Here is a 43369-nt window from a genome sequence, read left to right on the forward strand (position 1 = left end):
CTGGTGCAGCTGCAACATCTTCTCCACCCAGGACGAGGCCGCCGCGGCGATCGCCGTCGGCCCGACCGGCACGGTCGAGGACCCGAAGGGCATCCCGGTCTACGCCTGGAAGGGCGAGACGCTGGATGAGTACTGGTGGTGCACCGAGCAGGTGCTCGCATGGCCCGCGGACGCCGACGGCAACGTCGGTCCGAACATGATCCTCGACGACGGCGGCGACGCCACGCTGCTGGTCCACAAGGGTCGCGAGTACGAGTTGGCGGGTGCCGTGCCCGACACCACCGACGACGACTCCGAGGAGTGGTCGGTCGTGCTGGACCTCCTCCGGGCGTCCGTCGCCAAGGAGCCGAACCGCTGGACCGAGGTCGCCGCCGGCATCAAGGGCGTCACCGAGGAGACCACCACCGGGGTCCACCGGCTGTACCAGATGTTCGAGAAGGGGGAGCTCCAGTTCCCCGCCATCAACGTCAACGACTCGGTGACCAAGTCCAAGTTCGACAACAAGTACGGCATCCGCCACTCGCTGCCGGACGGGATCAACCGGGCCACCGACGTGCTGCTGGGCGGCAAGACCGCGTTCGTCGTCGGCTACGGCGATGTGGGCAAGGGCGCCGCCGAGGCGCTGCGCGGCCAGGGCGCGCGGGTGATCGTCAGCGAGATCGACCCCATCTGCGCGCTGCAGGCGGCCATGGACGGGTACCAGGTCGCCCGCCTCGACGACGTGATCGGCGAGATCGACGTCGTCATCACCGGAACCGGCAACAAGGACGTCGTCACCGTCGAGCACATCCTCGGCCTCAAGCACCTCGCCATCGTCGGCAACGTCGGCCACTTCGACAACGAGATCGACATGGGCGCACTCGAATCGCTGCCCGGGGCCGAGAAGGTCGAGATCAAACCACAGGTGCACGAGTGGCGCCTGCCGAACGGGCGCAGTGTGCTGGTGCTGAGCGAGGGTCGGCTGCTCAATCTCGGCAACGCCACCGGACATCCGTCCTTCGTCATGAGCGCGTCGTTCACCAACCAGGTTCTCGCCCAGCTCGAGCTGTACACGCGCACCGCCGCATACCCGGTCGGTGTGTACGTGCTGCCCAAGTCGCTCGACGAGAAGGTGGCCCGCCTGCACCTGGACGCCCTCGGTGTGCGGCTCACCGCGCTGACCCCGGCGCAGGCCGACTACCTCGGCGTGCCGGTCGAAGGCCCGTACAAGCTCGAGCACTACCGCTACTGACGACCGCCGTCACCCCGATGCGGGCGCGGTGAGTGCGGCGACGCGCTGCGCTTCGAGCATCAGCGCGTCGTACTCGCGGTCGCGGCGCACGGCGGCCACTGCGCGCACCAGCGTCTCGGGGGCCACCGGCGGCACCGGTGCCACGAACGCCGTGGCCTCGGCGGCGAGCGAGGCGGCCAGGCGCGCCCGCGCGCCGGGATCCATCGTCGCCGACTCGCGGGCGAACTGTGCGATGCGCCGTGCGAGACGGTCGGGCAGCCGCGCGACATCGGCCACGGCGGCCCACTCCTCGAGTCCCCGCGGGAGCCCGGGCGCTGGTGCGGGCAGGCGGGGCGCGCGCGTGCGCTCGCAGTACGTGCCGGCGACCAGGTCGCCGAGGCGCTGCGCCCGCGGCGTGAACGCGCCGACCAGCAGCGCGACGGCGCCGAGTGTCAGGTAGATCTCGAGCACCCCCACCAGTGCGCGGATCAGCGCCTGGCGGAAGCCCGAGGCCCCGCCGTCGGTGCGCACGATGCGCCCGCCCACAGCGAGCCGGCCGAGGCTACGGCCGCGCGTGGCCGTCTCGACCACGGTCGGCACGACGACGAGCACCAGCACGATCAGCGTGATCAGTGCGATCTGCGACGTCGCCTGCGTGAGGGCGCCCTGCGCCAGCAGAGCACCGATCAGCAGAGCGCCCGCGATCATCAGCGCGACGCTGACGAGCGCATCGACGAGGGCGCCGACGGCCTGCAGGAAGTACCCGAGCGGCTGGACGTCGAGAGCGATGGCCTCGCCGGTGAGCACCTCGTCCTGGCCGATCTCGACGAGGACGGGGGGTCCGGCGGGCATGGGTACAGTGAATCACATGGATCTCGACGCGCTCACCTCCGCGCGTCGAGGCGAGTGGGCGCGGCTCGACGAGTTGGCGCGGCTGCGCAGCCCGAGCGGGCCCGAGGTCGATGAGCTCGTTGCGCGGTATCGTTCGGCATCCGCAGATCTGGCCGACATCAAGACGTCCGCGGGCCGCACCCCCACCGGCGACCACGTGTCGACGCTGCTCGGCCGAGCACGGCTGCGGCTGACCACGACCGGCGACAGCCCGCTGCGTCAGGTGCCGCGCTTCTTCGCGCAGCAACTGCCCGCGGCGCTGTACCGCGTGCGGTGGACGACACTGGTGATCGCGGTCGGCTTCGTCGCCGTCGGTTCGCTGGTCGCGGCGTGGATCGCCGGGGACCCGGCGGTGCTCGCCGCACTGGGCGACCGGGCCGACCTCGAGCACTACGCCGAGAACGAGTTCACCGACTACTACTCCGAGAATCCGGCCGCCGACTTCGCCGGGCTCGTCTGGACCAACAACGCATGGATCGCCGCCCAGTGCGTCATGTTCGGCATCACGGGGCTGTGGCCCGTGTACGTGCTGGTGCAGAACGCCGTCGGCGTGGGCACGGCGGCCGCGGTGCTGTTCGCGTTCGGCCGCGGCGACGTGTTCTTCGCCTCGATCCTGCCGCACGGCCTGCTTGAGTTGACCTGCATCTTCGTGGCCGGTGCGGCCGGGCTGCACGTGTTCTGGGCCTGGATCGCGCCGGGCCGCCGCAGCCGGGGCGCCGCGCTCGCCGAGGCGGGCCGGTCGATGGCCACCATCGTCGTGGGACTGGTGCTCGCGCTCGCGCTGTCGGGACTCATCGAGGGCTTCATCACCCGCCAGCCGTGGCCGGCATGGGTCAAGATCGGCATCGGTGCGATGGCACTCGGGGCATTCCTCGCCTACATGCTCGTGCTCGGCCGCAGGGCGGTGCGCGCGGGGGAGACGGGCGATCTCACCGAGGCCGAGGCAGGCACGCCGCGGCTCGTCGCGGGCTGACCTAGTTTTGTCTTTCTAAAAACAACGATACAATGGATGCCGTGACCAGCGTGACCGCATCGCCCGCCGCCTCGGCCGCGCCCGCCGCCGCCGCGGCCATCCGCGGGGCGGGTCTTCGCGTCACCGAATCGCGTCGCGCCGTGTACGAAGCGCTCGTCGCCCGGCCGCACGCCAGCGCCGACGATGTCTTCGCGTGCGTACTGCCGCAGCTTCCCGGCACGAGCGTGCAGTCCGTGTACAACGCGCTCGGCGACTTCGCCGACGTGGGTCTCGCACGGCGCATCGAGCCGGCCGGCCACCCGATGCTGTTCGAGCTGCGCCGCGGCGACAACCACCACCACCTCGTCTGCACCGAGTGCGGCGCCGTGCGCGATGTCGACTGCGTCGTGGGCGATGCGCCGTGCCTGGCACCCTCGGACGCGCACGGCTTCCGCGTGCACGAGGCAGAAGTGACGTTCTGGGGCACGTGCGATGCGTGCGCCACCGCTGAAACCACCACACACGAAGAAGGGACACCATGACCGACAATGTCATCGACCAACCCGAGGGCATCATCCCGACGCCCACCGTCGAAGAGCAGGAACGCGCCCGCGAGGAGGGCGCAGGCCCCGACTCCGGCGGCTGCCCGGTCGTCCACGCCCCACCCCACCCGACAGCGGGCACGGCGAACCAGGTGTGGTGGCCCAAGCGACTCAACCTGCGCATCCTCGCGAAGAACCCGCCCGCCACGAACCCCTACGGCGAAGAGTTCGACTACGCCAAGGCTTTCGAGCAGGTCGATCTCGACGAGCTGAAGGCTGACGTGATCGAAGCGCTCACCACCCCGCAGGACTGGTGGCCCGCCGACTTCGGAAACTACGGTCCCGCCATGATCCGCATGGCCTGGCACAGCGCCGGCACCTACCGCGTCACCGACGGCCGCGGCGGCGGCAACTCCGGTCAGCAGCGCTTCGCGCCCTTGAACAGCTGGCCCGACAACGTCGGCCTCGACAAGCCGCGCCGCATCCTGTGGCCCGTCAAGAAGAAGTGGGGCAAGTCGGTCTCGTGGGCCGACCTCATGATCTTCGCCGGCACCATTGCCATGGAGCAGATGGGCTTCAAGACCTTCGGCTTCGCCGGCGGTCGTGTCGACGCCTGGGAACCCGACGACGACGTGTACTGGGGCTCGGAGACCACGTGGCTGGGCGACGAGGCGCGGTACAACCCGGAGGACAAGAAGCGCGACCTCGAAAACCCGCTCGCTGCGACGCAGATGGGTCTGATCTACGTGAACCCCGAGGGCGTCGGTGGCAACCCCGACCCGGTCGAGCTCGCCCACGATATTCGGGAGACCTTCGCCCGCATGGCGATGAACGACGAAGAGACCGTGGCCCTCATCGGCGGCGGTCACACGTTCGGGAAGACACATGGCGCCGGGTCCGCCGACCTCGTCGGCGAGACTCCGGAAGACGCCCCGCTCGAGCAGATGGGGATCGGCTGGAAGAACGCCTTCGGTACCGGCAAGGGCGACGACCAGACCGCCAGTGGCCTGGAGGTCACCTGGACCTACCACCCGACCCGGTGGGACAACGAGTTCTTCCACATCCTGTACGCGTACGAGTGGGAGCTCATGGAGAGCCCGGCCGGTGCGAAGCAGTGGCGTCCGAAGAACGGCGCGGGTGCCGACATGGTTCCGATGGCGCACGACCCGTCGAAGCGTCGCGAGCCCCGCATGCTCACCAGTGACCTGTCGTTGCGGTTCGACCCGATCTACGGCCCGATCTCGAAGCGCTTCAACGAGGATCCCGAGGCCTTCGCCGACGCGTTCGCGCGCGTCTGGTTCAAGCTGACGCACCGTGACATGGGTCCGTCGTCGCGTTACCTCGGCACGTATGCCCCGACCGAGGAACTGCTCTGGCAGGATCCCGTGCCGGCGGTCGACCACGAGCTGATCGACGCGGCCGACACGGCGGCGCTGAAGGCCGAGATCCTTGCGTCGAGCCTGACCGTCTCCGAGCTGGTCGCCACGACGTGGGCGGCCGCGGCATCCTTCCGCAACTCCGACAAGCGCGGCGGCGTCAACGGCGCCCGCCTCGCGGTCGAGCCGCAGAAGGGCTGGGAGGCGAACAACCCGGCGCGCACCGCCAAGGTGCTCGACGTGCTGCGCGGCGTCAAGGAGCGCTTCGACGCAGCGGGGGGACAGAAGAAGGTGTCGCTGGCAGACCTCATCGTCCTGGCGGGCAACGCCGGAGTCGAGAAGGCGGCGCAGGCGGCCGGGCACGACGTGGTCGTGCCGTTCCGCCCCGGGCGCACCGACGCCACGCAGGAGCAGACCGACGTGGCATCGTTCCAGCACCTCGAGCCGGTGGCCGACGGGTTCCGCAACTACACCGGCCCGTTGGCAGCGGCGTCGGGCCTTCCGGCCGAGCATCTGCTCGTCGACAAGGCGAACCTGCTGAACCTGACGGCACCCGAGATGACGGTGCTGGTCGGCGGTCTGCGGGTGCTCGACACCAACTGGGATGGATCGTCGTACGGCGTCTTCACCGACCGCCCCGGTGAGCTCACGAACGACTTCTTCGTGAATGTCCTCGACATGGCCAACGAGTGGACGGCTCTCGACCCGGGTTCGCACGCGTTCCAGGCCTCGGATGTCGCCACGGGCGAGAAGAAGTGGGTGGGCACGCGTGCCGACCTCGTGTTCGGCTCGAACTCCGAGCTGCGCGCCGTCGCCGAGGTGTACGCGGCCGACGACGCCGGTGATGCCTTCATCGCCGACTTCGTGTCGGCGTGGACCAAGGTCACCGAGCTGGACAGGTTCGACCTGCACCGCTGATCCCGCAGCAGACGAAGAAGAGGGGATGCCGACCGGCATCCCCTCTTCCTCGTCCACCCGGTGGTTACGAGCCCTTGCGGTCGAACAACGCGTTGTTGATCAGGCCGGCCAGTAGGCCGCCGACGATCGGGAACACGATGAACACCCACAGCTGGATGAGCGCGTCGGGTCCGCCGTAGATCGCTGCAGCGATCGAGCGGGCCGGGTTCACTGACGTGTTGGTGATCGGGATCGATGCCAGGTGGATGAACGTGAGGGTCAGCCCGATCACGAGTCCCGCCATGGCAGGGGTGCCCCGCTTGGAGTGGGTGACGCCGAGGATCACGAGCACGAAGATCGCGGTGAACAGGATCTCGGCGACGATCGCCGCGCCGAGGCCGAAGCCGCCGGGGGAATGCTCCCCGAAGCCGTTGCTCGCGAACCCGCCCGCCTGCGCCTGCTGCAGCCAGTTGCCGGGCCCGAACAGCCCGATGAGCACGAGCAGGGTGGTTCCAACAGCACCGCCGACGATCTGCGCGATGAGGTAGCCGCCGGTGTCACGCCACGGGAATCGGCCCGCAGCGGCGAGTCCCAGTGTCACGGCCGGGTTGAAGTGGCCGCCCGAGATCGGACCCCACGCATAGATGCCCGCCATCAGGGTGAGACCGAACGCAAGGGCGACACCGAGGAATCCGACGGCGAAGATGCCGTCTTCGGTTCCGGCGCCGAACCCGGCGGCGAACAGTGCCGCGCCGAGCGAGCCGAACACGAGCAGGAACGTGCCCAGCGCCTCGGCGGTCAGACGGGCCGTATAGCTCGGAGCAGAGGGCGGCGGCGTGTGGTCGAGAGGCGTCGGTGTCGCACTCGATTCAGGACGAGGGTCGTTGCTCATGGGAGTGGATCCTTTCCGGAGCTTACATTAGTGGCGGATTCACAGAATCGCGACGAATCGCACGGGTTGCCGTCAAAGACGCCCCGCGGCCTTGAGCGCGAGATAGCGGTCGGCGACGCGCGGGGGCAGCTCGTCGGGGCCGTCGGCGATCGCGTCCCCGCCAGCCCGCTCGATCGCCGCGGCCACCTGTGCCGCGTCGCGCAGCGTGCGCTCGGCCGCCGCGGCGCGGTACACCTGTTCGCCGGTGCCGCGTTCGGCGGCCAGCGCGTGCAGCGAGGTGTCGGTCACGGTCGCCACCACCAGCCGGGCCGCGTGCGTGACGAGCCCCAGGGAGCCGAGGACTCCGCGTGCCGCGTCGGGGTGGTCCTGCGCGGTGAGCACGACCACGAGCGCGGGCCGGGAGGTGACGGCGCGCACCTGCGCGAACGCCGCATCCCAGTCGGTGTCGATGAGCTGCGGCTCGACGGCGGCCATCGCGTCGACGAGCGCGGGCAGCAGTGCGGGACCATCGACGCCGGTGACGCGGGCCCGGACGACTCGGTCGAACATGACCAGGTGCACATGGTCGCCCGCCCGGTTCGCGAGCGTGGCGAGCAGCAGTGCCGCCTCCATCGCCGCGTCCAGGCGCACCCCGTCGCCCACACGGGCCGCCGAGGTGCGGCCGGTGTCGATCAGGACGACCACGTGCCGGTCGCGCTCGGGGCGCCACGTGCGCAGCATCGTGGTGCCGGCACGCGCGGTGGCGCGCCAGTCGATCGAGCGCACATCGTCGCCGCGCACGTACTCGCGCAGCGAGTCGAACTCGGTGCCCTGGCCGCGCACCTGCACGCTCGTGTTGCCGTCGAGCTCGCGCAGCCGCACCAGGCGGGAGGGCAGATACCGGCGCGACGCGAAGGGCGGCAGCACGCGCACGGCACCGAGCGAGGGAAGGGATGCCTGGCGCCCGGCGAGCCCCAGCGGCCCCAGGCTGCGCACGGTGACGAACTGGGTGGCGCGCTCACCGCGGCGGCGCGGCAGCAGCGGCACCTCCAGCATGCGGCGCTCGCCCGGCGGCAGGGTCACCGGCAGCCGCGCATCGGGTGCGCCGGCGGTGGGCTGCCAGGCATCCCGCACGAGACCGCGGACCGTGCGCCCGCCCTCGTTCGTGAGCCACAGCCGGGTCTCCACGAGTTCCCCCAGCCGGGCGCGCGCGGGAATGTGCCGGTCGACGCGGATCGCCCGCGGATCGCCGGCGGCCGCGGCATCCACCCCCGCCAGCACCGCGCACAGCACGAGCCAGCAGGCGGCGGCCAGCCACGGGTCGACGCCCGCCGCCGACAGCAGCACGACGGGCACGACGCCAAGCCCCGTGAGCAGGGCGAGCCGGCCGGTGAGGATCATGCCCATCGGATCAGATCGGCACGCGGGTCTGCTGCAGCACCGAGCGCAGGATCGCGTCGACCGACACACCCTCGATCTCGGCCTCGGGCCGCAGGCGCACGCGGTGCCGCCACACCGGCACGAGCATGGTCTGCACGTGGTCGGGCGTGATCGCCGGATATCCGCCGAGCCACGCCCACGCCTTCGCCGCCGCCAGCAGCGCCGTCGACGCGCGCGGGCTCACGCCGAGCTGCACCGAGGGACTCTGCCGGGTGGCCCGCGCGAGGTCGACGACGTAGCCGAGGACGTCGTCGGCGGCGGCGATGGATGCCACGGCAGCCTGCGCCGCGTGGACGTCGGCCACCGTCACGGCCGGCGCGACGCCGGCGCCGGCCAGGTCGCCGGGCCGGAAGCCGTGGGCATGCCGGCGCAGCACGTCGATCTCGGCGTCACGGGCCGGCACGTCGACCACGAGCTTGAGCAGAAATCGGTCGAGCTGTGCCTCGGGCAGCGTGTAGGTGCCCTCGTGCTCGATCGGGTTCTGCGTCGCCGCGACGAGGAACGGGTCGGGCAGGGCACGCGTGACCCCGTCGGTGGACACCTGGCGCTCCTCCATCGCCTCCAGCAGCGCCGCCTGCGTCTTCGGCGGCGTGCGGTTGATCTCGTCGGCGAGCACGATGTTCGTGAAGACGGGGCCCTTGCGGAACTCGAACTCACCCGCACGGGCGTCGTACACGAGCGACCCCGACACGTCGCCCGGCATAAGGTCGGGGGTGAACTGGATGCGCGTGGTGTCGAGCCCGAGCGACCGGCTGAAGGCACGCACCAGCAGGGTCTTCGCCACACCGGGCACACCCTCGAGCAGTACGTGCCCGCGCGCCAGCAGTGCGATGAGCAGACCGGTGACGACGCCGTCCTGGCCGACGACGGCCTTGCCGACCTCGAGGCGCACCCGGTTCATCGCGTTGCGCAGGTCGTCGGGAGCGGTGGGTGCGGTCATGGGTCGGTCCTTTCGAGGTGGACGGAGGCGCGTACGGCGGTCTCGAGGTCGCGCAGCTGGTCGCTGGCGGTCACGAGATCGGCGTCGGAGGCGGGGACGGAGTCGATGAGGATGCCGCGCACGGTCTCGCGCGGTGCCCCGAGCCGTGCGGCGGCGGCGTCGGCGATATCGCCAGGTCGTGCGGATGGCCCGAGGCCGAGCAGGCGCGCGAGGCGGTCGCACGCGCCCGCTCGCAGCACGTCGAGGGCGTGCGGCGCGTCGTGCGAACGCGCGTAGAGGTGCGCGCGCCCCGTCGTGGTCTCGGCGGCGCGCACCGTGACCGGCAGGTTCTCGGCCACGAGCGGTCCGAACCGGCGGCCTCGCCAGACGGCTGCGACGACGCCGGCGCACAGCAGCAGCGCGATCGCGGGGGTCACCCACGGCGGGGTGAGCTCGCCGAGTGTGGGGGCGGTGCTGCCGGTGTCGGCATCGCCGAGCCCGGGCACGTACCACACGACGCTGTCGCTGCGCCCGAGCAGCCCGAGGGCGAGGGCGGCATTGCCGTGCTCGGCGATGCGCTCGTTGACGAACAGCTCGCGCCCGTCGACGGCGAGGACCCCGTCGCGCGTGACGAGGCCGAAGCCCTCGCCGGCGGGGTAGCAGCCGGTGACGCCGTCGCCGGTCGCCGCGAACAGCGCACCGGGGACGATGGACCCGGCCCGTGTGGCCGGGGGCAGGTCGCACTCGGGCCGGACGAGGTCGGCCGGGGCATACCCGGCCGTGCCGGCGCCGTCGAGCAGCACCCGCAGATCGCGGGCGACCGGGTCGAGCAGCACGACCACCGCGGCGGCGTCGGTCACAGTGCGCAGCGCGTCGTCCGACAGCACGGCCGTCGATCCGACCACGAGGGTGCTGTCGGAGCGAAGGGCCGCATCCGTGCTCGCGCGGTCGCGCGTCACCTCGACGTCGAGGCCGTGGGCGCGCAGCACCTGCGCGAGCGCCCGCGTGCCGGTCGGCCCGGGGCCATCGGGGTCGAGGGCGCCCTTCGCGCTCCACTCCAGGGCGGCGGTGGTCGCCGCGCCCAGGGCGCCGACCACGACCGCGGCGATCGCGATGACCGCCCACACACCCACACGCCGTCGGTGCGGGACGGCTGTGGACTGCTCGACCTTCGCGGCGACCGTGGTCATGCGAACTCCGCCACGTCGGCGAGTGCGGCCGGCCGCAGGGCCGCGAGCGCGTCGTCGGTTTCGGCCACCACGGCGAAGAGCTCGGCCGTGCCGGGGCGGCGCAGATAGCGCACGTCGTCGAACGCGGCCGCCGCGGCATCCAGTCGTTCCTGCATGGATGGGAAGGCGCGCGCGGCCTGCCGGGCGAACCCGTGCACCGTCGCCCCGGGGGCCGGGTCGACGATGCCGCGCTCAGCGAGTGCCCGCGCCAGGGCGCGGAAGCGCAGTACGACGGCGGCGTCCCAGTCGCCTGCGGCGACCCGCGCGTCCGCATCGGTGCGCAGCTGGGCCGCGGAGCGCTGGTCGGTGCCGAAGAGCTCGGCGACGGCGGGCCGCGAGCGATGCACGGTGCGCGGGCGCCCCCAGATGAGGAATGCGGCCACAAGGAGCAGCACGGCCACCCCGACCACGACGATCGCCAGAAGTCCGTCGAAGCCGGGGAGCCCGCGCCCCGTGAACAGTCCGGCCAGGAAATCCCCGATCGCCTGGGCGACGCGGTCGAACAGCGTCGGCTCGGCGGCGGTGTACTCGGGCCGTGCGAGCTCCTCCTCGACCCAGCGACGAGCCTCGTCGGCATCGGGGATCAGGGGCGGCGCATCGGCGAGCACGATCACGGGCGGTCGCGCCGTTCGTCGTCCGCCGGGGCTCCGGGGGCGGTCCACTGCGTCGGGGACGGAGCGGGGGGCGCCGGCGGGACCGGCGGCGCCGGGTACCCGGGTGGGCGCGCGGAGGCAGCGGGCTGCGGTGTGGGCCGCGCCGGGTGCGGGCGATCGGGGTGCGGCGTGTAGGGGTCGGGCAGGTCGGCGGTGCCGGCATCCCGCTTCTCGACATACTCCTGCAGGTCGATGTCGAGGCCCTCGTGACGCATGCGGCAGTCGACGTAGATGAGGCTGGTGGCCGTCGACTGCACGATGAGGCCGACCGCCTGCACCACCAGCACGATCGCCTGCGTGAGCAGGGTCCCCACGATGAGCGTCGTGAACGCGGACGCGCTCGGCTCGCCGGTGGGCGAGACCACGGCCGATAGCAGGCTGTTCGCGATGGCGAACGGGAGGCTCACCGCCTGGGCGAGGAAGCCGAACGACATCGAGATGATCACGATGACCCCGAGCGCGGCCCAGAAGCGGCCGCGCAGCAGCACCCACGACCGCGCGATCGCGCCGACGATGGTCGCGCGTTCGAGCACGATCGCCGCCGTGACCAGTGCCAGCTTCGTCGACAGCCACAGCCACAGCGGAATCGCGACGAGCACGAGCAGGATGCCGAGCACCACCGCGAGGACGATGCCCGCCGGGCCGATCGTCCCGAGCAGCACCAGCCCGAGGGCGACGGCCCCGACCAGCACGGATACGAGCGCCGTGACGATGATCGTGTAGCCGAACAGCCGCCAGAACACCGCCCGCACCCGGGCCCACAGCCGGCCCAGCGGCTGCTTCTCCGCGACGACGGCGCGCGAGACGTCCGCGACCACGACACCCTGCACGATCACCGTGAGTGCGGTGGCCGCCAGTCCCAGCACGAACCCCGCCACGGCGGTCAGCGCGACCGACCCGGCCATCACGGCGTTCCACTCGTCGGACCCGATGCGCAGCGTGTCGAGTCGGGAGAACGCCCACAGCGCGACGCCGCCGACGGCGAGCGTCACGACGAGGTAGGCGACCACCTGCACGCACATCGCGAACCCGAGCAGCACCTTCGGGTTGTGCCGCAGCGCGCTGAACGAGCGACCCAGGATCGTGCCGAAGCCGAGGGGGTGCAGCGGGACGATGCCGGGGCGCGAGGCCGGGGTCCAGGAGGGATACGCGGTCACGCCTCAAGTCTCACATGCACCGGCGACGCCGCGGCATCCAGCCGGCGCCCGGGACTGTCGACTACTCTGTGCATACCGACGTGAAGGGGCCCACTCACCCGATGACATCCCGCATCCTTGTGGTCGATGACGACACTGCGCTGGCCGAGATGATCGGCATCGTCCTGCGCACCGAAGGCTTCGACACCGTCTTCTGCGCCGACGGCGCCCGCGCCGTCGACGAGTGGCGCGCCGAGCGGCCCGATCTGGTGCTGCTGGACCTCATGCTGCCCGGCATGGACGGCATCGAGATCTGCACGCGCATCCGCGCCGAGTCGGGGGTGCCGATCATCATGCTCACTGCTCGCACCGACACCGCCGACGTCGTCAAGGGCCTCGAGGTCGGCGCCGACGACTACATCGTCAAACCGTTCAACCCCAAAGAGCTCGTCGCGCGCATCCGCACGCGGCTACGACCCGTGCCGCAGGCGCAGGCCGAGGTGCTGCGCATCGGCGACCTCACCGTCGACGTGGCCGCGCACGAGGTGCGCCGCGGTGACACCCTCATCGCGCTGACGCCGCTGGAGTTCGAACTGCTCGTTGCGCTCGCCGCCAAGCCGCAGCAGGTGTTCTCGCGCGAGATGCTGCTCGAGCAGGTGTGGGGCTACCACTACAAGGCCGACACGCGCCTGGTGAACGTGCACGTGCAGCGCCTGCGCGCCAAGGTCGAGCCCGACCCCGAGAACCCGCGGATCGTGACGACGGTGCGTGGTGTCGGCTACCGCGCCGGCGCCGCGATCTGACGCCATGTCCGGGCGACCGACGCCGACCGGCCCCGTCGCAGTCGCGCCCGTGGACTGGCGCGACTGGCGCCGCTGGCCCGAGAACCTGACCGGTCTGTGGCGGCGGTCGCTGCGCTTTCGCACGATCGTCGTCGCGATCGGGTCGACGATGCTGGCCATTCTGGTCGCTGGCGTCGTGATGTCGCTGGTCATCCAGCGCGACCTGTTCGACTCGCGCAAGGCGCAGGTGCTCGACACGTCGATGCGGGCCGCGCAGTCGGCACAGCAGCTGTTCGACGCGGCCGACGTGCGGGGCGACGCGCTCGTCGCCCAGCAGCTGCTGTATGCGGCGGCTGAAGAGGTGCAACGACAGTCGCCGAGCGACATGTTCGCGTTGGTGCGCATCGATCCGGTGCCCTCGGCGATCGCACCGCCCGACATGTTCTCCCCGGTCTTCGACCCCGCCACCGTCTACCCGGCGATCATCTCGCGGCAGCTGCGCGAGCAGGTGGGCGGCGACCCCGACGTGCAGTGGTGGCAGTCCGTGTCGCTGACCGCGGCGGACGGCTCGATGGTACCGGGCATCGTCGTCGGCCAGCAGCTGGCGATGCCGGATGTCGGCGCCTACGCGCTGTATGTGGCGTACGACCTCGGCGCGGCCGACGAGACGCTGCAGTTCGTGCAGCGCACGCTGCTGTTCGCAGGGTTCGCGCTGCTGGTGCTCATTGGTGCGATCGCATGGTTCGTGGTGCGCTCGGTCGCCTTGCCCGTGGCGCAGGCCGCCGACACCAGTGCACGGCTGGCTGCGGGCGACCTCGAGGTGCGCCTGGCCGTGCGCGGCGACGACGAGCTGGCCGTGCTCGGGCGCTCGTTCAACGCCATGGCCGACAGCATCGAGTCGCAGATCAAGGAGCTCGCGGAGCTTTCGCTGGTGCAGCAGCGGTTCGTGTCGGATGTCTCCCACGAGCTGCGCACACCGCTGACCACCATCCGGCTGGCCGCCGACATGATCAACGACCGCAGGGACGAGTTCGACCCCGCCACCGCGCGCGCCGCCGAGCTGCTGGCCGCCCAGGTGCAGCGATTCGAGACGCTGCTGGTCGACCTGCTCGAGATCAGTCGATACGACGCGGGCTCGGTGCAGCTCGAACTCGAGCCGACGAGCCTCGCCCACCTCGCGGAGGACGTCATCGCGTCGATGAGCCAGCTCGCCGAACAGCACGGCACCGATGTGCGGCTGGTCGCCCCCGGCGGTTACAGCCCGGTCGAGATGGATCCGCGCCGTGTGCGGCGCATCGTGCGCAACCTGCTGGGCAACGCGATCGAACACGGGGAGGGGCGGCCCATCGTCGTCACGGTCGACAGCAGCCAGGAGGCGGTGGCCCTGGGCGTGCGTGACTTCGGCCTCGGGATGAAGTCCGAAGACACGGAACGGGTCTTCGACCGATTCTGGCGCGCCGATCCCTCGCGCAAGCGCACGATAGGCGGCACAGGCCTCGGTATGTCGATCGCGCTCGGCGATGCGCGGTTGCATCAGGGCGAGCTGGCCGTGTGGTCGGATCTCGGCCGGGGAACGAACGTCGTGCTCACCTTGCCGCGAGCCGGGCGAAGCCTCAGTGGCCCCTCGCCGGTCCCGATCGAGCCCGATGGCGCCGAAGCGCTGGACGACCTGGGTCTGACCCAGCCCATCGACCTGCCCGTGGTGCACAGCGCGGGGCGCACACCGTGAGCCGCCGCATCCTCACCGCTGTCGTGGCCGCGCTGACGGCCGCCGTGCTCGCCGCCTGCGCGGGTATGCCGTCTGCCGGGCCCGTGGAGCAGGGATTGGCCGTCGACTCGGCGTCCAACGACGCGTTCGAGGTTGCCTTCCGCCCGTCCAGTCCGCAACCGGGAGCGACCCCCGAGCAGATCGTCGAGGGCTTCGTGGCGGCGGCGACCAGCCCCGCGAACGGGTGGGATATCGCCAAGCAGTTCCTCACCGAAGACGCCCAACAGACGTGGCGCCCCGAAGCGGGCGTCACGGTCGTCGAGTCGCGCGACCTCACGCAGGTCACCGAGTCGCAGTACCTGCTGACGGTGCGTTCGGTCGGCGACGTCGACGAGACGGGTGCGTACAGCGCCACGGATGCCGCTCCCACCGAACTGCCGTTCGCGCTGCGTAAGGCGCGCGGCGAGTGGCGCATCTCCCAGCTCGACGACGGCGTCGTGCTGGACCGATTGCTGTTCCCACGGGTGTTCGGCACCTACTCGCTCATGTACTTCGACCCCACGTGGGAGTACCTCGTCCCCGACGTGCGGTGGTTCCCGGTGCGCAATCGGGCCACGCCGTGGCGCATCGTCAAGGAGCTCATCGACGGTGCGCCCAGCCCGTGGCTGGCGGATGCCGTCGTCTCGGCGTTCCCCGACGACGTCACCGTGCCCAGCGCGGTGCCGACGCCGAACGGCGTGGCGCAGATCGAGGTACCCGATGCCGTGCTGGGCCTGCCGCCCGAGCAGCTGGCGCGCATGCAGACGCAGCTGGTCGGGTCGCTGGCGTCGGCGAACATCTCGGACGCGCTGATGCAGGCGGGCGGGGTCGACATCGAGGTCGAGCCCGCGCCCACGCGGGCGACGACCGTGGACCCCCGCTTCGCGGTGCTGACAGAGGAGGGACTCGGCTTCTTGGCCGGAGACGAGCTGCAGCCGATCCCGGGACTCAGCGCGGGGCTGCGGGCGTCGGGACTGATCCCGACGGCGATCGAGCTCGGCGGCGGACTGCAGCAGGCGGCGCTGCTGACCGACGGCGGGGCCGTCGCGCGCCTGCGGGCGGATCAGAGCTACAGCATCATCGACACGCGGCCCGGGCTGATCACCCCGACGGTGGACCGCTACGGTTTCGTGTGGACCGTCCCGCGCGACAGCCCCTCGAATGTGCACGCCATCGGCGCGGACGACACCGTGGTCGAGGTCGGCGATGCATGGAGTGGGGCGACGGTCATCCGTGCGATGCAGCTGTCGCGCGACAGCACCCGTGTGGCCGCCGTCGTCGAGATCGGTGGACTGCCCGAGGTCTGGACGGCGGCGGTGGTCCGCGACGAGGGTGTGCCGGTGCGTCTCGGGCAGTGGGTGCGTCAAGCGTCGTTGACCTCGTCGGGGGTCGCGGTCGCATGGCTCGACGACGTGACGCTGGGCGTCGTGCGCCCGGCTGACAACGAGACGACCGTGCTCACGCAGGAAGTCGGCGGCCTCGGCGTGCTCACCTCGCTGCGGACCGTAGCCACCACCATCGCCGCGGGAAACCAGCTCGGCTCGGTGCGGCTGCTCGCCGACGACGGCCGGCTCTACGCCCGCAGCGGATCGCGCTGGCTGCCGTCGGCCACCGGCGTCGAGGTGCTCGCCACGCAGCAGGGTTCGTCGGAGTGACTGTTCCTCCACAGGCCGGCTGAGCGCCCCGGATCCGACAGGTTGGCGAAGACGGCGGTGGGATGCCGCGGGCACGCGGCATCCTGTCGTCATGACGTTCGATACCGCCGTGGTGCGCGGGGCCCTCGCCGATGCGCTGGCACTCGCGTTCCCCGTGGACTGCGCCGGGTGCGCGCAGCCCGGCCGTGCCCTGTGCGCTGCCTGCGTCGATGCCGTCGCCCCGTCGCCCCGGCACCGCGTGCTCGACGACGGACTGACCGTGTGGAGCGGGCTCGACTACGACGGGGTTGCCGCACGCGCCCTGCGCGCGCTGAAGGAGGAGGGGCGCACCGAGCTCGCCGGCGCGCTCGCTCCGGCGCTGCGGGTGGCGCTCGCCGCCGTGGGGGAGGGGAACGCCGGGCTGCGGGTCGTGCCCGTGCCCACGTCGCGCGCGGCGATGCGCAGGCGCGGCTACCGGGTCGTCGATCTGCTGGTGCGCCGGGCGGGTGTCGGCACGGTGCCGCTGCTCGTGTCGGCGCGACGCGTGGCCGACCAGCGGCGCCTGGGTCGGGAGGAACGGGCGCACAACGCCGAGGGCAGTCTGCGCGCTCGCTCGGCGGCCGGGATGCCGGTCGTCATCGCTGACGACGTGGTCACTACGGGTGCCACGCTGAGCGAGGCCGCGCGGGCGCTCACCGCGGCCGGAGCCCGGGTCGTGGGGGCGGTCACTGTGGCGGCGACGGCGCGCCGCGGATTCGTTCGGGAATGTGCGTGACAGTTCGGCTCGGCGGATATACGGTGGTGGGCACAAGGCGACCGATGGTCCGCCCTTGACCGGGTGGACCGGAACAAGGAGGGCATGGATGGATACACACATCGTCGGTATGGGGGTCAGTATCTCGGATCGATTCCTGTCCGTCGTCGAAGAGAAGGCCGCTCGGGTGGGCACTCTCGCCCCGCGTGCGCAGCGCCTGGACATCAAGGTCACCCATCGCTCGTACCGCAACGGTCATATCGAGGACGAGACCGTCGAGCTCACCCTGGTCGGCAAGGGCCCGGTGGTGCGCGCCGAGGCGTCCGACCCCGACAAGTTCGCAGCCCTGGACATCGCTGTAGACAAGCTCGTCGAGCAGTTGCGGCGCGCCAAGGGCAAGCGGGTCGATGCCCGCAATCATCCGCGCGGCGCCCACTTCGACAAGGGCGGCGGGAGCATCGCCGGGCTGGACGTGCAGCCGGCCCCGGTCGACACGCTCGAGCGCGTCACCACCGGATCGGCGGGCATCGTGGAGGACGGCGAGGTCGAGGCCGACTACACGCCGGTCGTGATCCGCACCAAGCAGTTCAACCCCGAGTGGATGACCGTCGAAGAGGCCGTCGACCGCATGGAGCTGGTCGGCCACGACTTCTTCCTGTTCATCGATGTGCGCAGCGACCACCCGAGCGTCGTGTACCGGCGCAAGGGCTGGGACTACGGCGTCATCTCGTTGACCGCCGACGCGCCCCCGCTGGAGGAGCTCGCCTCGTAGCGCTCGTCGGATCGCCGGCCGGGACTCGGGTGGGGTGGCAGTGCGCGGATGCGGCTCACGTGATCGCGGTGCGGCGGGTGAGGTCGGGATGCCGCGGGGGCACGATCCACGACACGACCGCGATCGTCAGCGGCAGGCCGAGGGCGAGGATGCCGAGCCACAGCCACGGGGTGTCTGCCAGTTGCGGCGGGTAGAAGATGTTCTGCGTCATGAGCACCGCACCCCATACCGGCAGCAGGCCCGCGATCGCGCCGGTGATGCCGCCCAGGCCCGTCACGATGAGCGCCTGCCAGAAGGCGATGCCACGCCGCAGGCCAGCGCCCGCACCCACCGCGGTGAGCGTGGCGTCGTCGGGGCGGCGCTCGACGCGCGCGAGGCCCAGGGCCACGGTGCTCGCGCCGATCACGAGCACCGAGGTCGCCGCCAGGATCAGCCACAGCCATGGGGCGGCCGCGGGCGGGCCGTTCTCGATGCCCCACCCGTAGCCGCCGTAGCCGACACTCGCATGGGAGAGATCCGCTTGGATGCGGTCGAGCACGTCGGGCCGTGCAGGCTCGGCGTAGGTCGCAATGAGCGTCGACGGGCGGGTTGTCACGCCGAGGTCGGCCGCCGTCTGCGGAGAGATCACCACGTCGTACGGGATGCGGTGGCCGAGATCCAGCAGGGCGCCAGCGACCAACTCGGTGGTCACCGGGTCGGGCGTGCCGCCGCCGAACATACCGCCGCGCAGGTCGTCGACCGTGAACACGTCGAGCTCGACCTGGCCGTCGTCGAGCCGTGCCGGGCTCGTCACGAGAGCCCCGCCCGTGCGCATCGTCGCGGCAGCGTCCCGCCCCGGATCGGCACCGAAGGCGACGGCGAGGTCAGCGGGGTCGATGACGGCCAGCCGGTAGTGGCCGTCGAGGAGCACCCGGTCGGCGGTGCGACACTCCGCCGACGGGCCCTCGTCGCAGTCCACGAACTGCTGCACGCGCGGCGAGACCACGAGCGCCCCAGACGGGGTGCCTTCGGGGTCGAACGGGTGCGGCTGGCTGAGCACCTCGGCGGTACGCAGCGGGCCGGTCGCCTCGATCGCGTCGTAAGCGGCATCGACCAGCGCCGCGGCATCGTCGTCTGACGCGCCATCGCTGTACACCGTGACATGGGTGCTGCCCAGTGGCCCCCGATACTCCCAGCCGCGCTCGACGGCGGCGGTGGTCACCCCTACCGACGCGAGTGCGACGGCGGCGAGGAACGTGCACGCGGCGATGGCACCGAAGGCGGGGACAATGCGGCCCGGGTGCGCCGCGGCATCCCTGCCGGCCAGCCGGGGCGCGAGCCCCAGCGACGAGATGCCCCGCTGGATGAGCGCAAGCAGCCAGTGCCCGCCGAGGAGCACGCCGACCTGGAACAGGACCGGGCCGCCGATCACGCCGTACAGGCATAGGGTGCGGATGGGGGAGTTGTCGAACTCTGCGGCGTTGAGGGCGGCGAGCGTGAGGCCCGACACCGCGGTCGTGGCCACGCCGACCGTGATCAGCAACGATCCCCACAGTGGGCGAGCCACGTGGGCGGCGACGGGCTTGCGGGCACCCCGCTGAGCGGCGAGCGTGTCGCCGCGCGTGGCGGCACGGGCGGGGAGAACTGCGGACGCCGTGCCCACCAGCGTCGCGAAGACCACGATGCTCACGAGCAGTGGCCACGGGACATGCAGGCCCCAGTTCGTCGAGACCGACCCGTCGCTGAACAGGGGCAGCGCGAGGGCGCCCAGTCCGATGCCCGTCGCCGTGCCGGCGACTCCGCCGATCGCCCCGAGCACGGTGCCCTGGAGCAGCACGATGTGGAACAGGTCGCGACGGTCGGCACCGACGCTCGCGGCCATGGCAAGCGGGCGCTGCTGGCGCCGGGCGCCCACCGAGAATGCGGCACCGGCCAGCAGCACGACGAGGTACCCGCAGAACAGGCGATGAGATACCACTGGCTGCTCGGGTCCATCGACTCGGTGCCCGCGCCATCGAGTTCTTCGATGAGCGTGCGTGAGTACACGATGTAGCCCTGCTGGTTGAGCGCCGTCACATCATCGGCAGTCGGAGCCCAGGCCTCGACGAACCACGTGGTCGGGCCGTCTTCCGGCACCGCGCCCGGCAGGAACAGCGCTACACGCTCGTCGGCGTCCTCGGCGCGCGCGAGCACGCCCGAAACGGTGTATGCGTCGTCGGTGTCGGCGAGGTGCACGGTGTCGCCGATCCGCGCGTCGAGTCGATCGAGCGCGCCGGGAGAGAGCGCGATCTCGCCGCTGCCGGGCGCGTGGCCGTCGAGCAGCCGCGACCACCCCGCCAGTGCGGGGTCGCCCGCATCGCCCACGTACGCCGTGAGGTCGGCGACACCGCCGGAGGTTTGCACGCGGACGCGCGACTCGGCGATCTGGAGCACGCCAGCACCGGCCGGCAGGTACGCTGCCGGGCCGTCGGTCGGCGGGGGCAGTTCGGGGTTGACCGGCATGTGGTCGGCGCCGCGTTCGACCTCCCACCACCACGGGTCGGCGAGCGCCTGCGTGCGCGACGGTCATAGCCGCCCACGACCTCGATCCAGGCATCGGTCTGGCCGAGCTCGGCGGTCAGCGTCTCGGCCCGGGTCGGCACGCGGCTCGCCCCGTACACGGCACCGGCCGACAGCAGCGCCATCGGCAGCGCTACCAGCAGCGCGACGAGCGCACTTGCGCCCTTCGCCCGCCACACCTGCCGCCGTGCCAGCCGCAGGTCGGCGCGAAGCCGCGCCCAGCGGCCGCCCGACCGTTGTGTCGAGATCAGGTGATCCGGCGCGGTCAGGCCGGAACCGGCATCCGCTGTCCTGTCTCCGCCAGAACTCCTGATCTGGGAGGTGTCGCGGATCGTCATCATGCCTTGGCCAGCAGCACGTCGGCGCTGTCGCGGTGCGTCTGGTCGACGATGCGGCCGTCGCGCAGGAACACGATGCGATCCGCCCAGGCGGCGTGCCGCGCCTCGTGGGTCACGAGGATCGCGGCGGCACCGGCATCCACACGACTGCGCAGCATCTTCAGCACCGCCTCGCCGGTCACCGAGTCGAGTGCACCGGCGGGCTCGTCGGCGAGGATGAGCCGCCTGCCGCCCACGACGGCGCGGGCGATGGCGACCCGCTGCTGCTGACCGCCCGAGAGATCGTCGGGGTAGGCGCCGAACGTGTCGTCGAGTCCCACCGACGAGAGGGCATCCCGACCCGCACGACGCGCCACCCGGGCTCGGAAGCCATCGAGCTCGAGCGGCAGCGTCACGTTCTCGAGCGCCGTGAGGGTCGGGATGAGATTGAAGTCCTGGAACACGAACCCGATCGAGCGGCGGCGCAGCTGGGCCAACTCGCGGGGGGAGGATGTCGACAGGTGTCGCCCTTCGATGAGCACCTCGCCGGTGGAGGCTTCTGCAGCCCCCCGGCGATCGACAGCAGCGTCGACTTGCCCGAGCCCGAGGCGCCCATGATGGCGGCCAGCTCGCCGTGGTCGACGGTGAGGTCGACTCCCGCGAGAGCGGAGACGGATGTCTCGCCGACGCCGTACTGCTGCGTGACGCCGACCAGGCGCAGAATCGCGGTCACCGGGTCGCCTCCGGTGCGGCGGCCACCACCGACGGGCGGCCTCGCTTGGGGTGCTGGGTGGACAGTTCGAGGGCCATCGCGTGCTGTGGGTGCAGGGCGAGACGCTGCTCGGTGTGGTCGAGCCAGCGCACCTCGGCCTCTGCCTGGAAGATCATCGAGTCGACGACGAGCGCCCACGCCAGCTCTTCGGGACCGTCGGGATTCGCCCCGGCAGACTTTGCGCGATGCAGCTCCTGCAGCTGTCGCAGTGACGAGTGACGCTGGGTCTGGATGACGTTGCTCACCTCGACGCCGGGAAGCGTCGCGGCCACCGCGAGTTTGATGGCGAGCTCGTCGCGGGTGCCCTGCCCGCGCTCGACGGGGGAGGCGAGCCACTGCGCGACCTCGTCGTGCCCGGCCTCGGTGATCTTCCAGTAGACGTGTCCCTGCTCATCCGTGTCGCCCTTCATGACGAGCCCATCGCGCTCGAGCCGGTCGAGCGTGTTGTAGATCTGGCCGACGTTGAGCGGCCACGTCGACCCCGTGCGGCGATCGAACTCGCTGCGCAGCTGATAGCCGTAGCACGGCCCTTGATCGAGAATGGCCAGCAGGCTCTGTCGCACCGACATGTGTCGCTCCTTATGCATACCGAGTAGGCTGATACTCAGTATATATATACTCGGAATAGTGCAGAGTGTCGAGCGTACGAGACGGCGTGTCGTCGGGGGTCATGCTGGGGTCGTCCGTGGTGCCGGCGATCGTCTCCGCACTGCAGCCGCGGCGGCCCGTGGCATCCATCCCGATCTATCCGCCGGCCGCCTGACGCATCCCCAGCACCCTTGCAGGGCGTGGGCCGATAACATGGATCGTCGTGCCCGCAGGTCGCCCGGTGGCATGCGTGGGATGCGGCGGACCCGCCGCACGAACAGCCCGATAGATGGAGACTCCGTGGCAAACCCCCTCGAGAAACTGCTTCGTGCCGGAGAGGGCCGTACCTTCCGCCGGCTGCAGCAGGTCGCCAAGGCCGTCAACGCCCTCGAAGAGGAGTATGCACAGCTCACCGACGAGGAGCTGCGTGGCGAGACCGCGGAGCTGCGCGCCCGCCACGACGCCGGGGAGAGCCTCGACAAGCTCATGCCCGAGGCCTTCGCCGCCGTGCGCGAAGCCGCCAAGCGCACACTCGGGCAGCGCCCGTACGACGTGCAGATCATGGGCGGTGCCGCTCTGCACCTCGGCAACATCGCCGAGATGAAGACCGGTGAGGGAAAGACACTCACCGCCACCTTCGCCGTCTACCTCAACGCGATCGCCGGCAAGGGCGTGCACGTCGTCACCGTCAACGACTACCTGGCCAGCTACCAGGCCGAGCTCATGGGCCGCGTGTACCGCGCGCTCGGCATGACGACGGGGACGATCGTGTCTGGCCAGACGCCCGAGGTGCGTCGCGAGCAGTACGGCTGCGACATCACGTACGGCACCAACAACGAGTTCGGCTTCGACTACCTGCGCGACAACATGGCGTGGCGCAAGGAAGACCTCGTCCAGCGCGAGCACTTCTTCGCGGTCGTCGACGAGGTCGACTCGATCCTCATCGACGAGGCGCGCACGCCGCTCATCATCTCCGGCCCGTCGTCGGGCGAGGCAAACCGCTGGTTCGTCGAGTTCGCCAAGATCGCCAAGACCCTCGTTCCCGGCGAGGACTATGAGGTCGATGAGAAGAAGCGCACCGTCGGCGTGCTCGAGCCGGGCATCGAGAAGGTCGAGGACTACCTCGGCATCGACAACCTCTACTAGTCGGCGAACACGCCCCTCATCTCGTTCCTGAACAACTCGATCAAGGCGCTCGCGCTGTTCAAGCGCGACACCGACTACGTGGTCATGAACGACGAGGTCATGATCGTCGATGAGCACACGGGCCGCATCCTCGTCGGCCGCCGCTACAACGAGGGCATCCATCAGGCCATCGAGGCCAAGGAGGCCGTGCCGGTCAAGGCCGAGAACCAGACTCTGGCGACCGTCACACTGCAGAACTACTTCCGCCTCTACGACACGCTCGCCGGCATGACCGGCACCGCCGACACCGAGGCCGCCGAGTTCATGTCGACGTACAAGCTCGGCGTCGTGCCCATCCCGACGAACAAGCCCATGATCCGCAAGGACCAGCCCGACCTCGTCTACAAGAACGAGCAGGCCAAGTTCGAGCAGGTCGCCGAAGACATCGTCGCGCGGCACGCACAGGGCCAGCCGGTGCTGGTCGGCACCGTGTCGGTCGAGAAGAGCGAGTACCTCTCGCGTCTGCTCGCGAAGAAGGGCATCAAGCACGAGGTCCTCAACGCGAAGAACCACGCGCGTGAGGCTGAGATCATCGCGCGCGCCGGGCGCTTCGGCGCCGTCACCGTCGCCACGAACATGGCCGGTCGTGGAACCGACATCATGCTCGGCGGCAACGCCGAGTTCCTCGCCGTGCAGGAGCTCAAGACGAAGGGGCTCGACCCGGTGGAGACACCGGAGGAGTACGAGGCGGAATGGGATTCCGTCTATGAGGCGATGCGCGAGAAGGTCGCCGTCGAGGCGGTCAAGGTCGTCGAGGCGGGCGGGCTCTACGTGCTCGGTACCGAGCGCCACGAGTCGCGGCGCATCGACAACCAGCTGCGCGGTCGGTCGGGTCGTCAGGGCGACCCGGGGGAGAGCCGTTTCTACCTGTCGTTGACGGACGACCTCATGCGCCTGTTCCAGTCGGGTGCGGCCGAGGCGATCCTGAACCGCACGAGTTTCCCCGACGACGTCGCGATCGAGTCGAAGATGGTCTCGCGCGCGATCAAGAGCGCGCAGGCCCAGGTCGAGCAGCGCAACGCCGAGATCCGCAAGAACGTGCTCAAGTACGACGACGTGCTCAACCGGCAGCGCGAGGCCATCTACGCTGACCGTCGACACATCCTGCAGGGCGACGACATCGCCGACCGGGTGCAGCACTTCGTCGAGGACGCGATCGACGGCGTCGTGGCCGACCACACCGGCAGCGGGCACACCGAGAGCTGGGACTTCGACGCCCTGTGGACCGAGCTGAAGACCCTCTACCCGGTGAGCGTGACGATCGACGAGGTCGTCGCCGACGCCGGCACCAAGGGGCGGATTACGACCGAAGGGCTCAAGCGCGAACTGCTCTCGGACGCACGCATCGCATACGAGAACCGCGAGGCCACGCTCGGCGAGGCGGCCACGCGCGAGCTGGAGCGTCGGGTCGTGCTGCAGGTGCTCGACCGTCGCTGGCGCGATCACCTCTACGAGATGGACTACCTCAAGGACGGCATCGGCCTGCGCGCAATGGCACAGCGCGACCCGCTCATCGAGTACCAGCGTGAGGGCTACCAGATGTTCCAGTCGATGATGGGGCAGATCAAGGAGGAGTCGGTCGGCTACCTCTTCAACCTCGAGGTCGAGGTGCGCGCACAGGGCGATGGCGACGCCGAAGTCGAGGCGAAGGGACTGCAGGCGGTGCCTGCGGCCCCGCAGGGACTCGAGTACTCGGCGGCCAACGACGCCGGCGAGGTCGAGGTGCGCAACGACCGCGGGCAGGTGCAGCAGGCGGCGACCAGCCGCCTGCGTCAGGCCGCTGCGGCGGCCGCTGCCGTGCCGCAGCAGGAGCCGCCGCAGGCGCCCGCCGCCCGCGGTGCGTTCGGTCAGCGAACAGATGCCCCGCAGGGGCAGCCGGCATCCCCGTCCGCCGCACTCAACCGGGCGCAGCGCCGGGCGGCCGATCGCAAGAAGTAGTGCGCACCGCCGCTAGGCTGAGCGGATGAGTCCGCCGCGCACCCTCGACCAGTCGTCGAAGCTGAAGGACGTCCTCTACGAGATCCGCGGGCAGGCCCTGGTCGAGGCCGACCGGCTCGAGGCCGACGGCCACACGATCCTGAAGCTGAACACCGGAAACCCCGCGGTGTTCGGCTTCGAGGCGCCGTTCCAGATCGTGCGCGACATGATCGCGGCCACGTCCACCGCGCACGGGTACAGCGACAGCAGGGGCATCCTCGCGGCACGGCAGGCCGTCGTGTACCGCTACGAGGAGGTACCCGGCTTCCCCGCCTTCACGCCCGACGCCGTGTATCTCGGCAACGGCGTGTCCGAGCTCATCACAATGACCATGCAGGCCCTGCTCGACGAGGGCGACGAGGTGCTCATCCCCGCCCCCGACTATCCGCTGTGGACGGCCATGACGAGCCTCGGCGGGGGCACGCCGGTGCATTACCTGTGCGACGAGACATCCGGCTGGCAGCCCGATCTCGACGACATCCGCGCGAAGGTGACCGCACGCACCAAGGCGATCGTCGTCATCAATCCCAACAACCCCACGGGTGCCGTGTACTCGCGCGAGGTGCTCGAGGGCATCGCCGGCATCGCGCGCGAGCACTCGCTGCTGCTGCTGTCGGACGAGATCTACGATCGCATCCTGTTCGACGACGCCGAGCACATCCCGACGGCGACAGTCGCACCCGACCTGCTGTGCCTGACGTTCAACGGACTGTCGAAGACGTACCGCGTCGCGGGCTACCGCTCGGGATGGCTGGTCGTCACCGGGCCCACGCATCACGCCCGCGGCTTCCTCGAGGGCATCCAACTGCTGGCCTCCACGCGCCTGTGCCCGAACGTCCCCGCACAGCACGCCGTGCAGGCGGCGCTGTCGGGGGTGCAGTCGATCGACGCGCTCGTCGCTCCCAGCGGGCGGCTGCACGAGCAGCGGGACGCCGCGTGGCAGACGCTCGAGTCGATCCCCGGAGTCTCGTGCGTCAAGCCGCAGGGCGCCCTGTACGCCTTCCCCCGGCTCGATCCGGAGGTCCACGAGATCCACGACGATGCGCGGCTCGTGTACGACTTCCTCGTCGCCGAGCACGTGCTGCTCGTGCAGGGCACGGGCTTCAACTGGCCCGACCACGATCACCTGCGCGTCGTCACGCTGCCGGAGGCACGGGTGCTCACCGAGGCGATCGAGCGGCTCGGCAACTTCCTCGCGTCCTACCGGCAGTAGGCGTCGCCACGGGCTACAGGAGCGCGAGCGACGTGCAGCGCCATCGGCTGTCCATGCCCTCCAGACGCAGCGCGACCGCGCGGGTGCGCGCGGGCGCCGAGACGATGACGACGGCCTCCACGACACCGTCGGCGGGCATCGTGCACCGCACCGACACGATGCTGTGCACCGGGCGCGCAGCGGCCACCCCGCGGGCGCTGCGGGCCCGCGTCGCGAGGTTGGCGCGGATCGCCAGGCGCCGGAAGGCATCTTCGGTGAGCCATCGTGCCAGCTGTTCGACGTGCCGCACCCCCGAGAACACCTCGAGCACTCCGCGCGTGAGGTTGCGCAGGAACGGCTCGGGGTCGGGCAGTGCCGTCGTCGAGGTGTGCTGCGGCGCGAAGTACTCGCTCAGCTGCTCGGCGCGGGAGGAGTAGCGGGCGGCGGAGTACGGGATGCGGGCGGCATTGCCCTCAGCCAGCGGTGCCATCGGTGGACCTATCTCTGAGATCGATTGGGGAGATCGATACCTGCTATCAGGGTTCTTTCAGCTTGAAGTGAATCACATCCGTGCGCTACCTGCGTGTGGGCTGTGGATAACTCGTAATGATTGTCGTTACGCGGCGTCTATGCTCGGCGAGGTGCGCTGGGAACGCTTCTTCGAAGACCTTGAGGACCAGCTCGACTCCGAGTGGGAGGCCGAGCGCGTCGCCCTGGAGACCGAGGCAGAGCGCCTGCGGCTGTCGCACGTGTCGTTGCGCGACCGGCTGGTCGCTCTCGCCGGCGAGACCGGCGACGGTGCGCACGCCCTCGAGCTCGGCGACGACACCCTCGTGCGCGGCAGGATCAGCGCGGTCGGCGTGGACTGGGCGGCGCTGCATCCCGACGGGCGCCCGGGCCTGCTGGTCGTTCCGCTGGCCGCTGTACGCACCGTCGGCGTGACTCACAGGGAGCTGCTGCGCAGCGCACGCCCCGCGGGAGAGCGCACGCGTGCGTCGCTGACCGAGCGCATGGGGCTGGGCTTCGTGCTGCGGGATGCCGCGCGTCGCCGTATCCCGGTCGAGCTGCGGCTGCGCGGAGGTCGCACCCTCACCGGCACCATAGACCGGGCGGGAGCCGATCACCTCGATCTGGCCGTGCGCGAGCCGGGATCGCCGCGTCGCACCGGCGACGTGACGGGACACCGCATGGTGCCGTTCACCGCCCTGTCGTACGTGCGGCTGGACGAGGCATCCGACCCGTCCTTCGTGTGACCGGCCGGCGTCTCAGTCGCCGTGCCGGACGGGGCCGGAACCCCACAGCTCGGGGAAGCTCGCCTCCTGCGACTGCTCCCACAGCGCTTTTCGCCGGGTCATCTCGGTCTCGTCGTCGATGTAGTCGACGATGCTCGACGCCTCGATGCGCCAGCGCGCCGGCGAGCCCAACCGGGCCCCACGCAGACGGCGTTCGGTGACCAGCGCGATGACCTCGTCGACGGAGAGGCCGAGAAGCTCCGCGGTCTGGGACGGATCGAGGTAGCGCTCGCCGAAAGCGGGAGACTCGGGCATGAGCCAATTATGGCCGGGCCCGGCGTGCGACACGCCCGTCGTGACCGGCCTGTGGATAACCCGGAGGCCGGCGACGGCGATTGCGTGACGATAGGGGCATGACCTCCCCTGAACTGGCACGCTCGCGCCCGCGCCCGCGGGCCTTCTGGGCCGATGCCCGATTCTTCCTCGGCCTGGTGTTGATCATCGCGTCGGTCGCCGGGGTATGGCTGCTCGTGACGACCTCGCGGCAGACCTCTCCCGTGTATGCGGCCGCGCGCACGATCGTACCGGGCGACATCGTGGCGGCCGACGCGCTGCGGGTCGTCGAGGTCGGTCTCGGAGTCAACGCGCCGACGTACCTGACGGCCGACGACCTCGGCGACGGACTGGTCGCCACCCGCACGATCGGGGCGGGGGAGCTCGTGCCGATCAGCGCGGTCGGGGATGCGGGCTCGGCGCGCACCACGACGGTGGTCGTGCGCAGCGCGACCGAGGTTCCCGCATCCGTGACGGCGGGAACGGTCGTCGAAGTGTGGTCGGCGCCGCCGGAAGAGCAGGGGCGGTACGGCACGCCGGCGATCCTCGTCTCCGACGCGACGGTGGCCGCAGTGACCCGTGACGACTCGATGATCGGCGGCGGATCGGCCTCGCTGGAGCTGGTGATCGCGCGGTCGGACGTCTCGGCGACGCTCGCCGCGGTCGCCGCGGATGCCGCACTGTCGGTGGTGCCTGTGGCGGGGTCGGCACCGTGATCGTCGTCGCCGTCGACGCGCCCCACGGCGAACGGCTGGTCGCCGAGCTCGCGGTCGAAGGCCATGAGTCGTTGCTGATGCCGGCCACCCAGCCGGCGGAGTCGAGCGTCACGGCGCTGTTCGGCGACGCCGATTCCGGTCCGCTGCTGGCGCGCGCGGACGCCCTCGTGCTCGCCGCGACTCGGGCGACGCTCACCCCCGCACTGGTGCACGCATGCGACCGGCACGGCGTGCGCATCGTGCCGCTGGCCGGCGATCAGGATGCCGCCGCGGCGGCATCCCTCGCCGGACTCGCCGATCCGCTTCCCCTCGATACCCCCGGCTGGCGCATCGCCGATGCGCTGGCCACGATGCCAGCGCCCGCGGCGGCCCGCGCATCCGTCGCGCCCACCCGCGGCGTCGTCCTGACCGTGTGGGGTCCGGCCGGCGCCCCCGGCCGGTCGACCGTGGCGGCGGCTCTGGCGGCAGAGCTCGCGCGCGGCGGCCGGCGGGTCGCGCTCGTCGACGCCGACGCCCACGCCCCGTCGCTGGCACTCGCACTCGGGCTCGCCGACGAGGGACCGGGTTTCGCCGCCGCGTGCCGGCAGGCCGATCGCGGGCTGCTCGATGCCGCCGAGCTCACACGCATCAGCGCGCCTCTGCACCTCGACGGCGAGACCGTGGACGTCCTGACCGGTCTGAACCGGCCCTCGCGCTGGCCCGAGCTGACCGAGTCACGGGTGACGGCGGCGCTCGAGGTCTGTCGCGACTGGGTCGACTATGCGGTGGTGGATGTCGCGGCGTCGCTGGAACGAGACGAAGAGATCGTCAGCGACCTCGACGGCCCGCGGCGCAACGGCGCAACCCTCGCCGCACTCCGCGCCGCCGACGCCGTCGTCGCGGTACTGTCGTGCGACCCGGTCGGGGCCGCGCGCTTCGTGCGCGGATACGCCGAACTGCGGGCGACCGTCGGGGCCACCCCCATCGCGGTCGTGGCGAACCGGCTGCGCCCCGGGGCCCTGGGGATCGACCCGCGCGGCCAGGTGCGTCGCACCCTCGACCGCTTCGCGGGCATCGGCGACGTCTCGTTCCTGCCGCTGGACGCCCGGGCGGCCGATGCCGCACTGCTGGCGGCCCGGCCGCTGGCCGAGGTCGCACCGCGCTCGCCGTTCACGCTCGCCGTGCGGCGACTGGCCGCCACGCTGCTCGGCCTGCTGCCGCACGGCGGTGGCGAGGCCGCACAGGCGCCGCAGGCATCCCGCCCCACACGGCGCTCGCGGCGCCGGCGCAAGACGGGTGCACGCCGTCCCGTAGGCTGGACGCGTGTCGACCCTCAGTGATCTCGTCTACGCACAGGGGCGTTCGAGCGAGGCCGACGTCGAATGGCTGCATCGTCTGGTGGGCGACGGCCAACTGCTGGCCGATCTCGCATTCGCCGACGTCGTGATCTGGGTGCCCACGCCCGACGACTCGTTCGTCGCAGTCGCCCATACGCGGCCGAGCGGCGCGGCGACGCTGTTCTACCGCGACATCGTGGGCGACCCGGTGCGCCCGCAGTGGCGCACGCAGATCCGCGACGCTTTCCGCGACGCGCGCATCGTCGACTCGGCGTCGCCGGACTGGTTCGAGGAGACGCCCACGCGCGTGCGAGCCGTGCCTATCGTGCGCACACCCGCTACGGCCGACGCCCCGGCTCAGGCGATCGGCGTGCTGACCCGGCACACGAACCTCGGCGAGGTGCGTACGCCGAGCAGACAGCAGATGACGTTCAACGACTGCGCCGACGACCTGTTCCAGATGATGGCGTCGGGCGGGTTCCCCGACCTGAACGCGCCCACGTCGCCGCGCCGCGGTGCGCCGCGCGCGTCGGACGGCCTCATCCGCGTGGACGTCGACGGCATGGTCACCTTCGTCAGCCCGAACGCGCTCTCGGCGTTCGGGCGCATGGGCTTCGACGACGAGCTCGAGGGCCAGTCGCTGGTGGAGGTCATCACTCGCATCCTGCCCGACAAGCAGCAGTTCGACGAGACCCTTCCCGTCGTGGCCACGGGTCGGGCGCCGTGGCGCACCGACATGGAGGCGCGCGGCGTCGCGCTGTCGCTGCGGGCGATTCCGCTGCGCGAGAACGGCGCACGGGCCGGCGCGATCGTGCTGTGCCGCGACGTCACCGAGATCCGCCACCAGGAGCAGGAGCTCATCACCAAGGATGCGACGATCCGCGAGATCCACCACCGCGTCAAGAACAACCTGCAGACGGTCGCATCGCTGCTGCGCATCCAGGCGCGGCGCACGTACTCGGACGAGGCGCGCGAAGCACTGACGCACGCGATGCGGCGGGTGTCGGCGATCGCCGTGGTGCACGACACGCTCTCGGAGGGGCTCGCGCAGAACGTCGACTTCGACGAGGTGTTCGACCGGGTGCTCAAGCTCGTCGCCGAGGTCGCCGCCGCCCCCAACACGCGCGCACAGACTCACAAGACGGGCTTGTTCGGCACGCTCCCGAGCGAGTATGCCACGCCGCTCGCGCTCGCGCTGACCGAGCTGGTGACCAACGCGGTCGAGCACGGCCTGGCAGGCAAGGAGGGCACCGTCGAGATCGTCGCCGACCGTAACGACGAGCGCCTGCAGGTGCACGTGCGCGACAGTGGCATCGGCCTGCCGGAGGGGCACGTGGGCCGCGGCCTGGGCACGCAGATCGTGCGCACCCTCATTCAGGGCGAGCTGAGCGGCACCATCGACTGGCACACGATCATGGGCAGCGGCACGGAAGTGACCATCGACATCCCGCTGCGCTACATCGACCGCGCCTAGCCGGCGCGGCGGGCGCGGGCGGCGCGGCGCTTGAGCGCGCGGCGCTCGTCCTCGGAGAGACCGCCCCAGACCCCCGAGTCCTGGTTGGTCTCGAGTGCGTACTGCAGGCACACCTCGGTGACGGTGCACTGCGCGCAGACCGCCTTGGCCTTCTCGATCTGATCGACGGCGGGCCCGGTGTTCCCCACGGGGAAGAACAGTTCGGGGTCGACGGTGAGGCAGGCCGCTCGGTCGCGCCAATCCATGGTGATGCTCCTTGTTGCTCGAGCGGTCAGCGAGTGCTGGGCCGCCCCGGGGTCGGGTACCCTGTGTGAGTCGCGAGCAGAACGCTCGCCCCACGCCGCTGTGGGAGCACACGGCCTCAGCAATGCTGTCATGGACCGGCCGGTGAATCAAGGGTTTCCAACAAGTGAATCCCGAATTTTGCTGTGTTTTCACCGAGTGTCTTGGAGGACTCCTACACATGACCGACGATACGACGGGCGACCGATCGCGGATGACCACAAAGGTCTTCTCGCGAGTAGCGGCGACCCTGATCGCGCTCGAGGCGCTCGGGCTGCTCGCCCTTGGCGGCTGGGAGGTCGTCGCCCTCGTCCGCGGCGACACGACCTCGCTGGTGAGCTCGATCGCGCTGCTGGTGCTCACCGTCGTCGGGGCGATCATCGTCGCGGCGCTCGCGGCAGGCATCCTGCGCGGCCGCTCGTGGGCGCGCTCGGGGGGCGTCGTCGCTCAGTTGCTGCTGCTGGCCGTCGCGCTGGGGGCGGCGACCGGGCAGTACGCGCACCCGACCACCGGTCTGCTGTTGGCCGTCCCCGCGGTCGTGTGCCTCGTGCTGCTGTTCTTCGCCGCGCGCCGCGCCGCGCGTGAGCGCGGCGAAGACGAGGATCGCTGATCAGGCGTCGACGCCGAGCAGCGTGCGCAGCCGCGCGACATGCCCGGTGGCCTTGACGTTGTACAGCACCTGCGTGACGCGGCCGTCCTCGTCGACGATGACGGTGGAGCGCAGCACACCGGTGGTGAGCTTGCCGTAGTTCATCTTCTCACCCCAGGCACCGTAGGCCTCGTGCACGGCGTGGTCGGGGTCGCTCAGCAGCGGGAACGCGAGCTCGTCGCGCTCGGCGAACTTCTTGAGTTTCGCCGGCTCGTCCCGCGAGATGCCGACCACGGTGTATCCGGCGCCCTGCAGCGATCCCATGCTGTCGCGGAAGTCGCACGCCTGCGTCGTGCAGCCCGGGGTCATCGCGGCGGGATAGAAGTAGACGATCACTTTGCGGCCGCGCAGATCGTGCAGCGACACGGGGTTGCCGTCCTGGTCGTCGAGGGTGAAGTCGGGGGCGAGGTCTCCGGGTTCGAGCTGAGTCACGTCTCCACCCTAACGATGCTCGTCGAGACCGGCGAACGTGGTCAGCAGACGCTGCAGCGAGTCGAGGCGCGCCTCGGCGCTCACGTCGAGCCGCCCCTCCTCGTGCGCTTCGACCAGGGTGCAGTCGGGGGCGTCCGGCAGGTGCGTGCAGCCGCGGGGGCACTCCTTCGCGATCTCGGCGAGGTCGGTGAACGACCTCAGGATGTTCGTCGGGTCGATGTGGCCCAGACCGAACGATCTCACCCCCGGGGTGTCGATGACCCAGCCGCGACCGCGCGGGCCGACATAGCGCAGCGACACCGTCGAGCTGGAGGTGTGCCTGCCGCGGCCGGTGACGACGTTGACGTGGCCGGTCGCACGGCGCGCTTCGGGGACGAGCGCGTTCACGAGCGTCGACTTGCCCACACCAGAGTGCCCGACGAACACCGTCGCGTGCCCCGCGATGGCACCGCCGATGCGCTCCAGCGGCATGTCGTTGTGCGCGCTGGTGAACACCTCCAGGTCGAGGCCGTCGAAGTGGTGCAGGAACGCGGCCGGGTCCGCGAGATCGGTCTTGGTGACGACGAGAAGAGGACGGATGCCGGCATCCAGCGCGGCGACGAGGTACCTGTCGACAAGCCGCGTGCGCGGTTCGGGGTCGGCCGCAGCGACGACGATGAGCATCTGATCGGCGTTGGCGACGATGATGCGCTCGACCAGGTCGGTGTCGTCGGCGCTGCGCCGCAGCAGCGACGTGCGCCGCTCGATCCCGACGATGCGCGCGAGCGTGCCCGGTGCGCCGCTCGTGTCACCGACGACGCGCACGCGGTCACCGGTGACGACGGGTGTCTTGCGCAGCTCACGCGCCCGCATCGCCACCGCGTCGTGCTCGTCGGGGCCGTCTTCGTCGATGAGCACCGTGTAGCGTCCCCGGTCCACGCCCAACACGCGGGCGACACGCGCGTCATCGTGCGCGGGTCGGCGCTTCGTGCGCGGGCGGTTCGCCTTCGGGTTCGGGCGCACGCGGACATCGGCCTCGTCAAACTCCGGTTCGTCGTCATCGAGGTCGTCGAGCCAGCTCACGGGTGCGATCGCGTCCTTCAGGCCGCAGCATCCGATGCTCCTGCGAGCATCTGCGCCCACAGGCCGGGGAACTGCGGCATGGTCTTCGCCGTCGTACCGATGTCGTCGATGCGCACGCCGTCGACGGCCAGGCCGATGAGGGCGCCCGTCGTCGCCATGCGGTGATCGTGGTGGGTGTGCCAGAGGCCGCCGCGCAGCGGCCGGGGGACGACACGGATGCCGTCCTCGAGCTCGTGCGCTTCGCCGCCGAGTCCGCGCAGTTCGCGGATCAGCGCCGCGATGCGGTCGGTCTCGTGCCGGCGGATGTGCCCGATGCCGTGGAACGTCGACGGCGCGTCGGCGAGCGCGGCCAGCCCGACCAGCGTGGGGGCGAGCTCGCCGGCGGCGGAGAGGTCGAGGTCGACACCCTGGATGCCTGCGCCGCCCGTGACCGTGAGCGCACCGCCGCGGCGGCCGACCTTCGCGCCCATGACGACGAGGATGTCGGTCAGCAACGCGCCGGGCTGAGTCGAGTGGGCCGGCCAGTCGGTGATGGTCACCGCGCCGCCGGCCACCATCGCCGCCGCGAGGAACGGCGCCGCGTTCGACAGGTCGGGCTCGATCGCGATGTCCTTCGCGCGGATCGGGCCGGCGGCCACCACCCACTCGTTCGCGGCCGGTCGCTCCACGTGTACGCCGCGGCGCGACAGCGCCTCGATGGTCATGTCGATGTGCGGAAGGCTCGGCAGCCGGTCGCCGGTGTGCACGAGGTGCAGACCGACGTCGAAGCGCGGCGCTGCCAGCAGCAGCGCGGAGACGAACTGGCTCGACATCGACGCGTCGATCTCGACCGCACCGCCGCGGATCTGGCCGTGCCCGCGCACGGTGAACGGCAGAGCCCAGTTGCCGCCGTCGTCGACGTCGACGCCGAGGTCGCGCAGCGCCTTGATGAGCTCGCCCATCGGCCGGTGCAGTGCCGTCTCGTGGGCCGTCAGCACGACGTCGCCGCGGGCCAGGCCTGCCAGCAGCGCGACGAAGCGCATGACGGTGCCGGCCTGCCCGCAGTCGACGGTGACGCCGCCGGTGAAGACGGACGGGGGCGTGATGACCAGGTCGTCGTCATCGGTCGTGACGACGTCGACGCCCAGCAGCCGCAGCGCATCGGACATGCGGTCGGAGTCGTCCGACCGCAGCGGGGAGCGCAGCACACCCGGCCCGTCGGCGAGGGCGGCGAGGATGAGCTCGCGGTTGGTCAGTGACTTCGACCCGGGCACGGTCAGGGTCGCCCGCAGCGCTTCGTGTGCAGTGGGAGCAGGCCAGTCACTGGCGGGGGAATACCGGGCGGCAGTCATCGGGTTCTACCCTAGTGAACCCCGTGCGCGGGAGCATCGCGTGGGGTGTGCGGCGCAGCCGCGTGCGAGGAGGGAGCCGGATGACTGCGGTACTGGATCGGCCGACCTTAGACTGGGCGGCGATGACTGACGACGCACTCGACGCGCCGCCCGCCGATCCCGCCGTTCGCGCGCGCGGAGAGTTCGAGGAGCAGGCGCTGCCGTTCATGGACCAGCTGTACGGTGCGGCGATGCGCATGACGCGCAACCAGGCCGACGCCGCCGACCTCGTGCAGGAGACGTTCCTGAAGGCGTTCGCCTCGTGGCACACCTTCACCCAGGGTACGAACCTGAAGGCGTGGCTGTACCGCATCCTGACCAACACGTACATCAACACGTATCGCAAGAAGCAGCGCGAACCCTACCAGGGCACGATCGACGAGCTGGAGGACTGGCAGATGGGCGGCGCAGAGTCGACCACCGCCACCAGCAGCCGATCCGCCGAGGCCGAGGCGATCGACCACATGCCCGCCTCTGTCGTCAAGGACGCGCTGCAGGCCCTGCCAGAGGACTTCCGCCTTGCGGTGTACCTCGCCGATGTCGAGGGCTTCGCCTACCAGGAGATCGCGGACATCATGAAGACCCCCATCGGCACGGTCATGAGCCGCCTGCACCGCGGCAGGCGCATGCTTCGTGAGTTGCTGGCCGAGTATGCGCAGGAGCGGGGCATCATCTCCGCCGCCGCGCCGGAACGCCCGAGGAGCAGGAAATGAGCGACTGCGGTTGCGAGAAGGCCAGGAAAGACCTGGAGGAGTATCTGCGCAGGGAGATCTGCAGCACGGAGCACTCTGACATCCGCGAGCACCTGGACAACTGTCCCGAGTGCCGCGACGAGGCGCTGGTGGCCAGCACCCTCACCGAGGTCGTCGCGCGCGCGTGCAAGGAGACGGCGCCCGCCGAGCTTCGGACGCAGGTGCTCGTGCAGCTGCGCAAGGTTCAGGCCACGCATCACTAGAGTCCCTCACTGGGGTAACGCAGCCCGATCCGGCGACGCACCGCCTCCATCGTCAGCAGCCCGCGTTCGGCGGCGGCATCGTGCACCCTGGCTGCCTCGGCGGCGTTGAGTGCGAACGGCTTCTCGACGAGCGCGTGTTTGCCCGCCTCGGGCGCGAGGATCGCGTTGTCCGCGTGCAGGGGGTGCGGGGTCGAGACGTAGACGATGTCGGGATCGGCCACGAGGTCTTCGTGTGAGCCGTGTGCGCGGGGGAATACCTCCGTGGCGATGCGCTCGAGCTCTTCCCCGAACGGTGACGACTGCATGAGCAGCAGCGATTCGCCGGCATCCGCATACTCCCGGAGTGTCGCCGTGTGTACGTGCGTTACGTCGCATGATGCGCCCGTCGCCGGGGCAGGATGGGGGGATGCAGCACTTCGTCTCCGTCGCCGAGCTCGCCCGCCTGGTCGCCGCGAGCCCGCCCCCGAGGCTCCTCGACGTGCGCTGGTCGCTCGCCGAGCCCGATGGGCACGCCGCCCATCTCGACGGGCATCTGCCGGGTGCCGTGTGGGTCGACCTCGAGCACGAGCTGTCGCGCCACGGCCGCCCCGACGAGGGGCGGCATCCCCTTCCCGCGACGACGGACCTTCAGTCCGCCGCCCGGCGCTGGGGCCTCGACGACGGCGATGTCGTCGTCGCGTACGACGATGCGAACGGGGTGGCTGCTGCGCGGGCCTGGTGGCTGCTGCGCCGTGCCGGCATCGAGGTGCGTGTGCTCGACGGCGGACTCGCCGCATGGCGGGCCGCCGGGCTGCCGGTCGAGGCTGGCGAGGTCACACCCGCTCCGGGCTCGGTGACGCTGACCGACGCGACCGCCGGCACGCTCGACATCGATCAGGCGGCGGCGTTCCCGGCAGCGGGAGTGCTCATCGATGCGCGCACCGCCGAGCGCTTCCGAGGCGATATCGAACCGATCGATCCGATCCCCGGACACATCCCGGGAGCCGTCAACGTGCCGTTGACCGCGCTCGTGGACGACACCGGAAGAGTGCGGGACGCCGCAGCACTGAGCGCCGCGTTCGCCCGGGTCGGCGCGAGGCCGGGCGTGCCCGTCGCGGCGTACTGCGGCTCGGGCGTCACCGCCGCGCACACGGCGCTGGTGCTCGCCGAGCTGGGCATCGACGCGGCGATCTATCCGGGCTCGTGGAGCGCGTGGTCGAACACGCCGGGGCGGCCCGTCGCCGTGGGCGACGACCGACGGCGAATCAGGCGGCGAGCGCTTTCGTGATGCGCTGCAGCGACACGGGCTCTGCGGTCCCGAGGCGCTGCGCGAACAGGCTGATGCGGTACTCCTCCAGCAGCCAGCGCGCGTGTACGAGCGCGGCGGGCGTCCCGGCCTCGGGCGGCAGCTTCCCACCGGCCTCGGCGTAGGCGGCTGCGGCGCGCTCGAACTCCGTGAGCCGGGCGCGGTCGCGTCCGGCATCGTCGGCGAGCCCCTGCAGGCGCACGAGCATGCCCTCGAGGTAGCGCTCATAGTGCGCCAGCCGGGCGATGCCGGTGTGTGAGACGAATCCGGGGAACAGCAGGCCGGCGAGCTGCCCGCGCAGGTCTCCGAGCGGGCCCAGCAGCGCCATGCTGGTCTGCTGCTTCAGCGCACGCTCGACATCGCGCACCCGGGCGAGGATCTTCGCCGTGAGCGACACCGTCGCGAAGAGATCGTCGACGACCGCCGCGGCGAACGCATCGCGGATCATCTCGAACCGTGCCTGTGTGCGCACGACGGCGTCGGGTGCGACCCTGCGGATGACCACGTCCGCCACCGCCGTGCGGGCGTCTTCGACCAGCGCCTTCGCGCTCTGGTACGGCGAGGTCGCCAGCGCGAGCTTCTCGGCGGCGGTGAGGTGCTCAAGCACGTATGCGCCCGGCGAGGGCGTGGACAGCAAGACCAGACGACGGATGCCTGCGGCCCACGCCGCACGCGCGGAGTCGGGTGTGGCCTCGATCCGCAGCGCCACCGACGAGCCCTCGTCGACGAGGGCCGGGTAGCCGCGCACGACGCCTCCGGCGACGCGTGTGTCGACGACCTCGGGGAGGTCGCCGACGTCCCAGGTGGTGAGCCCGGTGCGCTCGGTGAAACCGCCGCGTTTCGTCCCGCTCGCTCGCTCCACGACCGATGGTCGGGGTCGATCCCGGTCCGCGAGCGAGCCAGGGGTCGCCGAGACCGTACGGCTCACGGCATCGCGGGAGCGGTCGCCCAGGCGCTGCTGCAGCGCGGCGAGGTCGCGGTCGGAGCCGGCGGCGCGCCCCCGCTGGTCGACAGCGCGGAACGACATGCGCAGGTGGCCGGGGACACGCTCCATGTCGAAATCGCCCGCCGTGACGGGCTGGTTCGCGAAGCGCTGGATGTGGCCGGCGAGCGCCGCGCGCAGACTCTGTGCGGGCAGCCCGTCGTGGGATTCCGGCCCCTGGCCGTCGAGCTCGTCGGCGAGCTTCGCGGCCCAGTCGGCGGCGGGCACGACATGCCGGCGGATCGCTTTAGGCAACGCCCGGAGGAGCCCCGCGATCAGCTCGTCGCGGAAGCCCGGCACCTGCCAGTCGAACCCGTCGGGGTGCAGTTGGGCGAGCAGGGCGAGCGGCACGATGACTGTGACACCGTCGTCGGGAGCGCCCGGCTCGAAGCGGTAGGCGAGCGTGAGCACCCGGTCGCCCTGGTGCCAGCGCATCGGGAAGTCGTCGCCCCTCGCCAGGCTTGGAGAGTGGGGGTCGCCTCCGAGCAGATCGGCCTCGGACAGGTCGAGCAGCCGTGGCGTGCGCTGCGAGGCATCGCGCCACCACGTCTCGAACGAACGCACGTCGAACACGTCGGCCGGGATGCGGGCGTCGTAGAACGCGACGATGGTCTCGTCGCCGGCCAGGATGTCCCGGCGGCGCTCGCGCTCTTCGATCCTCTCAAGCCGGCGGCGCAGCTCAAGGTTGCGTCGGGCGAACGCGGTGAGGTGCGTGTCTCCTCCGCGCTGCCCGCTGTCCTGCCTCCGCTCCCTACCAGCCTGCCTCCGTTCCCCGAGTCTGCCGAGTGGCCACTCCTCGTCGACGAGCGCGTGCCGGATGAACAGCTCACGGGCCAGCGGCCGGTCGATGCGGGCGAGCTGCACCCGCCGACGGGGGATGATCTCGACACCGAACAGCGTGACCTTCTCGGCGGCGACGGCGGCACCGGCATCCTTCGACCAGTGCGGGTCGCTCAGCTGCCGTTTCGCGAGGTCTGCGGCCAGCGGCTCGGCCCAGGCCGGGTCGATCGCGGCGACGGTGCGGGCGAACAGTCGGGATGTCTCGACCAGTTCGGCTGCCATGACCGCCTGCGGCCGCTTCTTGCGCAGCCCCGATCCGGGGAAGATCGCGAACCGCGTCCCGCGCGCCCCGAGGTACTCTGCCGCTCCCGCTCCCCGCGCCGCCGCTGCTCCCCGAGCCGCTGCTGCTCCCCGCGCCGCTGCTGCTCCCCGCGCCTGTCGAGGGGCGCTCACCGTTCGTGTGTCGACGACCCCGATGTGCGAGAGCAGGCCGGCCAGGATCGCCTTGTGGATCGCGTCAGCATCCTTCGCCTCGTCGGACGTGTGAGGTGTCTTGCCGAGGAGCGACCGCAGCTGACGGTGCACGTCGAACCACTCGCGCACCCGCACGTAGTTGAGGAACTCTGCCCGGCACAGGCGGCGGAACGCGCTGGAGCCGAGCTCGCGCTGCTGCTCCTGCAGGTGGTTCCACAGGTTCAGGATGCTGAGGAAGTCACTGGTCGGGTCGCGAAACCGGGCGTGCGAAGCATCCGCCTGCTCGCGCCGGTCCTCCGGGCGCTCGCGGACGTCCTGGATCGACAGGCCGGCGACGATCGCCATCACCTCGGGGAGCACGCCGGTGCGCCGCGCCTCGATGAGCATGCGTGCGAAACGGGGGTCGATCGGCAGGCGGGAGAGCTCGCGGCCGAGGGATGTCAGCGTGCCGCCGGTCACCGCGCCGAGCTCGGTGAGCAGGTCGAGGGCGGAGCGCACGCCGCGGGAGTCGGGGGGAGTGAGGACGGGGAACGAGGCGATGTCGCCGAAGCCGAGCGACAGCATCTGCAGGATCACCGATGCGAGGCTCGTGCGCAGGATCTCGGGCTCGGTGTACGCAGGGCGCTTGTCGAAATCGTCCTCGGCGTACAGGCGGATCGCGATACCCGGGGCCGTGCGCCCGGCACGCCCGGAGCGCTGCTGGGCGGATGCCTGTGAGATCACCTCGATCGGCAGACGCTGCACCTTGCTGCGGTTGCTGTACCGCGAGATGCGTGCCGTGCCCGTGTCGATCACATACCGGATGCCGGACACCGTGAGGCTCGTCTCGGCGACATTGGTGGCGAGGATCACGCGCCGGCGTACACCCGCCACCCGCGACTTCTCGAACACCCGGTGCTGTTCGGCGGCGCTGAGCCGCCCGTACAGCGGCAGCACCTCGGTGGGGGCGACGTCTTTCGCGTACATGCCGCGCGCGGCATCCATCGCGTCTCTGATCTCGGCCTCACCCGGCAGGAACACGAGCACATCGCCGGGGGCCTCGCCGTCGAGCTCGCGCAGCGCCGCGACGATGCCGTCGACGTCGTCATCGGCGGCCGGCACGCGGTACCGGATCTCGACCGGGTACGTGCGCCCCGAGACTTCGACGATCGGCGCGTCGAAGTGCTTCGCGAAGCTCTCGGGGTCGATCGTGGCCGAGGTGATGACGACCTTGAGGTCGGGCCGCTTCGGGAGGATCCGCGTGAGGTAGCCGAGGAGGAAGTCGACGTTCAGCGACCGCTCGTGCGCCTCGTCGATGATGATCGTGTCGTACCGCCGCAGCAGCCGGTCGCGGTGGATCTCGTTCAGCAGGATGCCGTCGGTCATCAGTGCGACCCGCGTGTCGGGCGAGACCTTGTCGGTGAAGCGCACCTTGTACCCGACGGTCGACCCCAGCGGCACCTGCAGCTCTTCGGCGATGCGCTCGGCGATGGTGCGTGCCGCGATGCGGCGCGGCTGCGTGTGCGCGATGCGAGTGCGGCCGAGCTCGAGGCAGATCTTCGGCAGCTGGGTGGTCTTGCCCGAGCCGGTCGCTCCCGCGACGATCACGACCTGGTTCTCGGCGATGGCGCGCGCCAGCTCGTCCCGCGCGGCGCTGACGGGCAGCTCCGGGGGATAGGCGATGACGGGTTCTGGCGCAGACACAGCCTTCGATCGTAACGCTCCGACCGCGTCATCCGATGCGATCTCGCCAATCACTTGTCTCAGAAAAGTAGTTCGCTCTGCAAAGTAGGCATGACCGGCACACGGCAACGCCCACAGCCGGCACCGTCCGATGCTGTCGCTGTAGCAGGGACTGCGCCGGCCCTCGTCGGGCAGGGTGCAGCTGTTGATCGGCACCATGGTGTTCCCTGCGCTGGCGCTGCTGTTCTTCGTCGTCTCGCAGCGGGTGGTCGCCGACGATCCGGTCTTCGCGACGCAGGCGGTCATCGCCGTCGGGGCCTTCGTCACGGCCGCAGAGGCATCGGCGCTGCGCATCGGCGCCGGGGTCGTCGCGCTCGGGGTCTCGGCGCTGCCGTTCATGCTCATCGGCTACGCCATGCCATGCCATGCAAGGCGGCGATCGCCGTCATCCAGATCGTCACGTTCGCCCTCGCGTTCATCGGCGGGCTGTTCCTGCCGCCGATCATGTTCGCCGACTGGCTCGATGCGATCTCGCGCGTCACGCCCTCGCGGCAGGCGCGCGAGTTCGTCATCTGGGCGGTCGAGGGCAGCACGCTCGAGCGTTGGGTGTGGGTCGGCATCATCGTGTGGATCGCCCTGTCGCTGGCCTGCGCGCTCGTGCTGTTCCGCCGCGACGACGGCCGGTGCTGCCGGTGATGCACGCGCCGGCGAGGCCTTTTAGGCTGGATGTCATGCCTCAGATCCCGAACATCACGCTCAACGACGGTCGCACGATCCCGCAACTCGGCTACGGCGTCTTCAAGGTGGCGCCAGCCGAGACCGAGCGGGCGGTGAGCGAGGCGCTCGAGACCGGCTACCGGCACATCGACACTGCCGCCATCTACGGCAACGAGGAGGGCGTGGGGGCTGCGATCGCCGCGAGCGGCATCCCGCGCGACGAGCTGTTCGTCACGACCAAGCTGTGGAACGACCGGCACGACGGCGACGAGCCCGACGCCGCGATCGCAGAGAGCCTCGAGAAGCTCGGCCTCGATCGTGTCGACCTGTACCTCGTGCACTGGCCGACCCCCGCGAAGGACAACTACGTGCACGCGTGGGAGAAGCTCATCGGCATCCGCGAGCGAGGCCTGGCGACGAGCATCGGCGTGTCGAACTTCCTCGTGCCGCATCTGGAGAAGATCGTGGCCGCGACCGGCGTCGTGCCCGTCGTCGACCAGATCGAGTTGCACCCCGCGCACCAGCAGCGGACGGTCACCGAGTGGGCGGCGGCGCACGACATCCGCATCGAGGCGTGGGGTCCGCTCGGGCAGGGTAAGTACGACCTGTTCGGCGTGCCCGTCGTGGCGGAGGCGGCATCGGCGCACGGCGTCACCCCCGCGCAGGCCGTCATCCGCTGGCACCTGCAGAAGGGGCACATCGTGTTCCCCAAGTCGGTGCGCCGCGAGCGGCTGCAGGAGAACATCGACGTGCTCGGCTTCACGCTGACCGACGCCGAGCTTGCGGCGATCGACGCGCTCGACCACACGGACGGGTCGGGCCGCGTCAGCTCGCACCCCGACGAGGTCAACTGACCCGGCCGGACCTGATCGTGTGCAAGGCTTCCGCATTCCGGTCCGTGGTCGCCGGGGAGGCCTCACTCCTTGTCAGCCTCAGGCACCCGGTGGCGCTCGACCGGCGACCGGCCGGCGGTCATCGCGTTCGAAGAGGGCGAGCACGCCGACCCGCTCCTCGTCGGCGACGATGCTCTCGCCGATGACGCGAAACTGATGCGGCGGGTGCCGCGCTTGTTCTCGTACGATGTCGACGACGCGCCCACGGACCCGGGCATCCGCCGGAACTCCGCCGGAACCTCGTCGACCTCCCGCTCGCCGAGCGGTAGGAGGCCGTTGCGGCGGTGCAGCGAGAGTTCGCCGTCTTCGCCGACCACACGCCCCCGCGGGATGGCCGAGCCGACGGAGGCCCCGTGTGACGCTCCGTATCGCGCGAGAAGA

Annotated in this window: 39 protein-coding genes and 2 pseudogenes; 22 read left to right on the forward strand and 19 right to left on the reverse strand. The window is 70.9% G+C overall.

Annotation, left to right across the window (positions count from 1 at the left end):
* Nucleotides 1-1231: adenosylhomocysteinase (locus ACK5IN_RS02490; protein WP_416894650.1), on the forward strand; the 1231-nt coding region annotated here is incomplete at its 5' end.
* A gap of 9 nt (nucleotides 1232-1240) precedes the next feature.
* Here ACK5IN_RS02490 and ACK5IN_RS02495 read toward each other — a convergent pair.
* Nucleotides 1241-2062 (reverse strand): RDD family protein, encoded by an 822-nt coding sequence (locus ACK5IN_RS02495; protein ID WP_416894651.1) that lies wholly within the window; start codon nucleotides 2060-2062, stop codon nucleotides 1241-1243.
* A gap of 16 nt (nucleotides 2063-2078) precedes the next feature.
* Between ACK5IN_RS02495 and ACK5IN_RS02500 the strand changes: the two genes are divergently transcribed.
* From ACK5IN_RS02500 to katG, 3 genes are read left to right on the forward strand one after another with little or no spacing between them, the layout of a single operon-like run.
* Nucleotides 2079-3074 carry a stage II sporulation protein M gene (locus ACK5IN_RS02500; RefSeq protein WP_416894652.1) on the forward strand — a complete coding sequence of 332 codons (996 nt, stop codon included), beginning with the start codon at nucleotides 2079-2081 and terminating at the stop codon, nucleotides 3072-3074.
* Between the two features lie 50 nt (nucleotides 3075-3124).
* Nucleotides 3125-3595, forward strand: coding sequence for a Fur family transcriptional regulator (locus ACK5IN_RS02505; RefSeq protein WP_416894688.1), 471 nt, complete (start codon nucleotides 3125-3127; stop codon nucleotides 3593-3595).
* Complete coding sequence (gene katG, locus ACK5IN_RS02510; RefSeq protein WP_416894653.1) at nucleotides 3592-5889, forward strand: catalase/peroxidase HPI; 2298 nt, start codon at nucleotides 3592-3594, stop codon at nucleotides 5887-5889. Before ACK5IN_RS02505 ends, katG begins: the two co-directional genes overlap by 4 nt.
* A gap of 64 nt (nucleotides 5890-5953) precedes the next feature.
* Here the strand turns inward: katG and ACK5IN_RS02515 are convergent, their stop codons facing one another.
* From ACK5IN_RS02515 to ACK5IN_RS02540, 6 genes are all read right to left on the reverse strand, one after another.
* Nucleotides 5954-6760 (reverse strand): aquaporin, encoded by an 807-nt coding sequence (locus ACK5IN_RS02515; RefSeq protein WP_416894654.1) that lies wholly within the window; start codon nucleotides 6758-6760, stop codon nucleotides 5954-5956.
* Between the two features lie 72 nt (nucleotides 6761-6832).
* The gene (locus tag ACK5IN_RS02520; protein WP_416894655.1) at nucleotides 6833-8140 is read right to left on the reverse strand and encodes a DUF58 domain-containing protein; all 1308 of its coding nucleotides are present in this window, start codon (nucleotides 8138-8140) and stop codon (nucleotides 6833-6835) included.
* Between the two features lie 10 nt (nucleotides 8141-8150).
* On the reverse strand, nucleotides 8151-9119 hold the full coding sequence (locus ACK5IN_RS02525; protein ID WP_416894656.1) for an AAA family ATPase: 969 nt from the start codon (nucleotides 9117-9119) through the stop codon (nucleotides 8151-8153).
* Nucleotides 9116-10288: a DUF4350 domain-containing protein gene (locus ACK5IN_RS02530; protein ID WP_416894657.1), complete on the reverse strand. Its 1173-nt coding sequence runs from the start codon at nucleotides 10286-10288 to the stop codon at nucleotides 9116-9118. Before ACK5IN_RS02530 ends, ACK5IN_RS02525 begins: the two co-directional genes overlap by 4 nt.
* On the reverse strand, nucleotides 10285-10941 hold the full coding sequence (locus ACK5IN_RS02535; RefSeq protein ID WP_416894658.1) for a DUF4129 domain-containing protein: 657 nt from the start codon (nucleotides 10939-10941) through the stop codon (nucleotides 10285-10287). Before ACK5IN_RS02535 ends, ACK5IN_RS02530 begins: the two co-directional genes overlap by 4 nt.
* Nucleotides 10938-12137, reverse strand: a complete 1200-nt coding sequence (locus ACK5IN_RS02540; RefSeq protein WP_416894659.1) for a hypothetical protein — start codon at nucleotides 12135-12137, stop codon at nucleotides 10938-10940. Before ACK5IN_RS02540 ends, ACK5IN_RS02535 begins: the two co-directional genes overlap by 4 nt.
* 101 nt (nucleotides 12138-12238) lie before the next feature.
* Between ACK5IN_RS02540 and mtrA the strand changes: the two genes are divergently transcribed.
* The 5 genes from mtrA (at nucleotide 12239) to hpf (ending at nucleotide 17805) form a co-directional block, all read left to right on the forward strand.
* Entirely contained in the window at nucleotides 12239-12919 is a 681-nt protein-coding gene (gene mtrA / locus ACK5IN_RS02545) for an MtrAB system response regulator MtrA (protein ID WP_416894660.1), read from the forward strand.
* Between the two features lie 4 nt (nucleotides 12920-12923).
* The gene (gene mtrB / locus ACK5IN_RS02550; protein WP_416894661.1) at nucleotides 12924-14627 is read left to right on the forward strand and encodes an MtrAB system histidine kinase MtrB; all 1704 of its coding nucleotides are present in this window, start codon (nucleotides 12924-12926) and stop codon (nucleotides 14625-14627) included.
* On the forward strand, nucleotides 14624-16300 hold the full coding sequence (locus ACK5IN_RS02555) for a GerMN domain-containing protein (protein ID WP_416894662.1): 1677 nt from the start codon (nucleotides 14624-14626) through the stop codon (nucleotides 16298-16300). Before mtrB ends, ACK5IN_RS02555 begins: the two co-directional genes overlap by 4 nt.
* A 91-nt stretch (nucleotides 16301-16391) precedes the next feature.
* Nucleotides 16392-17054, forward strand: a complete 663-nt coding sequence (locus tag ACK5IN_RS02560) for a ComF family protein (RefSeq protein ID WP_416894663.1) — start codon at nucleotides 16392-16394, stop codon at nucleotides 17052-17054.
* Nucleotides 17055-17142: 88 nt separating this feature from the next.
* A complete protein-coding gene (gene hpf, locus ACK5IN_RS02565; RefSeq protein WP_416894664.1) occupies nucleotides 17143-17805 on the forward strand; it encodes a ribosome hibernation-promoting factor, HPF/YfiA family in 663 nt (220 codons plus the stop codon).
* Nucleotides 17806-17860: 55 nt separating this feature from the next.
* Here hpf and ACK5IN_RS02570 read toward each other — a convergent pair whose 3' ends face one another.
* From ACK5IN_RS02570 to ACK5IN_RS02580, 3 genes and pseudogenes are all read right to left on the reverse strand, one after another.
* The gene (locus ACK5IN_RS02570) at nucleotides 17861-19762 is read right to left on the reverse strand and encodes an FtsX-like permease family protein (RefSeq protein WP_416894665.1); all 1902 of its coding nucleotides are present in this window, start codon (nucleotides 19760-19762) and stop codon (nucleotides 17861-17863) included.
* Between the two features lie 918 nt (nucleotides 19763-20680).
* Nucleotides 20681-21393: pseudogene (locus tag ACK5IN_RS02575) on the reverse strand (ABC transporter ATP-binding protein).
* Entirely contained in the window at nucleotides 21390-22001 is a 612-nt protein-coding gene (locus tag ACK5IN_RS02580) for a PadR family transcriptional regulator (protein ID WP_416894666.1), read from the reverse strand. Before ACK5IN_RS02580 ends, ACK5IN_RS02575 begins: the two are co-directional and overlap by 4 nt.
* A gap of 65 nt (nucleotides 22002-22066) precedes the next feature.
* Between ACK5IN_RS02580 and ACK5IN_RS02585 the strand changes: the two genes are divergently transcribed.
* The 3 genes and pseudogenes from ACK5IN_RS02585 (at nucleotide 22067) to ACK5IN_RS02595 (ending at nucleotide 26395) form a co-directional block, all read left to right on the forward strand.
* Complete coding sequence (locus ACK5IN_RS02585) at nucleotides 22067-22195, forward strand: hypothetical protein (protein ID WP_416894667.1); 129 nt, start codon at nucleotides 22067-22069, stop codon at nucleotides 22193-22195.
* Nucleotides 22196-22320: 125 nt separating this feature from the next.
* Nucleotides 22321-25143: pseudogene (secA, locus tag ACK5IN_RS02590) on the forward strand (preprotein translocase subunit SecA).
* 25 nt (nucleotides 25144-25168) lie between these two features.
* Nucleotides 25169-26395 carry a pyridoxal phosphate-dependent aminotransferase gene (locus tag ACK5IN_RS02595; protein WP_416894668.1) on the forward strand — a complete coding sequence of 409 codons (1227 nt, stop codon included), beginning with the start codon at nucleotides 25169-25171 and terminating at the stop codon, nucleotides 26393-26395.
* 13 nt (nucleotides 26396-26408) lie between these two features.
* Here ACK5IN_RS02595 and ACK5IN_RS02600 read toward each other — a convergent pair whose 3' ends face one another.
* Nucleotides 26409-26864 (reverse strand): Rv3235 family protein, encoded by a 456-nt coding sequence (locus tag ACK5IN_RS02600; protein ID WP_416894669.1) that lies wholly within the window; start codon nucleotides 26862-26864, stop codon nucleotides 26409-26411.
* Nucleotides 26865-27003: 139 nt separating this feature from the next.
* Between ACK5IN_RS02600 and ACK5IN_RS02605 the strand changes: the two genes are divergently transcribed.
* Entirely contained in the window at nucleotides 27004-27627 is a 624-nt protein-coding gene (locus tag ACK5IN_RS02605) for a hypothetical protein (RefSeq protein WP_416894670.1), read from the forward strand.
* A 12-nt stretch (nucleotides 27628-27639) separates the two neighbouring features.
* On the opposite strand, the gene ACK5IN_RS02610 is transcribed toward ACK5IN_RS02605, so the two are convergent.
* Complete coding sequence (locus ACK5IN_RS02610) at nucleotides 27640-27921, reverse strand: helix-turn-helix domain-containing protein (RefSeq protein WP_416894671.1); 282 nt, start codon at nucleotides 27919-27921, stop codon at nucleotides 27640-27642.
* A gap of 98 nt (nucleotides 27922-28019) precedes the next feature.
* On the opposite strand from ACK5IN_RS02610, the gene ACK5IN_RS02615 reads away from it, so the two are divergent.
* The 3 genes from ACK5IN_RS02615 to ACK5IN_RS02625 are packed head-to-tail and all read left to right on the forward strand — an operon-like array spanning nucleotide 28020 to nucleotide 31445.
* A complete protein-coding gene (locus ACK5IN_RS02615) occupies nucleotides 28020-28655 on the forward strand; it encodes an SAF domain-containing protein (RefSeq protein WP_416894672.1) in 636 nt (211 codons plus the stop codon).
* Nucleotides 28652-29974 (forward strand): AAA family ATPase, encoded by a 1323-nt coding sequence (locus ACK5IN_RS02620; RefSeq protein ID WP_416894673.1) that lies wholly within the window; start codon nucleotides 28652-28654, stop codon nucleotides 29972-29974. The genes ACK5IN_RS02615 and ACK5IN_RS02620 overlap by 4 nt, the downstream gene beginning before the upstream one ends.
* Nucleotides 29958-31445 carry a sensor histidine kinase gene (locus tag ACK5IN_RS02625; protein WP_416894674.1) on the forward strand — a complete coding sequence of 496 codons (1488 nt, stop codon included), beginning with the start codon at nucleotides 29958-29960 and terminating at the stop codon, nucleotides 31443-31445. Before ACK5IN_RS02620 ends, ACK5IN_RS02625 begins: the two co-directional genes overlap by 17 nt.
* On the opposite strand, the gene ACK5IN_RS02630 is transcribed toward ACK5IN_RS02625, so the two are convergent.
* Nucleotides 31442-31690 (reverse strand): WhiB family transcriptional regulator, encoded by a 249-nt coding sequence (locus ACK5IN_RS02630; protein WP_416894675.1) that lies wholly within the window; start codon nucleotides 31688-31690, stop codon nucleotides 31442-31444. The genes ACK5IN_RS02625 and ACK5IN_RS02630 overlap by 4 nt on opposite strands.
* 251 nt (nucleotides 31691-31941) lie before the next feature.
* Between ACK5IN_RS02630 and ACK5IN_RS02635 the strand changes: the two genes are divergently transcribed.
* On the forward strand, nucleotides 31942-32337 hold the full coding sequence (locus tag ACK5IN_RS02635) for a histidine kinase (protein WP_416894676.1): 396 nt from the start codon (nucleotides 31942-31944) through the stop codon (nucleotides 32335-32337).
* Here ACK5IN_RS02635 and bcp read toward each other — a convergent pair whose 3' ends face one another.
* Genes bcp through aroA form a run of 3 tightly spaced genes read right to left on the reverse strand, consistent with a single transcriptional unit; the run spans nucleotide 32338 to nucleotide 35201 of the window.
* The gene (bcp, locus tag ACK5IN_RS02640; RefSeq protein WP_416894677.1) at nucleotides 32338-32808 is read right to left on the reverse strand and encodes a thioredoxin-dependent thiol peroxidase; all 471 of its coding nucleotides are present in this window, start codon (nucleotides 32806-32808) and stop codon (nucleotides 32338-32340) included. It lies immediately after the preceding gene.
* A 9-nt stretch (nucleotides 32809-32817) separates the two neighbouring features.
* Entirely contained in the window at nucleotides 32818-33870 is a 1053-nt protein-coding gene (rsgA, locus tag ACK5IN_RS02645) for a ribosome small subunit-dependent GTPase A (RefSeq protein ID WP_416894678.1), read from the reverse strand.
* Between the two features lie 17 nt (nucleotides 33871-33887).
* The gene (gene aroA / locus ACK5IN_RS02650; protein WP_416894679.1) at nucleotides 33888-35201 is read right to left on the reverse strand and encodes a 3-phosphoshikimate 1-carboxyvinyltransferase; all 1314 of its coding nucleotides are present in this window, start codon (nucleotides 35199-35201) and stop codon (nucleotides 33888-33890) included.
* A gap of 80 nt (nucleotides 35202-35281) precedes the next feature.
* Between aroA and ACK5IN_RS02655 the strand changes: the two genes are divergently transcribed.
* Both ACK5IN_RS02655 and ACK5IN_RS02660 read left to right on the forward strand, forming a co-directional pair.
* Nucleotides 35282-35953 carry a sigma-70 family RNA polymerase sigma factor gene (locus ACK5IN_RS02655; RefSeq protein WP_416894680.1) on the forward strand — a complete coding sequence of 224 codons (672 nt, stop codon included), beginning with the start codon at nucleotides 35282-35284 and terminating at the stop codon, nucleotides 35951-35953.
* Nucleotides 35950-36195 carry a zf-HC2 domain-containing protein gene (locus ACK5IN_RS02660; RefSeq protein ID WP_416894681.1) on the forward strand — a complete coding sequence of 82 codons (246 nt, stop codon included), beginning with the start codon at nucleotides 35950-35952 and terminating at the stop codon, nucleotides 36193-36195. The genes ACK5IN_RS02655 and ACK5IN_RS02660 overlap by 4 nt, the downstream gene beginning before the upstream one ends.
* Here ACK5IN_RS02660 and ACK5IN_RS02665 read toward each other — a convergent pair.
* Nucleotides 36192-36416 carry a Gfo/Idh/MocA family protein gene (locus ACK5IN_RS02665; RefSeq protein WP_416894682.1) on the reverse strand — a complete coding sequence of 75 codons (225 nt, stop codon included), beginning with the start codon at nucleotides 36414-36416 and terminating at the stop codon, nucleotides 36192-36194. The two genes, ACK5IN_RS02660 and ACK5IN_RS02665, sit on opposite strands and share 4 nt — an antisense overlap.
* A 185-nt stretch (nucleotides 36417-36601) precedes the next feature.
* Here ACK5IN_RS02665 and ACK5IN_RS02670 point away from each other — a divergent pair, with 185 nt between their 5' ends.
* Entirely contained in the window at nucleotides 36602-37462 is an 861-nt protein-coding gene (locus tag ACK5IN_RS02670; RefSeq protein WP_416894683.1) for a sulfurtransferase, read from the forward strand.
* Here ACK5IN_RS02670 and hrpA read toward each other — a convergent pair.
* The gene (hrpA, locus tag ACK5IN_RS02675) at nucleotides 37440-41399 is read right to left on the reverse strand and encodes an ATP-dependent RNA helicase HrpA (RefSeq protein WP_416894684.1); all 3960 of its coding nucleotides are present in this window, start codon (nucleotides 41397-41399) and stop codon (nucleotides 37440-37442) included. The genes ACK5IN_RS02670 and hrpA overlap by 23 nt on opposite strands.
* A gap of 399 nt (nucleotides 41400-41798) precedes the next feature.
* Between hrpA and ACK5IN_RS02680 the strand changes: the two genes are divergently transcribed.
* Both ACK5IN_RS02680 and ACK5IN_RS02685 read left to right on the forward strand, forming a co-directional pair.
* A complete protein-coding gene (locus ACK5IN_RS02680) occupies nucleotides 41799-42074 on the forward strand; it encodes a hypothetical protein (RefSeq protein WP_416894685.1) in 276 nt (91 codons plus the stop codon).
* A 35-nt stretch (nucleotides 42075-42109) separates the two neighbouring features.
* Entirely contained in the window at nucleotides 42110-42949 is an 840-nt protein-coding gene (locus tag ACK5IN_RS02685) for an aldo/keto reductase (protein WP_416894686.1), read from the forward strand.
* A 62-nt stretch (nucleotides 42950-43011) separates the two neighbouring features.
* Here ACK5IN_RS02685 and ACK5IN_RS02690 read toward each other — a convergent pair.
* The coding region (locus tag ACK5IN_RS02690) for a hypothetical protein (RefSeq protein ID WP_416894687.1) at nucleotides 43012-43369 on the reverse strand (358 nt) is incomplete at its 5' end.

The organism is Microbacterium sp. (assembly GCF_047971895.1).
Taxonomy (GTDB): domain Bacteria; phylum Actinomycetota; class Actinomycetes; order Actinomycetales; family Microbacteriaceae; genus Microbacterium.

Excerpts from the sequence above, each read along its gene's own strand:
- ACK5IN_RS02520 (WP_416894655.1), bottom strand. The coding sequence starts at position 8,140 with ATGATCCTCACCGGCCGGCTCGCCCTGCTCACGGGGCTTGGCGTCGTG.
- ACK5IN_RS02530 (WP_416894657.1), bottom strand. The coding sequence starts at position 10,288 with ATGACCACGGTCGCCGCGAAGGTCGAGCAGTCCACAGCCGTCCCGCAC.
- ACK5IN_RS02680 (WP_416894685.1), top strand. The coding sequence starts at position 41,799 with ATGCCATGCAAGGCGGCGATCGCCGTCATCCAGATCGTCACGTTCGCC.
- ACK5IN_RS02600 (WP_416894669.1), bottom strand. The coding sequence starts at position 26,864 with ATGGCACCGCTGGCTGAGGGCAATGCCGCCCGCATCCCGTACTCCGCC.
- ACK5IN_RS02660 (WP_416894681.1), top strand. The coding sequence starts at position 35,950 with ATGAGCGACTGCGGTTGCGAGAAGGCCAGGAAAGACCTGGAGGAGTAT.
- ACK5IN_RS02560 (WP_416894663.1), top strand. The coding sequence starts at position 16,392 with ATGACGTTCGATACCGCCGTGGTGCGCGGGGCCCTCGCCGATGCGCTG.
- ACK5IN_RS02595 (WP_416894668.1), top strand. The coding sequence starts at position 25,169 with ATGAGTCCGCCGCGCACCCTCGACCAGTCGTCGAAGCTGAAGGACGTC.
- ACK5IN_RS02635 (WP_416894676.1), top strand. The coding sequence starts at position 31,942 with ATGACCACAAAGGTCTTCTCGCGAGTAGCGGCGACCCTGATCGCGCTC.
- ACK5IN_RS02525 (WP_416894656.1), bottom strand. The coding sequence starts at position 9,119 with ATGACCGCACCCACCGCTCCCGACGACCTGCGCAACGCGATGAACCGG.
- mtrA (WP_416894660.1), top strand. The coding sequence starts at position 12,239 with ATGACATCCCGCATCCTTGTGGTCGATGACGACACTGCGCTGGCCGAG.
- hpf (WP_416894664.1), top strand. The coding sequence starts at position 17,143 with ATGGATACACACATCGTCGGTATGGGGGTCAGTATCTCGGATCGATTC.
- ACK5IN_RS02610 (WP_416894671.1), bottom strand. The coding sequence starts at position 27,921 with ATGCCCGAGTCTCCCGCTTTCGGCGAGCGCTACCTCGATCCGTCCCAG.
- ACK5IN_RS02685 (WP_416894686.1), top strand. The coding sequence starts at position 42,110 with ATGCCTCAGATCCCGAACATCACGCTCAACGACGGTCGCACGATCCCG.
- mtrB (WP_416894661.1), top strand. The coding sequence starts at position 12,924 with ATGTCCGGGCGACCGACGCCGACCGGCCCCGTCGCAGTCGCGCCCGTG.
- ACK5IN_RS02500 (WP_416894652.1), top strand. The coding sequence starts at position 2,079 with ATGGATCTCGACGCGCTCACCTCCGCGCGTCGAGGCGAGTGGGCGCGG.
- ACK5IN_RS02580 (WP_416894666.1), bottom strand. The coding sequence starts at position 22,001 with ATGTCGGTGCGACAGAGCCTGCTGGCCATTCTCGATCAAGGGCCGTGC.
- ACK5IN_RS02495 (WP_416894651.1), bottom strand. The coding sequence starts at position 2,062 with ATGCCCGCCGGACCCCCCGTCCTCGTCGAGATCGGCCAGGACGAGGTG.
- ACK5IN_RS02670 (WP_416894683.1), top strand. The coding sequence starts at position 36,602 with ATGCAGCACTTCGTCTCCGTCGCCGAGCTCGCCCGCCTGGTCGCCGCG.
- katG (WP_416894653.1), top strand. The coding sequence starts at position 3,592 with ATGACCGACAATGTCATCGACCAACCCGAGGGCATCATCCCGACGCCC.
- ACK5IN_RS02655 (WP_416894680.1), top strand. The coding sequence starts at position 35,282 with ATGACTGCGGTACTGGATCGGCCGACCTTAGACTGGGCGGCGATGACT.
- ACK5IN_RS02515 (WP_416894654.1), bottom strand. The coding sequence starts at position 6,760 with ATGAGCAACGACCCTCGTCCTGAATCGAGTGCGACACCGACGCCTCTC.
- ACK5IN_RS02630 (WP_416894675.1), bottom strand. The coding sequence starts at position 31,690 with ATGGATTGGCGCGACCGAGCGGCCTGCCTCACCGTCGACCCCGAACTG.
- aroA (WP_416894679.1), bottom strand. The coding sequence starts at position 35,201 with ATGACTGCCGCCCGGTATTCCCCCGCCAGTGACTGGCCTGCTCCCACT.
- ACK5IN_RS02615 (WP_416894672.1), top strand. The coding sequence starts at position 28,020 with ATGACCTCCCCTGAACTGGCACGCTCGCGCCCGCGCCCGCGGGCCTTC.
- ACK5IN_RS02605 (WP_416894670.1), top strand. The coding sequence starts at position 27,004 with ATGCTCGGCGAGGTGCGCTGGGAACGCTTCTTCGAAGACCTTGAGGAC.